Source organism: Acinetobacter sp. YH12155 (assembly GCF_013418255.1).
In the GTDB taxonomy this organism is placed as follows: Bacteria; Pseudomonadota; Gammaproteobacteria; order Pseudomonadales; family Moraxellaceae; genus Acinetobacter; species Acinetobacter indicus.
Genome location: NZ_VPCK01000013.1, coordinates 1 through 57,671 on the forward strand (window position 1 = coordinate 1; position 57,671 = coordinate 57,671).

Annotated in this window: 54 protein-coding genes and 1 pseudogene (1 of these 55 running past the window's edge); 41 read left to right on the forward strand and 14 right to left on the reverse strand. The window is 45.2% G+C overall.

Annotated features, from left to right (window positions below; all coding sequences use genetic code 11):
* Nucleotides 1-174: 174 nt before the first annotated feature.
* The 4 genes from secB to rsgA all read right to left on the reverse strand — a co-directional run bounded on the left by secB (nucleotide 175) and on the right by rsgA (nucleotide 2,514).
* On the reverse strand, nucleotides 175-633 hold the full coding sequence (gene secB, locus FTU86_RS09510) for a protein-export chaperone SecB (RefSeq protein ID WP_005182282.1): 459 nt from the start codon (nucleotides 631-633) through the stop codon (nucleotides 175-177).
* A gap of 40 nt (nucleotides 634-673) precedes the next feature.
* Entirely contained in the window at nucleotides 674-931 is a 258-nt protein-coding gene (gene grxC / locus FTU86_RS09515; RefSeq protein WP_005182284.1) for a glutaredoxin 3, read from the reverse strand.
* A gap of 20 nt (nucleotides 932-951) precedes the next feature.
* A complete protein-coding gene (locus FTU86_RS09520) occupies nucleotides 952-1,359 on the reverse strand; it encodes a rhodanese-like domain-containing protein (RefSeq protein ID WP_005182291.1) in 408 nt (135 codons plus the stop codon).
* A gap of 96 nt (nucleotides 1,360-1,455) precedes the next feature.
* Nucleotides 1,456-2,514 carry a small ribosomal subunit biogenesis GTPase RsgA gene (gene rsgA, locus FTU86_RS09525; protein WP_104490218.1) on the reverse strand — a complete coding sequence of 353 codons (1,059 nt, stop codon included), beginning with the start codon at nucleotides 2,512-2,514 and terminating at the stop codon, nucleotides 1,456-1,458.
* A gap of 125 nt (nucleotides 2,515-2,639) precedes the next feature.
* On the opposite strand from rsgA, the gene orn reads away from it, so the two are divergent.
* The 6 genes from orn (at nucleotide 2,640) to FTU86_RS09555 (ending at nucleotide 10,072) form a co-directional block, all read left to right on the forward strand.
* Complete coding sequence (gene orn, locus FTU86_RS09530) at nucleotides 2,640-3,194, forward strand: oligoribonuclease (protein ID WP_005182297.1); 555 nt, start codon at nucleotides 2,640-2,642, stop codon at nucleotides 3,192-3,194.
* A 255-nt stretch (nucleotides 3,195-3,449) separates the two neighbouring features.
* Nucleotides 3,450-4,184, forward strand: a complete 735-nt coding sequence (locus FTU86_RS09535; protein ID WP_156188769.1) for a Bax inhibitor-1/YccA family protein — start codon at nucleotides 3,450-3,452, stop codon at nucleotides 4,182-4,184.
* 148 nt (nucleotides 4,185-4,332) lie between these two features.
* A complete protein-coding gene (locus FTU86_RS09540) occupies nucleotides 4,333-5,136 on the forward strand; it encodes an enoyl-ACP reductase (RefSeq protein WP_005182307.1) in 804 nt (267 codons plus the stop codon).
* 139 nt (nucleotides 5,137-5,275) lie between these two features.
* Nucleotides 5,276-8,062, forward strand: a complete 2,787-nt coding sequence (locus tag FTU86_RS09545) for a type VI secretion system Vgr family protein (RefSeq protein ID WP_373683657.1) — start codon at nucleotides 5,276-5,278, stop codon at nucleotides 8,060-8,062.
* A 1-nt stretch (nucleotide 8,063) separates the two neighbouring features.
* Nucleotides 8,064-9,614 (forward strand): hypothetical protein, encoded by a 1,551-nt coding sequence (locus tag FTU86_RS09550; RefSeq protein WP_160241623.1) that lies wholly within the window; start codon nucleotides 8,064-8,066, stop codon nucleotides 9,612-9,614.
* Nucleotides 9,611-10,072: a hypothetical protein gene (locus tag FTU86_RS09555; RefSeq protein ID WP_045796769.1), complete on the forward strand. Its 462-nt coding sequence runs from the start codon at nucleotides 9,611-9,613 to the stop codon at nucleotides 10,070-10,072. Before FTU86_RS09550 ends, FTU86_RS09555 begins: the two co-directional genes overlap by 4 nt.
* Before the next feature lie 768 nt (nucleotides 10,073-10,840).
* On the opposite strand, the pseudogene FTU86_RS09560 reads toward FTU86_RS09555, so the two are convergent.
* Nucleotides 10,841-11,068 (reverse strand): annotated as a pseudogene (locus FTU86_RS09560) (IS5/IS1182 family transposase); the annotation flags it as partial.
* A gap of 123 nt (nucleotides 11,069-11,191) precedes the next feature.
* On the opposite strand from FTU86_RS09560, the gene FTU86_RS09565 reads away from it, so the two are divergent.
* From FTU86_RS09565 to FTU86_RS09575, 3 genes are read left to right on the forward strand one after another with little or no spacing between them, the layout of a single operon-like run.
* Nucleotides 11,192-11,461: a hypothetical protein gene (locus FTU86_RS09565; protein WP_160241622.1), complete on the forward strand. Its 270-nt coding sequence runs from the start codon at nucleotides 11,192-11,194 to the stop codon at nucleotides 11,459-11,461.
* Nucleotides 11,462-11,481: 20 nt separating this feature from the next.
* Nucleotides 11,482-12,243 (forward strand): putative type VI secretion system effector, encoded by a 762-nt coding sequence (locus FTU86_RS09570; protein ID WP_218945237.1) that lies wholly within the window; start codon nucleotides 11,482-11,484, stop codon nucleotides 12,241-12,243.
* On the forward strand, nucleotides 12,230-12,997 hold the full coding sequence (locus FTU86_RS09575; protein WP_180036866.1) for a putative type VI secretion system effector: 768 nt from the start codon (nucleotides 12,230-12,232) through the stop codon (nucleotides 12,995-12,997). The genes FTU86_RS09570 and FTU86_RS09575 overlap by 14 nt, the downstream gene beginning before the upstream one ends.
* 94 nt (nucleotides 12,998-13,091) lie before the next feature.
* Here FTU86_RS09575 and FTU86_RS09580 read toward each other — a convergent pair whose 3' ends face one another.
* The 7 genes from FTU86_RS09580 to FTU86_RS09610 form a co-directional block, all read right to left on the reverse strand.
* Entirely contained in the window at nucleotides 13,092-14,510 is a 1,419-nt protein-coding gene (locus FTU86_RS09580) for an efflux transporter outer membrane subunit (protein WP_160241619.1), read from the reverse strand.
* A gap of 10 nt (nucleotides 14,511-14,520) precedes the next feature.
* Nucleotides 14,521-16,500, reverse strand: a complete 1,980-nt coding sequence (locus FTU86_RS09585) for a MacB family efflux pump subunit (RefSeq protein ID WP_160241618.1) — start codon at nucleotides 16,498-16,500, stop codon at nucleotides 14,521-14,523.
* A 2-nt stretch (nucleotides 16,501-16,502) separates the two neighbouring features.
* Nucleotides 16,503-17,846 carry a MacA family efflux pump subunit gene (locus tag FTU86_RS09590; protein ID WP_160241617.1) on the reverse strand — a complete coding sequence of 448 codons (1,344 nt, stop codon included), beginning with the start codon at nucleotides 17,844-17,846 and terminating at the stop codon, nucleotides 16,503-16,505.
* Between the two features lie 118 nt (nucleotides 17,847-17,964).
* Entirely contained in the window at nucleotides 17,965-18,954 is a 990-nt protein-coding gene (holA, locus tag FTU86_RS09595; RefSeq protein ID WP_005182351.1) for a DNA polymerase III subunit delta, read from the reverse strand.
* Nucleotides 18,951-19,478 (reverse strand): LPS assembly lipoprotein LptE, encoded by a 528-nt coding sequence (lptE, locus tag FTU86_RS09600; RefSeq protein WP_005182353.1) that lies wholly within the window; start codon nucleotides 19,476-19,478, stop codon nucleotides 18,951-18,953. Before lptE ends, holA begins: the two co-directional genes overlap by 4 nt.
* Nucleotides 19,479-19,857: 379 nt before the next feature.
* A complete protein-coding gene (gene leuS / locus FTU86_RS09605) occupies nucleotides 19,858-22,479 on the reverse strand; it encodes a leucine--tRNA ligase (protein ID WP_160241616.1) in 2,622 nt (873 codons plus the stop codon).
* A gap of 127 nt (nucleotides 22,480-22,606) precedes the next feature.
* Entirely contained in the window at nucleotides 22,607-22,960 is a 354-nt protein-coding gene (locus FTU86_RS09610; protein WP_005182363.1) for a DUF4124 domain-containing protein, read from the reverse strand.
* A gap of 707 nt (nucleotides 22,961-23,667) precedes the next feature.
* On the opposite strand from FTU86_RS09610, the gene FTU86_RS09615 reads away from it, so the two are divergent.
* The 19 genes from FTU86_RS09615 to der all read left to right on the forward strand — a co-directional run bounded on the left by FTU86_RS09615 (nucleotide 23,668) and on the right by der (nucleotide 43,937).
* Nucleotides 23,668-25,395, forward strand: a complete 1,728-nt coding sequence (locus FTU86_RS09615) for an acetolactate synthase 3 large subunit (RefSeq protein ID WP_035363671.1) — start codon at nucleotides 23,668-23,670, stop codon at nucleotides 25,393-25,395.
* Nucleotides 25,392-25,883 (forward strand): acetolactate synthase small subunit, encoded by a 492-nt coding sequence (ilvN, locus tag FTU86_RS09620; RefSeq protein ID WP_005182370.1) that lies wholly within the window; start codon nucleotides 25,392-25,394, stop codon nucleotides 25,881-25,883. The genes FTU86_RS09615 and ilvN overlap by 4 nt, the downstream gene beginning before the upstream one ends.
* Nucleotides 25,884-25,987: 104 nt before the next feature.
* Nucleotides 25,988-27,004, forward strand: coding sequence for a ketol-acid reductoisomerase (gene ilvC / locus FTU86_RS09625; protein ID WP_005182373.1), 1,017 nt, complete (start codon nucleotides 25,988-25,990; stop codon nucleotides 27,002-27,004).
* A gap of 1,143 nt (nucleotides 27,005-28,147) precedes the next feature.
* Nucleotides 28,148-28,669 (forward strand): hypothetical protein, encoded by a 522-nt coding sequence (locus FTU86_RS09630; protein WP_160241615.1) that lies wholly within the window; start codon nucleotides 28,148-28,150, stop codon nucleotides 28,667-28,669.
* Between the two features lie 69 nt (nucleotides 28,670-28,738).
* Nucleotides 28,739-29,443 (forward strand): molecular chaperone, encoded by a 705-nt coding sequence (locus tag FTU86_RS09635; RefSeq protein WP_016659537.1) that lies wholly within the window; start codon nucleotides 28,739-28,741, stop codon nucleotides 29,441-29,443.
* A gap of 20 nt (nucleotides 29,444-29,463) precedes the next feature.
* On the forward strand, nucleotides 29,464-31,764 hold the full coding sequence (locus FTU86_RS09640) for a fimbria/pilus outer membrane usher protein (RefSeq protein ID WP_160241614.1): 2,301 nt from the start codon (nucleotides 29,464-29,466) through the stop codon (nucleotides 31,762-31,764).
* 14 nt (nucleotides 31,765-31,778) lie between these two features.
* Complete coding sequence (locus tag FTU86_RS09645; RefSeq protein WP_005182377.1) at nucleotides 31,779-32,198, forward strand: hypothetical protein; 420 nt, start codon at nucleotides 31,779-31,781, stop codon at nucleotides 32,196-32,198.
* A 167-nt stretch (nucleotides 32,199-32,365) separates the two neighbouring features.
* A complete protein-coding gene (locus FTU86_RS09650; RefSeq protein ID WP_160241613.1) occupies nucleotides 32,366-33,649 on the forward strand; it encodes a glycosyltransferase family 1 protein in 1,284 nt (427 codons plus the stop codon).
* 32 nt (nucleotides 33,650-33,681) lie between these two features.
* Nucleotides 33,682-34,233 (forward strand): phosphatase PAP2 family protein, encoded by a 552-nt coding sequence (locus FTU86_RS09655; protein ID WP_104470590.1) that lies wholly within the window; start codon nucleotides 33,682-33,684, stop codon nucleotides 34,231-34,233.
* A gap of 94 nt (nucleotides 34,234-34,327) precedes the next feature.
* Nucleotides 34,328-34,528 carry a Fe-S cluster assembly protein IscX gene (iscX, locus tag FTU86_RS09660; protein ID WP_005182385.1) on the forward strand — a complete coding sequence of 67 codons (201 nt, stop codon included), beginning with the start codon at nucleotides 34,328-34,330 and terminating at the stop codon, nucleotides 34,526-34,528.
* Nucleotides 34,529-34,637: 109 nt separating this feature from the next.
* The gene (gene ndk / locus FTU86_RS09665; RefSeq protein ID WP_005182388.1) at nucleotides 34,638-35,069 is read left to right on the forward strand and encodes a nucleoside-diphosphate kinase; all 432 of its coding nucleotides are present in this window, start codon (nucleotides 34,638-34,640) and stop codon (nucleotides 35,067-35,069) included.
* Nucleotides 35,070-35,191: 122 nt separating this feature from the next.
* Nucleotides 35,192-36,427 carry a 23S rRNA (adenine(2503)-C(2))-methyltransferase RlmN gene (gene rlmN, locus FTU86_RS09670; protein WP_005182389.1) on the forward strand — a complete coding sequence of 412 codons (1,236 nt, stop codon included), beginning with the start codon at nucleotides 35,192-35,194 and terminating at the stop codon, nucleotides 36,425-36,427.
* Nucleotides 36,428-36,447: 20 nt separating this feature from the next.
* On the forward strand, nucleotides 36,448-37,248 hold the full coding sequence (gene pilW, locus FTU86_RS09675) for a type IV pilus biogenesis/stability protein PilW (protein ID WP_104489142.1): 801 nt from the start codon (nucleotides 36,448-36,450) through the stop codon (nucleotides 37,246-37,248).
* Nucleotides 37,239-38,027 (forward strand): helix-turn-helix domain-containing protein, encoded by a 789-nt coding sequence (locus FTU86_RS09680; RefSeq protein ID WP_160241612.1) that lies wholly within the window; start codon nucleotides 37,239-37,241, stop codon nucleotides 38,025-38,027. The genes pilW and FTU86_RS09680 overlap by 10 nt, the downstream gene beginning before the upstream one ends.
* A gap of 22 nt (nucleotides 38,028-38,049) precedes the next feature.
* On the forward strand, nucleotides 38,050-39,171 hold the full coding sequence (gene ispG / locus FTU86_RS09685) for a flavodoxin-dependent (E)-4-hydroxy-3-methylbut-2-enyl-diphosphate synthase (RefSeq protein WP_005182396.1): 1,122 nt from the start codon (nucleotides 38,050-38,052) through the stop codon (nucleotides 39,169-39,171).
* A gap of 3 nt (nucleotides 39,172-39,174) precedes the next feature.
* Nucleotides 39,175-40,470: a histidine--tRNA ligase gene (hisS, locus tag FTU86_RS09690; protein ID WP_160241611.1), complete on the forward strand. Its 1,296-nt coding sequence runs from the start codon at nucleotides 39,175-39,177 to the stop codon at nucleotides 40,468-40,470.
* A gap of 30 nt (nucleotides 40,471-40,500) precedes the next feature.
* On the forward strand, nucleotides 40,501-41,205 hold the full coding sequence (locus FTU86_RS09695; protein WP_160241610.1) for a tetratricopeptide repeat protein: 705 nt from the start codon (nucleotides 40,501-40,503) through the stop codon (nucleotides 41,203-41,205).
* The gene (gene bamB / locus FTU86_RS09700) at nucleotides 41,202-42,350 is read left to right on the forward strand and encodes an outer membrane protein assembly factor BamB (RefSeq protein ID WP_160241609.1); all 1,149 of its coding nucleotides are present in this window, start codon (nucleotides 41,202-41,204) and stop codon (nucleotides 42,348-42,350) included. Before FTU86_RS09695 ends, bamB begins: the two co-directional genes overlap by 4 nt.
* A 174-nt stretch (nucleotides 42,351-42,524) precedes the next feature.
* Nucleotides 42,525-43,937: a ribosome biogenesis GTPase Der gene (gene der, locus FTU86_RS09705; RefSeq protein WP_005182406.1), complete on the forward strand. Its 1,413-nt coding sequence runs from the start codon at nucleotides 42,525-42,527 to the stop codon at nucleotides 43,935-43,937.
* Nucleotides 43,938-44,002: 65 nt separating this feature from the next.
* Here the strand turns inward: der and FTU86_RS09710 are convergent, their stop codons facing one another.
* The gene (locus FTU86_RS09710; RefSeq protein WP_160241608.1) at nucleotides 44,003-44,779 is read right to left on the reverse strand and encodes an SDR family oxidoreductase; all 777 of its coding nucleotides are present in this window, start codon (nucleotides 44,777-44,779) and stop codon (nucleotides 44,003-44,005) included.
* A 100-nt stretch (nucleotides 44,780-44,879) separates the two neighbouring features.
* Here FTU86_RS09710 and mazG point away from each other — a divergent pair, with 100 nt between their 5' ends.
* The 9 genes from mazG (at nucleotide 44,880) to yjgA (ending at nucleotide 51,544) form a co-directional block, all read left to right on the forward strand.
* The gene (gene mazG / locus FTU86_RS09715; RefSeq protein ID WP_160241607.1) at nucleotides 44,880-45,641 is read left to right on the forward strand and encodes a nucleoside triphosphate pyrophosphohydrolase; all 762 of its coding nucleotides are present in this window, start codon (nucleotides 44,880-44,882) and stop codon (nucleotides 45,639-45,641) included.
* A 10-nt stretch (nucleotides 45,642-45,651) separates the two neighbouring features.
* Nucleotides 45,652-46,065 carry a ComEA family DNA-binding protein gene (locus tag FTU86_RS09720; protein WP_160241606.1) on the forward strand — a complete coding sequence of 138 codons (414 nt, stop codon included), beginning with the start codon at nucleotides 45,652-45,654 and terminating at the stop codon, nucleotides 46,063-46,065.
* A gap of 136 nt (nucleotides 46,066-46,201) precedes the next feature.
* Nucleotides 46,202-47,674, forward strand: coding sequence for a polynucleotide adenylyltransferase PcnB (pcnB, locus tag FTU86_RS09725; RefSeq protein ID WP_005182410.1), 1,473 nt, complete (start codon nucleotides 46,202-46,204; stop codon nucleotides 47,672-47,674).
* Nucleotides 47,671-48,159 carry a 2-amino-4-hydroxy-6-hydroxymethyldihydropteridine diphosphokinase gene (gene folK, locus FTU86_RS09730; protein WP_160241605.1) on the forward strand — a complete coding sequence of 163 codons (489 nt, stop codon included), beginning with the start codon at nucleotides 47,671-47,673 and terminating at the stop codon, nucleotides 48,157-48,159. Before pcnB ends, folK begins: the two co-directional genes overlap by 4 nt.
* Nucleotides 48,160-48,204: 45 nt before the next feature.
* Entirely contained in the window at nucleotides 48,205-49,014 is an 810-nt protein-coding gene (gene panB / locus FTU86_RS09735) for a 3-methyl-2-oxobutanoate hydroxymethyltransferase (RefSeq protein WP_160241604.1), read from the forward strand.
* A gap of 3 nt (nucleotides 49,015-49,017) precedes the next feature.
* Entirely contained in the window at nucleotides 49,018-49,863 is an 846-nt protein-coding gene (gene panC, locus FTU86_RS09740) for a pantoate--beta-alanine ligase (RefSeq protein ID WP_005182413.1), read from the forward strand.
* Between the two features lie 27 nt (nucleotides 49,864-49,890).
* Nucleotides 49,891-50,742 (forward strand): RNase adapter RapZ, encoded by an 852-nt coding sequence (rapZ, locus tag FTU86_RS09745; protein ID WP_160241603.1) that lies wholly within the window; start codon nucleotides 49,891-49,893, stop codon nucleotides 50,740-50,742.
* Nucleotides 50,739-51,008: an HPr family phosphocarrier protein gene (locus tag FTU86_RS09750; protein WP_034598158.1), complete on the forward strand. Its 270-nt coding sequence runs from the start codon at nucleotides 50,739-50,741 to the stop codon at nucleotides 51,006-51,008. Before rapZ ends, FTU86_RS09750 begins: the two co-directional genes overlap by 4 nt.
* Nucleotides 51,009-51,010: 2 nt before the next feature.
* Entirely contained in the window at nucleotides 51,011-51,544 is a 534-nt protein-coding gene (yjgA, locus tag FTU86_RS09755) for a ribosome biogenesis factor YjgA (protein WP_005182421.1), read from the forward strand.
* Nucleotides 51,545-51,674: 130 nt separating this feature from the next.
* Here the strand turns inward: yjgA and FTU86_RS09760 are convergent, their stop codons facing one another.
* Entirely contained in the window at nucleotides 51,675-53,318 is a 1,644-nt protein-coding gene (locus tag FTU86_RS09760) for an acyl-CoA synthetase (protein WP_160241602.1), read from the reverse strand.
* Nucleotides 53,319-53,816: 498 nt separating this feature from the next.
* Here FTU86_RS09760 and thrS point away from each other — a divergent pair, with 498 nt between their 5' ends.
* The 4 genes from thrS to FTU86_RS09780 all read left to right on the forward strand — a co-directional run.
* A complete protein-coding gene (thrS, locus tag FTU86_RS09765) occupies nucleotides 53,817-55,739 on the forward strand; it encodes a threonine--tRNA ligase (RefSeq protein ID WP_016659522.1) in 1,923 nt (640 codons plus the stop codon).
* A gap of 5 nt (nucleotides 55,740-55,744) precedes the next feature.
* Nucleotides 55,745-56,296 carry a translation initiation factor IF-3 gene (gene infC / locus FTU86_RS09770; RefSeq protein ID WP_160241813.1) on the forward strand — a complete coding sequence of 184 codons (552 nt, stop codon included), beginning with the start codon at nucleotides 55,745-55,747 and terminating at the stop codon, nucleotides 56,294-56,296.
* Nucleotides 56,297-56,566: 270 nt separating this feature from the next.
* Nucleotides 56,567-57,184 carry a glutathione S-transferase N-terminal domain-containing protein gene (locus tag FTU86_RS09775; protein ID WP_180036865.1) on the forward strand — a complete coding sequence of 206 codons (618 nt, stop codon included), beginning with the start codon at nucleotides 56,567-56,569 and terminating at the stop codon, nucleotides 57,182-57,184.
* Nucleotides 57,185-57,273: 89 nt separating this feature from the next.
* A protein-coding gene (locus FTU86_RS09780) for a YqaA family protein (RefSeq protein ID WP_005182435.1) crosses the window boundary here: on the forward strand, nucleotides 57,274-57,671 show its 5' portion. The gene runs 25 nt beyond the window's last position; 398 of the gene's 423 nt are visible here — the first part of the coding sequence; its start codon is at nucleotides 57,274-57,276; the stop codon falls past the right edge of the window.

A 57,671-nucleotide genomic window follows, 5' to 3' on the forward strand; every position in this document is an offset into this window, starting at 1 on the left:
AGTGATGGGAGAGCATGTTCAAGAGTGGATTCTAAATGTTCAGATAAAGACATAAAAAAATGAGCGTATTTACATACACTCATTTTTACTACATTTTACTAAAATTTGCTTAACTGACTGGCATTACTGCAAGTGCAGGGCTTTTTCGTGCTGGACTTAAATGCCTGAATACAATTAAGCCTGACCTTCTGCAGCAGCGGCTTGTGCGCGTTGCATGTTGGCTTCAAATTCAGCATCAAAGTTGATTGGCGTTAACAGCAATTGCGGGAAGCTGCCTTTGGTAACCATATCATTCACTGCTTCACGCAAGAACGGGAACAGGATGTTCGGGCAGTAGGCACCCAGAATATATGGCAGACGTTCTTCTTCTACGCCATCAATCAGGAAAATACCTGCTTGAGTGACATCTACAATAAATGCTGTATCACCGGCATTGTTGGCTTGAACAACAACTTTTAAAGACACTTCAAAGTGGGTTGGATCAATCTTTTCTGCAGAAGACGACAGATTGATATTCAGTTCAGGCTGCCATTCTTTGGTAAATACTTGTGCCCCTGGAACTTCAAAAGAAATATCTTTTGTATAAATACGCTCTAATGCCAATTGTGGTTGAGCTTGTTGTTGTTCACTCATTATTTATTCCTTAAAAATATGAACAGAAAATTAACTGAAATTATGACGCCAGTAAGTCATCGAGTTTGCCTTCACGCTCAAGGGCGTAAAGCTGGTCGAAACCACCAATGAACTGCTCATTAATAAAAATTTGTGGAACAGTACGATGGTTGGTGCGCTGCATCAGTTCAGTGCGGACTTCTGGTGCTTCGTTGGATAAATTGATTTCTTTATAGACAACGCCTTTACGCTCAAGAAGCTGTTTTGCACGTACGCAATATGGACATACAGTTGTTGAATAAATCGTTACTTCAGCCATTGCTAATCTCCTTAAGCGGATTATTTGCTTTTTACTAAAGGTAAGCCTTGTGCTTTCCAGTTACTGATCCCACCATCCAGACGATAGCTATCTGCGTGGCCCACCTGTTGCAGGGCAGTGCCGGCAATTTGGCCTAAATTGCAGATAAATACCAATGGACGGTCAGCGGTTTTTAACTCTTCAATATGGCTTGAAATTTTGCTGTAAGGAATGTTGCGGCTGCCGCTGATATGGCCTTCACGGAAGTCTTTGGCATCACGTAAATCAATCAGCATGGCATTTTTGGCTTTCACCAGAATCCCTAAAGATTGTGGGGAAATTTTACGCCCGTTACGTTGGCCTTCCAAAATGAAGAATAAAACCACCAAAACTGCCAGTGTTCCAAACAAGAAGGGGTGATTCCCCATAAACTCGAACCAACGTTCCACAAGTCACCTAAATTACAATTTCAAAAATTGTCACAGAGTATAGCCTATAAATATGGTGATCAAAATCACCGCTTCAAGGGTCGGGCTGCAATTAAACTAATTTTTTTGCTGGGCTTCGTTGACTTCATCAATCAGACGCAAATAACTGTCGAGCCGGCGCGTTAAAATCTCACCTGCTGCTGCTGCCTGACGCAAGGCACATTGCTTTTCGTGCTTATGGGTACAGTTACGGAATTGACAGTGACCGAGCAGATTTTCAATTTCCGGAAAACCCTGCTGGATTTTTTCAGTCGTCAAATGCCACAGGCCAAATTCGCGGATGCCCGGTGAGTCAATGAGCGCCGAACCTTCACCAAACGGAATTAAGCGGGTGGAGGTGGTGGTATGCTGACCCAGGGCCGAGTTTTCTGAAATGATATTGGTTTTCTGCGCCGCTTCCGGCACGATGGCATTAATCAGGGTACTTTTACCCACGCCAGACTGACCGACAAAGGCCACAGTTTCATTTTTTAAACGGTTGGACAGTTCAGTCAGATCTGCATCAGACTGGGTCTGCATCACTTCATAACCCAAATCACGGTATTCTTGCAGTAAATCCAGAATCGGATCATTTTCGGTAAGTAGGTCGGATTTGTTCAGGATCAGCAGCGCCGGAATATTGGCATCGGCACAGGCCACCAGATAGCGGTCAATCAGACCCGGTGCCGGTTCTGGCAGCGGTGCAAACACAATCACAATCAATGAGATATTGGCGGCTACCGGTTTGACTTTGTGGTAACGGTCCGGGCGCGTGAGCAAAGACTGACGCGGATGAATCGCGCTAATAATGCCCAGACCGGTATTTGGATCGGCCTGCCATTTGACCCGGTCACCGGTAACCAGTAATTCCAGGTTGGTACGGGTATGACAGCGCCAGATGCTGCCCAGTTCAATCGGTTTCCAGAACGGTTCAGGTTCACCTTCGGCCACCACGGGTTTTTCAGGATGCTGCTCCGGCACGGAGAGGGCTTGTACTTCCAGCTGGCGTCCATAATGCTGCACCACCAGACCTTCCAGATCATTGGAGCTGTCTATATCTTCCTGCCGGGTTTGCTGCTGTTTCTGAATGCGGCGTTGTTGCTGTTCAGTCAGGCGACGCTTACGAATTAAAGCCATTCATATCCTAAAAAAACCATGAAATCTGGAGTGCAAAAATAGCATGAAGCACGGGCAGAATGACACCCAAGAACACAGAAATTTGCTACTATAGCCGTTTTTAAGACGAATAAGATTGCACATTTATGAGCAGCACGCCTGATACCCGCTTAATTTGGATTGACCTGGAAATGACAGGTTTAGATACCGATAATGATCAGATTATTGAAATTGCCACCATTGTGACAGACGATCATTTAAATATTCTGGCGGAAGGTCCGGTACTGGCCGTGCATCAATCAGATCGTATTTTAAATGCCATGGATGAATGGAACACGCGTCAGCATGGTCAGTCGGGGCTAATTGAGCGTGTACGTCGCAGTAAACTGAGCGCGCAGGATGCCGAGCAGCAAACCTTGGAATTCCTGAAAAAATGGGTCAATCCAAAAACCTCGCCGATGTGCGGTAACTCGATCTGTCAGGACCGTCGCTTTTTACACCGGTTAATGCCGGAGCTGGAGCAGTTCTTCCATTACCGTAATCTGGATGTATCTTCTGTTAAAGAACTGGCCAAACGCTGGCGTCCGGAAATTATGAGCGGCTTAAAGAAAAATGCCTCTCACCTAGCCATGGATGACATCCGTGACTCGATTGCCGAGCTGAAATACTATCGTGAATATTTCTTTATTATGAATAAATAAGTATCTGTTCATCATCCATCTATTTGCACTGTGGGGACGAGCGTATCCACAGCGCTTAAGAAGAGGCTTTGGGCCTCTTTTTTTATCTCTATCGTTTTTCATTTGCTGTTATTCGGATGTGATCCAGAGATATTACCCGTTATAAAGATGTAATCTTTTTGGTGATTATTTAGACAGGATGCAGCTGCGCGCTTATGATAGGAGCAATGTGTATTTCAAAACCCATTTGCCGCAATGATCGGAGTACCTTAAATCATGCAAAGTAATAACCCGATCCTGACACGCGTTGAGATGTCGAGTGATTATGCCCGGCCGATGAGCGTGCAGGGAGCAATCCAAAAATCTGTCCTGCTGACTTTAATTGCCGCCGTGGTGGGCATCGGCCTGTTTTTCTACAGTTTCCTGACTGCCAATCTTTCTATTGCCTATGCCGGCGCAATTGTCGGTGCCATTGGCGGACTGATTCTGGCTTTGGTGGCCACCTTTAAGCCGAATACAGCGCGCACGCTGGCTATTCCCTATGCACTGTTTGAAGGGGCCTTTCTGGGCGGGATTTCAGTGATCTTCCAGTTGCAGTTTCCGGGTGTGCCATTACAGGCCTTGCTGGCTACTTTTGTGACCACACTAGTGATGTTTGTGCTGTATCGCACGCGCGTGATTCGCGCCACTGAAAAATTTAAGGCGGTGGTGATGTCGGCCTCAATTGCGATTGCGATGGTGTTTGTGGTGCAAATCTTTCTGAGTCTGGCTTTGGGGTCGAGTATTCCTTATCTGTTTGAAAGCAACTGGCTTGGAATTGGCTTTGCAGCATTTGTGGCCGTGATTGCCTCTTTAAACTTGATTCTAGACTTTGACCTGATTGAAACCGGTGCAGCACAAGGTGCACCGAAAAGCATGGAATGGCTGAGCGCCATTGCCTTATTGGCCACCTTGGTCTGGATGTATTATTCCTTCCTGCGTTTGCTGGGCTTATTGCAAAGCAATGATTAACTTCCCGGCATTTATCGACATTAAAATCGCGCAACCTTTGCGCGATTTTTACTTTCTTCGGAGGAATTGAAAAAAAGGCGCATTATGCAATTTCCGAATTGGCTCAGAATTGGCATGATACTGCAAAATCAATATGAGTGAGATTCACATGGCACAAGGACTATTAGCGGGTAAACGCTTTTTAATCGCGGGTATTGCGAGTAAATTATCCATTGCATTTGGTGTTGCTCAGGCTTTACATCGTGAAGGTGCAGAGCTGGCTTTTACCTATCCGAATGAAAAATTGAAAAAACGTGTGGATGAATTTGCAGAACAGTTTGGTTCTAAAATTGTTCTTCCTTGTGATGTTGCGGTAGATGCTGAAATTGAACAGGTCTTTGTCGATCTTGCTCAACATTGGGATGGTCTGGATGGCGTGGTGCATTCAATTGGTTTCGCACCAGCCCATACCTTAGATGGTGACTTTACTGATGTGACCGACCGTGAAGGTTTTAAAATTGCGCATGACATCAGCGCCTACAGCTTTGTTGCGATGGCGCGTGCCGCAAAACCATTATTACAGGCGCGTCAAGGCTGTTTATTAACCCTAACTTATCAGGGTTCTGAGCGTGTAATGCCAAACTACAACGTGATGGGCATGGCCAAAGCTTCGCTTGAAGCAGGGGTGCGTTATTTAGCCTCTAGCTTGGGTGCTGAAGGCATTCGTGTTAATGCCATTTCTGCCGGTCCAATCCGTACATTGGCTGCATCAGGAATTAAATCATTCCGTAAGATGTTGGATGCCAATGAAAAAATTGCCCCATTAAAACGTAATGTCACCATTGAAGAAGTGGGCAATGCCGCTTTATTCCTGTGCTCACCGTGGGCCAACGGGATTACCGGTGAAATTCTGTATGTAGATGCTGGCTTTAATACCGTGGGTATGAGCGCCGCCATGATGGACGCAGAATAAGTCGGAACGTTTTAACCTGCGCCGGTTTTTTATCGGATAGTTACATATTGATAAACAAGCGGCCGGGTTGAAGCGATGTTTTATGTGGTTATTTTGTATAAAATAGCCACACTTTTTTTTAGCTATTTATTACAGAACAATGATGCCAAGCAATATATTTGCAGCACTAGAAAAATTAGGCCTCAGCCCACAAAAACGTGCCCTCCATATTCAATTTTCTCAGCCTGCCTTAAATACCGATGTTTTTTTACAGCGCATCGACGGTGAACACCAGCTCAATGACGGTTTACATGCCGAACTGATCTGTCTTTCGACCAATGCCCAGATTCCGTTAAAACAGTTTATCGGCGCGCAGGTTGCCGTCGATCAGGTCACTGACCAGGGCCAGCTATTTCGCAGCAGCGGTATTATCACCGCAGCCGCGCAAGGCCAGAGTGATGGCTCTCTCACCCTCTATAAACTTACGCTAGAAGATCCAACCGCACTCTGGCATAAACGCCGTAACAGCCGTGTGTTTATGAATAAAAGCGTACGCGAAGTCAGCGAGATTCTATTTAAAGAATGGCAAAACAAAAGCCCACTCTTTGCCGCCAGCCTGACCCTGGACTTAACCGGACTGACCCAGGAACTGGATGTGCGTCCCTTTATCATGCAGTCCAATGAAACCGACTATGACTTTTTGACCCGGCTCTGGCGCAGTGAAGGGATTAACTGGCTGATTGATGAAGCCCAGTTACAGGTCTTACATTCCAGCAGCCCGATTCAGGCCCAGAAACTGCGCCTGATTGATGACAACAGCCAGTACAGTGCTTTAAACCGCCGCAGCATCCGCTTTCATCGCTCCAGTGCCACCGAACAATTAGACAGCATCACCCAGTTGATTGCCCAGCGCAGCCTGCAACCGACTACCGTACATCTGCAACGCTGGCAGTCAGACAGCCTCAGCCAGGAAGAAGGCGCCGGTTCTGTACAAAGCAAACACCAGCACAGCCACAATCAGGACAATGCCAGCTTAAGCCTGGAACAAGCCTGGCAGATCAGCCCGGCCTGGATGCAGGATTTAAATGGTGAAGACCAGGCCACAGCCTCTTCCAACAACCAGCTGGACAAACTGAACCAGAACCTCAGTCACTACCACGACCTGCAATCCAAATACTTTAGTGCCCACTCCACCGTCCGTGATGCCCAGGTTGGCTACTGGTTTGAACTGAATGAACACCCGGAAATTGACCAGCACAGCGCAGCCGACAAAGAATTTCTAATTACCGGCAAACAGTTCTATAACCAGAACAACTTACCCAAAGACCTCAATCAGCAGATCAACCAGCTACTCAGCCAGAGCCACTGGCATAGCCATTTTAGTTTTCAACAAAAACAACACCCGGATGAACGTCAAGGCAATACCTTAACCTTACAACGTCGCAATATCCACACCGTACCGGAATACCATCCACTACAGCACCGACCGGCGGCTCATCCACAGCGCGCCCGGGTAGTCGGTCCTGCTGGCGAAAGCATCCATGTCGATGAATGGGGCCGAATCAAAGTCCGTTTCCTGTTTACCCGCAGTGATGACCATCAGCATGATGGCGGGGCCGGCAGTAATGACAATGACACCGATTCGGCCTGGGTGGATGTACTGACCCCCTGGGCCGGAGAAGGCTACGGGGCACGTTTCCTGCCACGGATTAATGAAATTGTGGTGATCGACTTCTTTGACGGTAACATCGACCGGCCTTTCGTGGTTGGTCGTTTACATGAAGCAGAACGCTCGCCAACCCAATTCGACCAACAAGGCCAACTACCCGACACCAAAAAACTCAGCGGCATCCGCTCGCAGGAAATCGAAGGCAGTGGTTTTAACCAGCTGCGTTTTGATGATACTCCGAAGCAGATCTCTGCCCAGCTGCAAAGCAGCCATGGTGCGACCCAACTGAACCTGGGGAACTTGAGCCATCCCAAAGCCAGCGCTGAAAGTGATGGCCGTGGTGAAGGTTTTGAACTGAGAACCGATCAGTGGGGTGCAGTTCGTGCTGGAGAAGGCTTACTGATTTCGACCCATCCACAGGCACAAGCCGAAGGCAACCATCTCGATGCCAGTGAAGCCAAGAGCCAGCTAGAAAACAGCCTGAACAATGCCCAAGCCTTGAGTGAAGTGGCCAAAAACCAGCAGACCGATCCTTTAGAGGTTTTAGAAAATCTCCAGTCTTTTATTGAAACACTAGCCAATGACGACCCTGCCAAAGCAGATGCCTTTAAGTCTGCGATCATGGTATTGGCTGCACCAAACTCTATTGCCTTAAGTAGTCAGCAAGATGTGCATCTCTCTGCCGATGGTCAGATTAGCCACAGTGCCGGAGAGAGTATTAACCTCAGTACGCAGCAGTCTTTGATTGCCCATGCCAGCCAGAAACTAAGCCTGTTTGCAGCACAAGACGGTGCACGTTTATATGCGGGTAAAGGCAAAGTCGAGATTCAGGCACAGGGTGATGGTGCAGATCTTATTGCCAGAAAGGGGGTGCAAATTATTTCGACGGAAGATGCGGTTTATATTACCAGTCCAACCGAAATTAATCTGACCGCCGGTGGTTCACAAATCAAGATTAATGGCTCTGGGATTTTTCCGACCACAGGCGGAAAATTCGAGGTAAAGGCGGGGCAGCATTTGTTTAAGAGTGGTGAAAATGTTCATGCAACCATTCCTTTAATGCCTAAATTGGGATTACACAAAATACAATTTGAATTGCGAGATACTGAAACACAAGCGTTGTTGCCTTTCACTTCTTACATGTTAATGAATGATCAAGGGCATGTAAGCTATGGAAAAACAGATGCGAATAGTTTAACTCAGGCATTTGTCACTGATAAGCAAGAGAATTACTATCTACATGCAATCAATGACAAAATAAAGAAATTGGATAACTAAGATGGCAAAGTATCCTCAACCTAAGCTTGCACAAGCTGTATTAAAGAATGTGCCAAAACATATTGCTTTGCCACGTTTGAAATATGTGATTACAGCAAAAACATCTGAAGCTAAATCTACCTATGTATCTAAACTGACACCTTTTAATAAGTTTATGAAAACCCATAAAATTGAGGTGAATTATGATACTGCAGTAGTTCAAGTTGATATTTTCTTAGACGATAAATGGTATCAAGGCGCAATCCTTCCACATTTAGCACAATCTGAAAGCGGAAAGTTTACAGAGATCAAGTTTAAATACCATCAAGCGCAAAGTTCCCCGATAGAAGAAAATAAAATCCAAAAAGTTTATATAAAAGAAGGTATGGAAGTTGGTTGGTTGTTGATTCGAGAAGATGAGACTGTCGATGCATTGTTAAAACGTATCTATGCATACCCTCCTACGGCAAAAGAATTTTCTATTTTTAAAAATAATAATGCCCATTTGCCAGGGTTATCAACCAATGGACCAATGACTGTGCTTAAGCCGTGTCAGGTGGTCATTTTATCAAATAAATATGGTAATGATCTTAAGCTGAGTGAATATAAGCGGTTAGCGAGCAGCGTCGAAGAAAAATTGAAGCTATTGAGCAAGTCCTCAAATTTTGATGCAGCATTTTTTGCTGCAAATTATGAACTTTTGTACGATTATTGGTCACATGCTACTGAAATGGCATTAGCCAATGTAAGTGACCAAAAGAAAGTCGTTACAGTTGATGAGTTTAGGAAGGAATACTGTCAAGGTGATGATGATCTATTAGATCAAGTTGAAGAAAGAACGGGGCAAATTGTAGATAGCGCTGAACAAAAAAGCGAGCGAGATAGGAAGCTTAAAAAGAATGAGCTTCTAGTCATGAAAGAAACATCACTAGAAAAAGTGATAAAAAGCAATGATGCGATTATGGCTGTTTATCAAAGTGAACAGCTAATGAAATCTAAATATGCGAACCCAAAGCATTTTTCAGATTTTAAGAAAAAATATGCCTCACTTTATAGCCAGTTGGGTACAGCACTCAAAGATATGCATATTGTAGAGCCTCAGACTCAAATCCCTTTAATGAGAAAGTATATGAAAACGGACTCTCTTATACGCTCAGATGCTGTAAGAGGTGGTTTGAAGCATTACGATAAAATGATCGTAGATTTAGGGAAAATCAGTATCGGTTTAAGAATGGGTAAGCAATTGGTTGTCGGTTTAGGTGCTGCGATTTTCTTTAAAAATACAATGGATGCCTATAACACGGGTGATATGGAGCTTACAAAGAAAGTGGCTATGATTGAAGGCAGTAAGATTGCTGGAGGGGCAGCTGGTGGTTGGATTGGGAAAGTTGTTGGCGGTGGTGTGGTTTATGTTATAGGAATGGCAGCTGGTGCAGTAGGCTACACTATAACAGCACCTGTTTCCTTGACAATTACTGCCGTTGTAGTGGGGACAGGTATTATTGTTGGTGGTAAATATGGTGGTGAACTTGCTGAAGAAAAGATCAAAAAAATTACAGGAATATGTGAATGAATGATCAAACATTAATTTATGATTTTTGGATATTCTTTGGCTCAATGATTTTGGTTCTTTCTTTGGTCTTAATTATATATATATATAACTATTTATTTATAAAGAAAAATAGTAAAGAGCTTTCTGAAAGAATCTATGGTATCGAAGAATACTTAGATGAGGTGGGAGTTTCTTTTGAAAAGGTAATGCAACTAAATTTTATATTTTCCTTGATGTGGTTCTCATATTTTGTACAGCATAGATATTTTAAAAAGAAGATGTCATATTTCGCCAAACGTGGAGAAAAGAGTCCAAGCTTGTATCCAAACCTTTATCAGGATAATGTCATTTATTTATGTGAAAAGTTTGGAAAACAGATAATCACAAATGAGGTCTTAGCTTTTGTCTCTCTATTTTTTGGGATTTCAATGTTTACGTCGAAATATATAGCAAAATTTATTGTCTATTTAGGTTTTTAATATATTTTAAATTAAGCTGGCTATACATATCTTTACCTGTTTCCTTGACTATTACAGCTGTTGTTATTGGTGCAGGTGTGATTGGTGGTGGTAAATATGGTGCAGATTTTGCTGAGGATGAACTCAAAAAAAGGACAGGGGTATGTTAATGGAAGGTCAATTAGTTGATTTTTATGGTAGCGTTTTAATTAGCTTACTTGTTATTGGCTTAATGCTACTTTTATATACATATATATATAACCTGTTATTTATAAAAAAAATAGTAAAGAACTTTCTGAAAAAATATATGGCATTGAAGAGTATTTAGATGAGGTGGGAATCTCTTTTGAAAAGGTACTACAACTTAATTTTATATTCTCTATGATGTGGTTTTCATATTTTATAACATACAGACGTTATGAAAAGATGCCGTATTTTGCAAAACGTGGAGAAAAGAGTCCTAGCTTGTATCCAAATCTGTATCAGGATAATGTTATTTATTTATGTGAAAAATTTAAAAAACAAATTATTATAATTGAGATATTATCTTTGTTTGTTTTTATTTTTGGAATCGCATTTTTTTTCTATGAGTCTATTGCTGATTTTCTAATATATTTAGGTTTTTAATATATTTTAAATTAAGCTGGCTATACATATCTTTACCTGTTTCCTTGACTATTACAGCTGTTGTTGTGGGAGCAGGAACGATTGGTGATGGAATGCTTATTGAAGATGTAGGTTTTGTTGCACAAAGATTTGAAATGCAAAGCGCCCCTAATTGAGCCAAATTTAAGGCGTAACTTGGGTAAGTGGTCGACCTAATTCCGTAAATCTGTTGAGGACTGCTACACGTGCATGAATCTCATTCACCTGACTAGGAAAGCTTCTTGCCATTAATTTATCGCCTAATAATTTGATGCAATGCATCTTGGTTTCTACCAAACTGCGGCGATGATAGCCTGACCATTTTTTCCATAGTGTCCTGCCTAAACGTTTAACTGTTCGAAGTAATTCATTAGCGACTCAATTGCTATATCAAAAGAAAAAAATGGTTACTTATAAGCAATTCTAGTTGTAAAACTTATCAATTCATTAGCTTTGATAGCAATAGGTTTCGGGGGGCTAGCACAAATTTCAGTTGTGGAATCATATATTTTAAAAAATGTTGAAAAAAATATTATTGCGCATGCTGCTAGTAAGTTTTTATTAATTAGTGTTGTAAAATGGGCAGCTAGGTTAACTTGGGTTGGACTAGGATTAACCTTTTTGTACGAGCTAGCTAAAAACTACTATTTTGATAGCAAACTTGAAAGTTGGTGTAGTAAATCAGCTTTTGGTCTAAATAAAAGTAAATTTAAGAATATATTGGAGGAGGATAAGGCATTTAGTGAGGCCTTACAGAGTATATAAATGATTAATGCAAAAAAATTGTGGGTAGAATAGAAGGTCTTAAATGTGAAGAATCTATTATACAGCCTTTTAAAAATATTGGTAAGCAAGTCGCAACTACAGCTTTGCTAGGAGTGTTGACAGAAAGTACTTCACTTTTAAGTGCGGCCCCAATATTAATTCTTGCTTCAAAAGGTAGGAGAGCAAAAACCTTTACTTGTAAAATAGACGGGATTGATGTCATTGGGCAATATACTACAGTAAAATTTAATGAAGGGGACCAAGTTGTTACCATCCTAAGTGAAGAGCAAGATAAAGGCTTTCATTTAGCTTATGCAGTATTAATACCAAATAAGGGAATACTTCATATGTTGTATGATTCTGGGCGTTCATTTAAAAAGCATTGTTTACATTTACTTAAATGGGCAATAATACTAAGTATATTTTCATGTATTTTTTTAACTATTATTGCTCTGGTAGGGTATTTAAATCCTGATAATGGTAAAGATATTATTGACTTTAAAAATCAATTAATAATCTCTTATTTAGTGTCATTTATATTTTCCTTTGGTCTACTATTTAGCTTTTTATTTGGTAAGGATAATGTACGTTTTCTAGGGCGTTACAGCGAGAAAATTTTTGAAATATTAGGGTTTGAACAACCCAAAAATCAAAATCTTTTTAATTCATATCTGATCGATGAAAATGGTTTGCATGTGAGTGTTTTGGATTATAGAAAAAGTTTGATTGGAAAAGATCCCTATCCAGCGGATTATTTTGAGAAGAAAAATGATAAAAATTGAAGGCAAGATTCAAAATCTTAAAGTAGAAGATTCTAAAATTTTGTCTATTGGTAATTTAAATCAACAAGCAGCTAATACTGCGTTAATTGGTACATTAGTCGGAAGTACTTCCTTAATGAGTAACGTGCCCATTATGGCATTAGCTGCAAAAGGTAGAGATGGAAAGACTTTTAGAGGTGAGATTAACGGAATTCGCGTTGTTGGTCAGTTCACTGGTGTAAAGTTTAAAAATAATACACCTTTAATTATGGTCATAAGTGAAGAGCAAGAGGAAGGATACCATTTTGTATATGCAGCTTTAGATCCTAAAAAGGGGCTTTTACACATGCCATATGAAATGGGGCGCTCTAAAAAGAAAACTTATTTAACATCAATAAAATATGCAATTATTTTCTCATTAGTAATGATTATTCTTGCTAGTGCAATAGCTGTTATGCAATATTTTAGCGGAGATTTTACAATAGATGAAATTAAGTTGAATCTAATGATTTTTTATCCTGTTGGTATTCTATTTTCATTTTTCCTAATGTTTTGCTTTTTATTGGGTAAAAATAACTTGAGAGAATTAGCACAAGTTTCAGAAAATGTATTTGAAATGCTCAATTTTTCAGATGTAAAAGAACAAGACTTATATAAATCTAGGCTTATAGATAGTGAAGGCTTTTACCCGAGTGTGATGAAATATAGAGATGTTTTGATAGGAAAAGACCCTTTTCCTGAAGACTATTTTGACAAGAAAAATGAAAAAAATTGAAGGCAAGTTGCAAAATATTGAAATCGTACACTCTAAAATTTTTACATCGTGAATTTAAAAAAGCCCCTTAGGGCTTTTTAATTTTTAATCAAATTTAAGGCAACTGCTGAATCGGACTCCCACCCAACGCCTGCAATAAAGTTACATAAGCATTATATTGGCTTTGACGGGTTTGCACCAAAGACAAACGGGCATTACGCGTGGTTTCCTGTGCATCTAACAGATTTTTTAACGCCACTGCGCCGTTAAGATAACGGACTTCAGTCAACCGTTCAGACTTTTCCGCCAGTTCAACATTACGTGCCTGCAAGGCAAGCTGTTTATCCAGCTCATTACGTGCCGATAATGCATTTTCCACATCTGCAAAGGCGGCATATAGAGTCTGGCGATACTGCAAAATCGCTTTTTCATATTCCAGTTCGTTGACCTGTAAATCACGTTTCATGTCATTCCATTGTAAAAATGGCAGACTTAATCCAGCACCCAAGGTCAAGGCCGGATTTTGCAATGCACTGCTTAGTGAGGTAGAGGCACCCACACCTGTTGATAGTGCGCCAGTCAAGCTGATCGATGGATAATAGCTGGCCCGATTGGCATCTTTATTGGCCAGGGCTTTACGCAGGCGTAACTCGGCAGCCTGTAAGTCCGGACGACGCGCCAATAATTCTGCCGGCAAACCGGCACTAATCTCCGGCAGCGCCGTGCGTGGTAAACGCGGCGGTTCCTGAACATTCAGTTGCTGCACCGGCATGTTTAATAAAACTGCCAAGGCCGTCCGGGTTTCTACACGCTGCTGCTCAATCTGGCTTAAGGTCGATTTCTGGTTTTGTACCGACTGTTCTGTCTGGGTTACATCCAGACCCGATACCGCGCCAGCCCGATACTGTACTTGTACCAGTTCATAGGTTTTTTGTGCGGTCGCCAGGTTTTGCTGCACCACCTGATAACGTTCATTTAAATAGCCCAGCTGCCAATACAGCTCTGCTGCTGTACCAATCAAACTCTGTGCTGTGGCCTGTAAATCCTGCTCGGTGGCTAAGGCTTCCCAACGCGCAGCTTCGGTCTGGTTGGCCAGTTTGCCAAATAAATCCAGTTCATAACTCAAGCGTGGATAGCCCAGAGAAATTCCGGTCGAGGCATTACCATCGCCATCCAGACTAAAACGGTGCCCGGTTGAAATGCTGGCATCTCCAATCCGGATCCCTTGCTGGCTTTGAGACTGTCCCGCCTGTAGACGAGCCTGTTGCAGATTAATCCCGGCAACTGCCAGATCGCTATTGCGCGTCAAGGTTTGTTCAACCAGGGCATTCAGCTGGGCATCCTTAAACAGCGTCCACCACTGATCGGCCTGAACCTGAGCATGCACCTGCTGGCTAACCGCTTTACTGTTCTGGAAACTGCCTGGAATAGTCACAGCGGGTGCCTGATATGGGGTTTTCACTACCGCCGCACAGCCGACCAGGCTGCTACTCAATAGCAAGGCGGTTGCAAGTTTACTGAAATTCAATTGCATGAAAGTATCCTTATTCTCGAGACAGGGCATCGACGGGGTTTAAACGGGCAGCGTTACGGGCAGGAATAAAGCCAAACACAATCCCGATCAGGCTGGAACAGATAAAGGCTGCCACAATGGAGGTGGTCGAGTAAGCCATTTGGAAAGTCCCGCCGGCGAACTGGGTAATCAGTTGTCCAATCCCTAAAGATAAGAGCACCCCGAGAATACCACCTAAAATACAGACCAGTACGGCTTCAATCAGGAACTGCTGCAAGATGTCACTTTGTCGGGCACCCACCGCCATACGAACGCCGATTTCCTGCGTCCGCTCTGTAACCGATACCAGCATGATGTTCATCACCCCGATACCACCCACCACCAGAGAAATCACGGCAATGGCTGAAATCAGCAGGGTCATCGTCGCAGTGGTCTGCTGGATGGTTTCCCGAATACTGTCGGCATTCTGGGTAAAGACATCCTGCGCACCGTGGCGTTGGACCAGCAGGCTTAAAATTGCATTTTCTGCGGTGGCACTTGGATATTCATCTTTAATCCGGACAATGATGCTGCGCACATGCGATTGCCCCAGCATCCGGCTTAAAACGGTGGAGTAGGGCAGATAGACATTCAGGCTATCCGCATTACCGCCCATGCCTTGCTGGGCATCGACCACCCCAATGATCCGACTGGGTACGCTCCCCAGTAAAATCACCTGACCTACCGGGTTAGAGCCGTCACTAAAGAAAGTCTTTTGGGTGTTGGTATCAATCACCACGTCTTGGGCTTGAGTGCGGACACTGCTCCGGTCAAAAGGTTGACCGCTGTTAAAATCCAGACCGCGTACATAGAAGAAGTCTTCACTCACACCATTCACGGTGGTCGAGGCTTCAATTTCCTTAAAGCGTCCGGTCACGCTGGTATTCACCGACGGGCTGACCCCATCGACATAGGGCTGTTCCGCCAGCGCATCGGCATCTGCGGGAATCAGGGTTCTGACCTGAGAGGAACGTGAATTGTCCCCGAAGCCCCGGCCCTGATACACGGTGATGGTATTGGTACCCAGACTGCTGATGTTTTCCAGAATCTGTTTTTGTGAACCATTGCCGAGTGCCACCACTGAAACCACCGAGGCAATCCCGATAATAATCCCGAGCATGGTCAGAAAGGTTCGCATCCGGTGTGCATTCATGGCCAGTAAGGCCATACGGAAGGCTTCTCCCAGACGGTCCACCGCGGAGCGCCAGGACGAAATTTTCTTTTGCGTATTGCGCTGCAGTTGCTGTTTTTCTAGGGGGGCATCGTCAGTTTCTGGCGTATTCGGCTGATCGGAAATAATATTCCCGTCACTGATTTCAATAATCCGGCTGGCACTTTTGGCGACATTGTGGTCATGGGTGACCAGAATAATAGTATGACCCTGGGCATTCAGCTCGCGCAGAATCCGCATCACCTCAATGCCGCTGTTTTTGTCCAGTGCACCGGTTGGTTCATCGGCCAGAATCACATCGCCGCCATTCATTAGTGCACGGGCAATCGAAACACGCTGTTGCTGACCACCAGAAAGCTGGCTTGGACGGTTCTGGGTTTTCTCGCCCAGACCCAAATCGGTCAGCAGTTTTTCTGCACGCTGATGACGTTCATCGGCATCGGCACCGGCATAAATCGCCGGGACTTCAACGTTTCCCGCTGCGGTTAAATCACCCAGCAGATGGTAGCGCTGGAAAATAAAACCAAAATATTCACGGCGTAACTGCGCCAGTTCATCGGGTTCCAGTTCACGGGTTTCACGGCCATTGACGCGGTAGCTGCCCGAGGTCGGTTTATCCAGACAGCCTAAAATATTCATCAGGGTCGATTTACCCGAACCGGACTGACCGACAATTGCGACCAGTTCACCGGGGTAAATTGCCAGATCGACACCCTTGAGAATCTGCACCGTTGATTCACCTGCCGGGAATTCACGAGTCAGATTCTTGACCTCGAGTAGAGGTTGCTGTTGTTGACTCATGCTTACATTCTCATTGGGCCGGAAGGACCACCACGGTTGCTACGTTTGGCGCCATCGTTTGAAGTATCTGAACCATCGGCAATAATGACCTGATCACCCTCTTTCAAACCTTTGATGATTTCAACGCTAACCCGGTTATTTAAGCCGGTCAGGACCTGTTGCGGTTTGGCGCTGCCATCGGCCTGTAAGACACGTACCATTGCCAGTGCAGCTTTGCCTTGATTAATCAGGGCACGTTCCTGTTCGGTCAGGGTTAAGCGCGCAGGACGGTCACCGGCCGGGCGTTGACCACGAGCTTCAGATGCACCGCGTTCAGCCGGCGCCTGATCTGCACCCGGGGCACGGCTACGCTGTGGACGGTTAGAGGCCTGAATGGCTGCCGCTGGAATCATCAGGACATTTTTCGCTTCATCCAGCACAATTGACACCTGTGCGGTCATGTCAATACGCAATTTGCCATCTTCATTCGGAACATCAAACAGGGCGTTGTAATACACCGCAGAGCTTGAAGTGGATGAACTGTTATTGGTCTCGGTATTGATTGAATTTGGTGCCGGTTCAACCTGACGTAAAGTGGCGTAGTGTTTTTTCTCACTGTTGCCCAAGGTAGTGAAGTACACACGCTGACCTTCTTCCACTTTCATAACGTCGGCTTCAGAAATCTCCGATTTCACCGTCATGGTGTCGAGCTTGGCCAGTTTGACAATGGTCGGTGCACTCTGGTTGGCGTTTACAGTCTGGCCTTCTTCCGTAACAATCGCCACGACCGTACCATCCATGGGTGCAACAATACGGGTATAGCCTAAATCTTCACGTGTGGTGGCTAAGGTTAAGCGGGACTGTTCAATCTGGGCATTAATGGCAGCAATATCGGCCTGTGCGGTTTTGTAGCTGGCCAGTGCGGCTTCCAGTTCTGCACGTGAGGTCGCATCCTGGTCATACATGGCCTGTTGTCGGCGATATTCGGCTTCGACTTTGGCAAGATTGGCCTGACGCACCGCCAGTTGGGCCTGCTGGTTTTTAATGCTGGCTTCTGCGGTTTTTAATTCGTTTTCCTGACGTACCGAATCAATCTGGGCAATCAGCTGGCCCTGTTTGACCTGATCGCCGAGTTCAACATACATTTTTCTGACCTGTCCCGACACCTGGGCGCCGACACTGACCATTTTGGTGGCTTCAAGGACACCGGTGGCCAGTACTGAATTTTCAATATCGCCACGGCTGACGGCAGCGGTAATGTACTGTGGCTGTTCCTGTTTAGGTTTTAAAAAGAACCAGGCTGCAGCAATAAGTGCCACAATGGCCAGCGCAGCAAGCGCGAGTTTGGTTGGTTTTATTTTAGGCATGATCATCGAAACAGGTAAAAAGAATTAAACGGAATTATAAAAGCGAATTAAGGATAAATCGTGAATATTTTGAAGACATTGCAAATGATAATTATTCTATGCAGGTCTGAATATCCGGTTAAACAGCAAATAAAGGCCGACCACAGAGACTGGCAATGGCTTGCTGCACCAGCTGTTCCGGGTTGTCCTGACTGACGCCTTTAATAGCCGCATCAATATTTAATAACAGCGCTGGCCAGCTTAAAAACGTCTGTGGCGATAAACGGCGTACTGCCTGCTGGTAAGTGCTGACCTTGTTTTTCCAGATCCCCAGTTGCAAGGCATTCTGTGGTTGCTCGAACAGTTGCATCAGAAGTCGCATTTCCTTGCTGATACTCCATAAGATCAGGCTCATCGGCTCGCCAGAGGCGGTCAGATACTGAAAAATCTTGATAGATTGAGCCAGATTTCCGGCTAAAAGGGCATCGCTTAAATCATAAGTGGTATAGCGTGACTGGTCTTGCAGGCAGGCATATAAATGCTCAATCTGAATCTGTTCAAGGTCCGGAAACGTATCGCGCACCCGCATCAGGCTGTTTTTGGCCGCCAGCAAGTTGTGTTCATGATGCTGTTCCAGCCATTGCCAGGCATCATTGGCCAGTTGAATCCCCAGTTTTTGTGCTTCAACTGCTAAAATCTGCTGTCGGTCACGTGGGTAATTTGCCGTTAAGGCGACGCAAACGCCATTGGCCTCCACCGTCTGGAAAAAGCTTGACTTGAGGCTGCTGGCATCCTGCTTGGGCATGACCACCAGCAGCAGGTTATTGCTGTCTTGTTGTAAATAGCTTTTCAGCAGTTTTAAGCTGCTGGCATCGGGCTTGATGTTGCCATGCACTTCAACTGCCAGTTGGGTGGAAAATAAAGACAGGCTGTTTAAGGCATTAAAGACATTTTTCCAGTCACTGACGCTGCTAATGTCATAGCGCTGACGTTCAATGTCCTGCTTCTGCCAGCTTTGGCGAAAAGCATCGATCAGGTTTTGTTCTAGTAGTGGTTCCTGACCATGCAGCACCCAGGCTCCCCGGGCATCATCAATCCGTTTCAGGGCCTGTAAGTAATCCAGTTTCATGGTGCAGCAGTTTGGCTGGTCGATGCGGCAGGTAAGCGGTTTGATGAAATCTGACGTACGATTTGCTGAGCCACGTCATCAATGATCACATCACGCAGGAATTTCTGTTCCTGATCATCGGTGTTCACTGTTGCGACATCATATTGATAGCTTCGGGTGGCGACTACGGTACGCGGTTCAGTCACCGGATTGCCTTGCGCATCTTCAATACGGAAAGTCACATTTAAACGCAGCATGGTTTCGACCAGCTTGCCATTCAGTTCCAGACGGCGCGGGCTATAGTCGAGTACCCGCAGCAGATAGGCATCATTACTATTGCTGAGCTGGACACCGGCGGCACCCAAATAAATCGACAGTTTTTCCTGTAATTCTTCCGCTTGGGCAGGCAGCGCCAGACGCATTTTCGAATAGGCCACCGGGGCGACGGTTGGGTTGGTGCCTTTCAGATGAAAACCACAACCGACCAGGCTAGTAGCTAAACCGCATGTAAGTACAATAGCTGCGACACGTTTGCCCAAATGCATGTGTTGTCCTCTGTGTTGGCCTGAATCAAGCGAAAAATAAAATGAGGTTTTGATTGTATGTGCAAAGCCCGTTGACTGGCAACGGGCTTTGTGTTTTTTAAGCCTCCCTTTGGTAAAGGGAGGTTTGGAGGGATTCGTCCTTAAAGGTCCCCCCTCTTGCGCCATATATGGCTCACCTTTTACAAAGGGGGACTTCCACAGTCCATATTATAAAAAATGGGTTCTCCTCCCTTTTTTAAAGGGTGAGAAGCATTGCTTCGCAAGGGAGGGATTGTTCCTTTATATTCCCTTCTCCCTTTGGGAGAAGGTTAGGATGAGGGTGCTTTTAATATTTCACCTCTCCCTAACCCTCTCCTGAGAGGAGAGGGAACCTAAGGAATTAAACCACCAAATTCACTAACTTATTCGGCACCACAATTTCTTTCTTGGTTGGGCCAGTCAAGAATTGTTGCACTTCAGGCAATGCTTTCGCTTGTGCCAAAATGTCATCTTTCGATGCATCCACAGACACTTCTAATTTGCCGCGAAGTTTACCGTTCACCTGAACCACGATGGTTTGGGTATTACGGGTTAACGCAGATTCATCCACAGTCGGGAATTGAGCAGAGGTTAACTCAATGCCAAACTGCGCCAATAAAGTCTGGCTTAAGTGTGGGGCAAATGGTGCAAGTAAAGTTAACAGCGTGGTGATGGATTCACGAGCCACAGCCACGTCATTGTCATCTTTCACTTCAAACTTGTTGTTTGCGTTTAGAAGTTCCATCATCGCTGCAATAGCAGTGTTAAAGGCATGACGACGTTCGATGTCATCACCCACTTTTTGGATGGTTTCATGGGTTTTACGACGTAAGTCTTGCGCTGCTGTAGAAAGCGCAGCTTTGTCGATGTTTGATGCATTGTTGCCTTGTTCAAGGAAACCAGTTGCCAAACGCCATACACGTTTCAGGAAGCGGTTTGCACCTTCAACACCAGCATCAGACCATTCAAGAGATTGATCAGGAGGGGCTGCAAACATCATGAATACACGAGCCGTATCTGCGCCGTATTGGTCAATAATCGCTTGCGGGTCGATCCCGTTATTTTTCGATTTCGACATTTTTTCTTGGCCGCCAACAATGACGTCTTGACCATCACCTTTGTATTTCGCAGACGTGATACGACCTTTTTCGTCTTTTTCAAGTTCGATGTCTGCAGGGTTAAACCACGTTTTCTTACCTGATTCCGCTTCACGGTAATAGGTATCCGCAAGCACCATACCTTGAGTTAACAAGTTAGTGAATGGTTCGTTACCTTGTACCACGCCTTCATCACGCATCAATTTGTGGAAGAAACGTGCGTATAACAAGTGCAGAATTGCGTGTTCAACACCACCGATGTATTGGTTGACAGGCAGCCAAGTTTGACCCGCTTCAGGTTTCACCATGCCATCTGTAAAGTCTGGAGATGCATAACGTGCGTAGTACCAAGAAGACTCTACGAAGGTATCCAATGTATCGGTTTCACGACGTGCGTCGCCACCACAGCATGGGCAAGTGGTTTCATAGAATTCAGGCATTTTGTTCAATGGGTTACCTGAACCGTCTGGCACAACGTCCGTTGGAAGCACAACAGGCAGTTGTTCTTCAGGTACTGGTACTTGACCACAGGTGTCACAGTTGATCATTGGAATTGGACAACCCCAATAACGCTGACGAGATACACCCCAGTCGCGTAAACGGAATTGAACTTTGACATTGGCAAGACCTTGTGGTTCAAGTTTTGCCAAGAATGCATCAAATGCACCCGGGAAGTCTAAACCGTCAAACTCGCCTGAATTAACCAGTTTGCCTTCTTTAGAGCCGTACCATTCTTGCCATTCAGTTGCGTCAAATTCCGCATCATCTGCGCCTTTTGCATCAATCACTTGTTTGATGGTGAGGCCATATTTGTTGGCAAATTCGAAGTCACGTTCATCGTGAGAAGGCACTGCCATCACCGCACCTGAACCGTAAGACATCAAGACATAGTTTGCGATCCAAACCGGAACTTCTTCACCAGTCACAGGGTGTTTTACAGAAAGACCTGTTGCCATGCCTTTCTTCTCAGCAGTGGCAAGATCCGCTTCTGCAACTGAACCCATCCGACATTCTTCGATAAATGCAGCAAGTTCAGGGTTGTTTTCAGCTGCTTTAAGCGCCATTGGGTGCTCTGCTGCAACTGCAACATACGTCACGCCCATTAAGGTGTCAGCACGCGTTGTGAAGACTGTTAAACCATCTGCATACACGTCAGGATTTGCTGAAGGGAAGGTAATTTCCATACCCTGTGAGCGACCAATCCAGTTGCGTTGCATAGTCAGGACTTGTTGTGGCCAGCCGTCTTTCAGTGTTTCAAGATCGTCCAGTAATTCTTGCGCATAATCAGTGATGCGGAAGTAGTACATTGGAATATCACGTTTTTCAACCAATGCACCTGAACGCCAGCCGCGACCATTTTCAACCTGTTCATTGGCAAGTACGGTTTGATCCACTGGATCCCAGTTCACCGTTGAAAGTTTACGGTAGATCAGGCCTTTTTTATAAAGCTGAACGAATAGCCATTGTTCCCAGCGATAGTATTCTGGTGTGCAGGTGGCAAATTCACGATCCCAATCTACAGACAGGCCAAGTTTCTTCAACTGATTACGCATGTAATCAATATTTTCGAAAGTCCATTTTGCAGGAGCGACCTGGTGTGCAATTGCAGCGTTTTCCGCAGGAAGACCGAAAGCATCCCAACCCATGGGTTGTAATACAGTTTCACCTTTTAAACGGTGAAAGCGGCTGATCACGTCACCAATGGTATAGTTACGCACATGACCCATATGCAGTTTGCCACTTGGGTAAGGGAACATCGAGAGGATATAACGACGTGGACCTTCTACAGTGTCGGCAACTTTAAAGGCTTTACGAGTTTCCCAGTCGCTTTGGACTTGAGGTTCAATCGCACTGGCTTGATATTCAGGGTCAATATGAGTAGTCATAAACGGATTAATGAATTACGGTTAAAAGTTTGTTGCACAGCATAGCGCAAAATGCAGCGAAAAGTGAATTTTGCGCGGCGGTTTCTGCTGGAAAAATTTAACTGATCGGGCCAGAGCAAGCAGAAACTTAAAAAACTTGCGGATTGGCACGTTCCTGTTGGGCTTGCTGCAGGGCAGCATTGGCTTCACGTTGCTGTGAATCCATCTCGGGAGCGGTTGCTGGCGTGTTCGCTGTCTGTGCTGTGGTTGGACTGTGCGTATTATTCGCTGCCGCCGTTTGCGCTGAAGTCGTTGGGGCAGAGTTGCGCCAACCGTAAGTATCGACTTTGCCGTGTTTCTTGGCATTTTTCGGTGGCGGGGTGGTGGTGTAATGGGTTGAACCATTGGCATCGACCCATTTGTAGTACTGTTTGGCCATCACATTGGCGCTGGCCAGTGCGACTACTGAACATAATCCCCAAGTTAAAATAGAGCGATTCATCTTGTTATCCTCATGCTGTATTCAGCTGATCAATCTGCGCGTTTATCTTAGCAATAATTGGCGCCAAAGTTGATTAATTTTTAGGCTGGAAGATGAAAAATAACAGCATGAATCTGCGCCTGAATATCCTCGGCTGTTGTATCTGAAATAACCATTTTACTGCTGCAGAATGATCCATTTTGATGGGTGAATTATAAATAAACGATTTTTTATTTAATAAAATTCATTCATTTTTTTTATGTATTTTATATTTAAAATTTATGTGAAATAAAGGCAAACACATGAAATATCATGTTTTATAACGGAAATTTAAATTTTTCTATGTAATGCTTGAAAACCAGATATGTTTAAAAAACAGGCACACAGCCAAGTTTAGAAAAAAAGCCAATTTTTAAACTTGACTTTAGGGGACGAAACTACAAAAATGCTGTCTTTAGTTTTATATGCCTTAGATCGATCACCCTTCGAATAAGTGTCATGTCATGCAATGGGCAACTTCTCTAGCCGAGAAGCTGAACAAAGCTGTGAAACGTGTTTATCCCAACATGTTTTTAGATCTCATATTGCTCAATCAGTAATCAGATCACAAATTTTTCCTATTGCGATGAAAACTATGAAATATGTGTGCTATAACAGTGCAACAATGAATTAATGAAACGCTGCAAATGCCTCCCATTTCGCAGTGATTAAGATTAGGGTGAATCACGTTGGAACTTTTATCTGGTGGTGAAATGCTCGTTCGTGCATTAGCGGACGAAGGCGTTGAACATGTATTTGGATACCCAGGCGGCGCCGTTTTACACATTTACGACGCGTTCTTTCAACAAGACAAAATCAATCATTACCTTGTGCGCCATGAACAGGCAGCAGGCCATATGGCTGATGCTTACTCGCGCGTAACCGGTAAGACCGGTGTGGTGCTGGTGACTTCAGGTCCAGGTGCAACCAACACCGTTACCCCAATTGCAACAGCCTATATGGACTCCATTCCAATGGTGATTCTGTCAGGTCAGGTTGCTTCTCATTTAATTGGTGAAGATGCGTTCCAGGAAACCGATATGGTGGGGATTTCCCGACCAATCGTAAAACACAGTTTCCAGGTGCGTCATGCCAGCGAAATTCCATCAATTATTAAAAAAGCATTCTATATCGCGTCATCTGGCCGTCCTGGTCCGGTTGTGGTTGATATTCCAAAAGATGCGACCAATCCGGCAGAAAAATTTGCCTACGAATATCCTGAAAAAGTGAAGATGCGTTCGTATCAACCACCACATCGTGGTCACTCAGGTCAAATCCGTAAAGCGATTGATGAACTGATTCATGCCAAACGTCCAGTGATTTATTCAGGCGGTGGTGTGGTGCAGGGCAATGCCGCAGCACAGTTAACTGAGCTGGCGCATATTCTGGGTTATCCGGTGACCAATACCTTAATGGGCTTGGGCGCATTCCCGGGTGATGATCCGCAATTCATCGGCATGCTCGGTATGCACGGTACCTATGAAGCCAACATGGCCATGCACAATGCAGACGTGATTCTGTGTGTCGGCGCGCGTTTCGATGACCGTGTCACCAACAATCCGGCAAAATTCTGTCCGAATGCTAAAGTCATTCATATTGATATTGACCCGGCAACAATTTCTAAAACCATCATGGCGCACATTCCAATTGTGGGCGCAGTTGAACCTGTACTCCAGGAGATGCTGGTACAGCTGAAACAGATGAATGTGTCGAAGCCAAATCCTGAAGCGATTGCAGCATGGTGGGAGCAGATCAATGAATGGCGTAAAGTTCATGGTTTGAAATATGAAAAGCCAACTGATGGCACCATGAAGCCACAACAGGTGGTGGAAGCTTTAGATAAAGTGACCAATGGTGAGGCCATTATTACTTCTGACGTTGGTCAGCATCAGATGTTTGGTGCGCTTTACTACAAATACAAGCGTCCACGTCAATGGATCAACTCGGGTGGCTTGGGCACCATGGGTGTAGGTTTGCCTTATGCAATGGCTGCGAAATTGGCATATCCAGACCAGCAGGTGGTGTGTATTACTGGTGAAGCATCCATCCAGATGTGTATTCAGGAACTGTCGACCTGTAAGCAATACGGTTTGAACGTGAAAATTCTGTGCCTGAACAACCGTGCCTTGGGTATGGTAAAACAGTGGCAAGATATGAACTATGAAGGTCGTCACTCAAGCTCATATGTAGAGTCTTTACCTGACTTTGCCAAGCTGATGGAAGCGTATGGTCACGTGGGAATCCAGATTGACCATGCCGATGAGCTTGAATCGAAGCTGGCTGAAGCCATGGCCATCAATGATAAATGCGTATTTATTAACGTGATGGTTGACCGTACTGAACACGTTTATCCGATGCAGATTGCCGGTCAGTCCATGAAAGATATGTGGTTAGGAAAAGGGGAGCGTACAGAATGAGACACATTATTTCCGTTCTCGTTGAAAACGAAGCTGGTGCGCTTTCTCGTTTAGTGGGCTTGTTCTCTCAACGTGGTTATAACATTGAGACGCTGAACGTAGCACCGACTGAAGACCCGACTTTGTCACGTTTGACACTCACTACTTATGGTGATGATCACAAAATTGAGCAGATTACCAAGCAGCTGAACAAGCTGGTTGAAGTGGTCAAAGTGGTAGATTTGTCTGAAGGTGCGCATATTGAGCGTGAACTGATGCTGATTAAAGTCAAAGCACTGGGTTCAGCACGTGATGAAATCAAGCGTACTGCCGATATTTTCCGTGGTCAGGTGGTCGATGTGACACCAACGACCTATACCATTCAAATTGCCGGTACCACAGAAAAGCTCGATGGCTTTATTGATGCGTTGGCTGAGAACACCATTCTGGAAGTGGTGCGTTCAGGCGTATCGGGTATCGCACGTGGCGAAAAAGTTTTAACTATTTAATTTAACAACGAATTCACCTCTCTCGGCTGGGAGAGGCGCTAGCAAGCTGAATAATGAAATTGCCCTAGCGGACAGGAATCAAAAGCATTTAAGCGGAGACAGCAATGCAAATTTTTTACGATAAAGACTGCGACTTATCTATCATCCAATCTAAGAAAGTAGCGATCATTGGTTACGGTTCACAAGGTCACGCGCATGCGCTTAACCTTAAAGATTCTGGCGTTGACGTAACTGTTGGTTTACGTGCTGGTTCAGCTTCTTGGAAAAAAGCTGAAAATTCAGGTCTTAAAGTTGCTGAAGTTCCTGCTGCAGTTGCACAAGCTGACGTGGTGATGATCTTGACTCCAGACGAGTTCCAAGCGCAACTTTATCGTGACGTGATTGAGCCAAACATCAAGCAAGGCGCGACTTTAGCATTTGCTCACGGTTTCTCTGTTCTTTATAACCAAGTTGTTCCACGTGCTGACTTAGACGTAATCATGGTTGCACCTAAAGCACCTGGTCACACTGTACGTTCTGAATACCAACGTGGTTCAGGTGTTCCTGATCTTATCGCGATTCACCAAGATGCTTCTGGTAACGCACGTAACCTTGCACTTTCTTACGCTTCAGGCGTAGGTGGTGGCCGTACAGGTATCATCGAAACTTCTTTCCGTGAAGAAACTGAAACTGACCTGTTCGGTGAGCAAGCGGTTCTTTGTGGTGGTGCAGTTGAACTGGTTAAAATGGGCTTCGAAACTCTGGTTGAAGCGGGTTATGCGCCTGAAATGGCTTACTTCGAATGTCTACACGAACTTAAATTGATCGTTGACTTAATGTTCGAAGGCGGTATCGCGGACATGAACTACTCTGTATCAAACAACGCTGAATACGGCGAATATGTAACAGGTACTGAAGTCATCAACGAACAGTCTCGTGAAGCAATGCGTAATGCGCTTAAACGTATTCAATCTGGCGAATACGCGAAGATGTTCATCCAGGAAGGTGCTTTAAACTACCCATCTATGACTGCTCGTCGTCGTCAAAACGCTGCTCACGGTATCGAAGTAACTGGTGCTAAATTGCGTGCGATGATGCCTTGGATTCAAGCAAACAAAATCGTTGATAAAGAAAAGAACTAAGTTCTAATTTCTGAGCCAAAAAGCCCTTGTGTTTCACAGGGGCTTTTTTATGTCATTTAAAAATAGAGCTTACTGAGTTAAGTTAACTTCCGTGCCTTAAAGAAAAGAAAGCAGTGCTTTTCTTTCCTTGCACTTCACTCAGAACAGTGTTCTGAGCTTGCTCATACCTTGGATTCAAGCAAACAAAATCGTAGACAAAGAAAAGAACTAATTTCTCGAATCATTTGATTTGAACGCGAAGACCCACTCACTAGAGTGGTTTTTTTACATTTAATATTGTGTGCCTTGCTTCATTCAAAGGAGTGCTTTTCTTCCTTGTACTTCATACAAAACACTGTTTTTTACTTCTTACGCTTCACTTAAAGTGCTGCTTTGACGTCGCTGCCAGATCATCTGCCCCAAAAATAACTACTGTACTGAGTGAGATGGCTAATCACGCTGGGTCACTAAATTGGCTGAAAAATACTTTTATTTAGAAGAATTATTTTTTACTCAGATTAAAAGTCGAGTGAAAAATGAATAAATGCGAAAAAAGTAAAAAATGAATCAGGAATAAAACAGATTGGGCTGCTTTGGTTTTTTCTGATGGGGTTTATGTATTTTATTATTTCTTCCTGACAGTTTATTGAATAAGGCTATCCCCACTACTAAGTATTTTATATTTAAAATAACAATCAAATAATCTGTTTAAATTGTCAGGCTTTTTAAAAATATGTGAAATTTCAACTAATTTTTGGTGGAAAATTCCAATATTCTAGGGAAAACTAAAAAAAAGTGTAATAAATGTAAAGGAATGTTTATTAAGGATATTTAATATTTTTTATAAAAAACATCTATTTGTTTTTATCTTAAAAAACTGGTTAGAAAAAAATTCCCTAAAAATAGTGACCCAAGTAGCAAGGAGAATTTGGGTCACCAAAAAAAGAGAATTAGCCCAAAAACAGTCGATTAAGCAAGAAAAATAATTTTAAAAAATAAATGCTTAGCCTTGTGTGAAAAATCCCGTATAGATGGTTTTTTCTGTGGAATACCTACAATAAAAGGACTTGCTCAGGATCGGGTTTTAATCAGTCTAAAGACATTCTGGTTTGGGTGAGTGATTAGAAAAATGGTTCTTATATTAAAGTTATGGAGAAACACGACATGTCTACATTAATTAAAACAGCTATGGCGGTATTATTTGCAGGTACTTGCTCATCAGTAATTTATGCAACAGAAGCTGAAACAGCTGGTAAACCAGGTGGTAAACATAACTGGAATAACTGTACAACTTTAGGTTGTGAAAAAGATATTCCAATTAAACTAGAAGTTCCAAAAAAATGTGAAATTAAAGGCGGATCAGCAATTGAGTTGAGCAAAGCCGGTGGTACCAAAACATCTAACTATACAGTAAGAAGTAATACTCACTATGTATTAAATATTACAACTGCAAACAATGGTACCAATGCAAGTACATATGTTAAGCATGAAGATGATGGCACAGTACGTATTCCAACTACAATCACAACAACAAAAACAGGTGGTGGTGCAATTGCTTGGGGTAACAGTAACCATGATGGTCTAGCAGATGATGTCTATACTGTTTCGGTTACTAACTCGGCAGTAGCTCCATTCCAGCGTGCAGGTACATATTCAGACACTTATAAAATCAAAGTGTTCTACTAATTTAGTGTTTCGCCTAACTTGGTCTTCGGACCAAGTTAGGCTTTTTCGTTATAAAAGCTGGGGAATAATATGAAAAAAATAATAGCCTTTTTAGTTTCATCGCTGTGTTATGCATCTGCAAGTTATGCAGGTGTTTCTATTGACCCGGTTCAGATGTATATCAACAGTCAGGCTAAACAAAGAACCACAACGCTTACTTTAGAATCTACAGATGAAACTGAAGCAAAAATTTTTGAAATTAAAGCCTTTAAATGGACGCAACAAGGCAATGGTGAGAATGTTTTGGTACCAGATGACACCCTTATTTTAAATCCCAAAAACTTTATTCTGCAGCCGAATGGCAAACAGACTATCCGTGTTGGTTTTAATCGTCCTTTAGAGTCGGTACTCACCGGTAATCAGGAGGGTGCATGGCGCATTCTGGTAGAAGAAATTCCACAGGCCGTGAAAGAAACTTCAGTTAACTTTCTGCTCAGCTTTAACCTGCCTTTATTTGTCGGTAAGCAGGAAGATACGAACGTTAAATTTAATATTGAGAATAACCGGCTGGTTGCACAAAATCAGGCCAATTCGCATGTTCAGATTAATAATTTGAAGATTGTTGATGCCAATAAGAAGGAAGTGTTTAAGGCCGATACTATGGCTTACTTATTGGCCAAAATGAATTACAGCTATGAGTTAAATGGAACCAAGATTGCAGATCCAAAAAAGTATACTGTCCAATTTTTTACGGATAAGAACGATAACATGGTGGAGCTTAAATTCTCGGACTAGCGGTATAAGGGGAATTTGCGATGAATATAAAAAATCGGTGGTTTATTGTTGTTCATATTTTATTTAGCTTCGCAGCGAATGCGAATGAAAATCCGATAGAAGAAAGTCTTGCCAATCTGTGGATTAATGAACTTGATCATCATACTGATATTATTTTAATCACAGAAGGGCAGCATTATTATATGGGTTGTGATGTGCTGTCCGAACGGCAAATTCAAGTGCAAAAGTTAAAGAAACATCAGCAGCGTGCGGATTTCTGTCTGGTCAGTGAAGGCGATATTCAAGCGGTTTTTGATAGTTCATCGCAGTCCATTAAATTAACCATCCCCACTCACTATTTTCAATCCGATTTAAACGTTTTTAACCAGAAAGTGATTCCTGAAAAAGCCAGTTTTGGTGGCTTTATGAATTATGACTGGGTCTATGCCAACAGCGATTCAAATGAAGCTTATAGTGGTCTGGCCGAGTTGGGGATCTTTAAAGATTACTGGATTCTCAAGAATTCGGTGCTGTATCAGAATACCTCTGTCGAGGAGCAGGTGGTACGTTTAAATAGCAGTTTTGATCTGGAATTTCCGGAAAGCATGACCCGTCTAACCCTGGGCGACACCACAACAACCTATAACCCGTTAATTAACTCTTTGCGTTTTGCCGGTTTAAACTGGGGAACCAACTACACCGAGCGACCAAGTTTTGTCTATTGGAATATTCCAACCTTACAGGGTAGCGCGCGTATTCCATCTACTGTTGAGCTGTTTATTAACGGGGTGAGTATTTATAGCCAGAAAGTCAGCCCGGGTGATTACATGCTGGAAACAGGGGCGCAAATTCAGCAGGCGGGTGATGCACAAATTGTAGTTGAAGATGTTTTAGGTAATCGCAGTGTGCAAACTTTTCCGGTGCTGGTCACTAACCGTTTATTACGTGATGGCCTGGATGAATATAATATTGCCTTAGGTAAGCTGCGTTATAACTACAATCTGGACAGTAGCGATTATCGGGATTTCTTTGTTAATGGCTTTTACCGCAGGGGGCTGTCTAACGCAACCACCTTGGGAACCAACCTGTCCTATAGTGAAGATATTCAGAATGCAGGGGTTATGTGGACTCAGGCCATTAGTAATATTTTAATTGTAGACAGTGTGGTCATGGCCTCGCATGATGACCGGAATCAGATGAACTATTCCTATGGTTTATCCGCCAGCAAAGATTTCGGGAATTTTTCACTGGGTGCCAGTTCCAAGTATACCGAACGGGATTTTAAGTTTTTAGGCGATGATCTGGACAATGTTTCGAATTATCCAAAATTTGAAAATCTGGTGTATTTAGGGCTGACCAATGTGCCTTATGTGCATAATATTAATCTGAACTATGCTGAACAGAAATACTATGATCATCCTGAATTTGAACAGCAGAACCAGCGGGTGATCAATGTCGGATTTAACCGAAATTTTGGACGCCAATTTGCTGTTGGGCTCAGTTATTTCAATGCCTTTGGCGATCGTAAAGATTCTGGCGGGATATTATCTCTTAGTTATAATTTTGATAATGATAAATCCGTCTATTTTAGTCAGTCTGCAGACCAGAACACCAACCTGCAGCTGGTAAAAAGTGACTCGAGTCAGGTCGGCTTTGACTATGCTGTCGGTGTGAATCATCGCAATGATGACACACTTTATAATGTAAATGGCCTGCTGAAAACCAAGGTGGGTGATCTAGATTTTTACCATGTTCAGGGCAAGGAAACGCGTGACTCGCAACTGGCTTATCGTGGTGCTGTTGTCTGGCTGGGTAATCAGCTAAGTTTTACCAAAATTGTTGAACATGCTTTTGGTTTGGTCAATGTCGGGGATTATCAAGATATTGATATTCTACGCTCACTGGTTTATGTCGATAAAACCAACAAAGACGGCTATGCCTTTGTGCATGACATTATTCCTTATGTGAAATACGACATTGCCTTTGATGAAAATCAGTTACCTATCGAAGATAAAATTCTTTATTCAAGTAAACAAATTACCGCGTTAAACCAGCGCGGCTACAAAATCAATTTCCCGGTTTTCCATGCTAAACAGGTTCGTATCCGGCCGGTAGATGTCCAAAATCGCAGTTTTGTACCGGGATCAGAGCTGCATATTAACAATGAAGGTGGCGAGGTTTATCCGATTGGTTCGGATGGAACGGTCACTTTATATGGCTTGATTCCAGGGAATTATAGTGTCCGGATTAAAACCCGAGAGGCGCAAACCTGTAGCGCTGTATTACAGGTTTCAGCTCAGGCACAAGATATAACTGTACCGGTTGAACTTGTGTGTAAATAAAAGGAGTAGGGGTGATGAAAGCGAGTGTACTGTTTTTAGTTTGTTGTATCAGCAGCAGTCTGTCTCTGGCACATGCGAGACAATGCCAAATTGAGCGTTTAACGGCAACCCAATTGAATTTGAATGCCTCTTATTTAAGTCAGGCTGCGACTTCCTTTTCGGTGAATTGTGATAGTCGTTATGCTATTAAATTTAATAGCCGAAATCTGGTGAATAGTACAGGCAGCAGTTATCTGGTGAATGAGAAGAATTATAAGCTCAGAACCCAGATGAATATTAGTGGCGCCAGTTCTTCACGCTGGAATGTTCCGCTTAGTCAGGCCCCTACTGGTCAAGATAAATTTGTGGTGTTGGTTCAATTAATGGAACGTCCAACGGCAAGAACACCTGCCGGTGTATACCGGGACAGTCTATATATTAATTTGATGTTTTAATTATGCTTTAAATATTGGAAATATCGAATATTTTTCCAAGCCTTTAACTAGGCGGGTGCAATACCACGAGTTTGATACAAGTATGAAATTAATTTCATGAATTTATCATAAAACTGCAAACTGTAAGGATTATGCTGGGCAGACAACAACAACAGAGGAATACGCGGATGTCAGCGTCTTCACGCACACTGGTATTAAAGTCGCCTAATATTCCTGAGAATTTTAAATTTTATTTTAAACAGGAAAAACAAAAAAACGCGATTAATGAAGTCATTGAAATTGAAGAGCTGGTGCGACCTCGTTTAAGAATTGCGTTAGTGACAGAAACCTGGCCGCCAGAAATTAATGGTGTGGCCAATTCATTATTACAACTGTGCAAAGGATTGCAAAAACTGGGACACAAAATTCTACTGATTCGTCCTGAACAAAAACAACCTTGTACCGATTTTAGTCCCAACAAAGAATGTCTGGTCAAGGCGCACTCTATTCCGAAATATGGCCATCTGCAGTTTGGCTGGCCACAGCTGTATAAACTCTCTACCGCCATGGATGAGTTTGAGCCAGATATCGTGCATGTGGTGACCGAAGGGCCGCTGGGTCTGGCTGCGTTACAGGTAGCAAAATCCAAGCAGATTCCGGTGTCTAGCGGCTTCCACTCTGCTTTTCAGGATTTTAGCCGCTTCTTTGACTTGGCTTTTCTGGTTAAACCGATCCAGCGTTATCTGTGCTGGTTCCATAACAATACGCAACTGACCTGTGTACCCAGTACCGATACCGAGCAGTCTTTACGCCAGTTTGGTGTGGAAGGCCCACTGGTGGTCGTTGGTCGTGGGGTCGACGTCGACAGGTTCTCACCGCAACATCGTTCAGAAGCCTTACGTTTACGTTGGGACGCCGATGAACAGACCCGGGTGCTGATTTATGTGGGCCGGGTGTCACCAGAAAAAGAAGTGAATGTGGTGATTGATGCCTATCGGGCCATGCAGTCCATTGCCAAATATCCAACCAAGCTGGTGGTAGTAGGCGATGGTCCGGACCTGAAACGTCTGGAAGGGCTGAACACCGATGGCGAAGTCATTTTTATGGGCAGCTTAAGCGGACAAAAACTGGCTGAAGCTTATGCTAGTGCCGATGTGTTTGTCTTTGCCAGCCAGGTAGAAACCTTTGGCAATGTGGTGCTTGAAGCCATGGCCAGCGGCTTGCCAGTCGTGGCGTATGACTATGCCTGCGCCAATTTGCATGTCAAGCAAGATGAAACCGGCTGGCTTAGTCCACTGGGTGATGTCGCCGGAATTATGCGTTCGATTTATCAGTTACCAAGCGCAAAAGTATTAAGACAGATGGGTAAAAAAGCCCGTGAATCTACCCAGCATATCGGCTGGCAATATCCGATCCAACAATTTGAACAGGCACTTTATCGGGTGGTGCAGGAGTCGCATATGACGACCTAGATTTTAAGCTCAAGCTTAAAGGAGAGCATAGAATGAAACTTAAAAATGCAAAAATAAGAATACTTGATCTCGACTTGAAAGGCTGTTTGTATCTCAATCATTTTTCCCACTCCGAACGGGTGGCTTATTTCTTTAAAGTGGTGAGCCGCTTAGGCGACGGTTTATTCTGGTATGTCATGTTGGCCACAGTCTGGTTATGGCAGGGTCTGCTGTATGGATTACAGATTATCTACCTGCTGTTAGGTGGATCGGTCGGTACGGGCATCTATAAACTGCTTAAAAGCAAAACCGTGCGCCCCCGTCCTTATCAGGTGCATCAGGTGATTCGCCTGGGCGAGCGTCCGCTTGATCACTTTAGTTTTCCCTCTGGTCACACTTTGCACGCGGTCATGATTACCACAGTGCTGGGCTACATTCAGCCGCTACTGCTGGTGTTGATGTTACCTTTTACCATTCTGGTGGCGCTGTCGCGTATGGTGCTGGGGCTGCATTATCCCAGTGATGTGGCGGTCGGTGCACTAATTGGCGGTGTGGTGGCCAGCGGCATTATTTCGGCTGCGCCGTATCTGGAAATTGCGCTATAGCCCATTCACTGGCGGCACAGCCTTTCAAGGCTGGTACAGCATTTGCAAAATTTGCTAAAGTAGTGCATCACACTAAACTGCCTTAGGAATAGACATGGGTTTACGTTGGACAGATAGCATCGATATCGCCATTGAACTGTATGAAGCACATCCAGATGTCGATCCGCAATGGATCCGTTTTACTGACCTGCATGCCTGGGTTTGTGCACTTCCAGATTTTGAAGATGATCCGACCAAGTCAACCGAAGGTCTGTTAGAAGCCATTCAAATGGCATGGATTGACGAAGCACGTTAACAGCGACCTCAAAAAACCGATTTTTTTTACAGATTAAACGCAGAAAAAAGCCCATTTTTCGGTATAATGCGGCAAAATTTCTGTCAACTTTGACTTTAAGGAGCCAATCATGGCTATCGAACGTACATTATCTATCGTTAAACCAGACGCAGTTGCTAAAAACGTAATCGGCGAAATCTTCGCACGTTTTGAAAAAGCGGGTCTTAAAATCGTTGCAACTAAAATGAAACACTTGACTCAAGCTGAAGCTGAAGGCTTCTACGCTGAGCACAAAGAACGTGGTTTCTTCGCTGACTTAGTTGCGTTCATGACTTCTGGTCCAGTTGTTGTTTCAGTTCTTGAAGGTGAAAACGCAGTTCTTGCTCACCGTGAAATCCTGGGCGCAACTAACCCTAAAGAAGCGGCTCCTGGCACTATCCGTGCAGACTTCGCTGTAAGCATCGACGAAAACGCTGCTCACGGTTCTGACTCTGTAGCATCTGCTGACCGTGAAGTTAACTACTTCTTCGCTCAAACTGAGATTGCTCCACGTACTCGTTAATACGCAGTATTCAAACCAGATAAGTGTTATTATACTTATCTGGTTTTTTTATTCTCTGAATAATCCCTCGCTCAGATCTTGAGCATCTCCTTTCATCCTCAGACATGATTTAGGTAATACACATGAGTAATGAAGTGGTCGCTTCATCTGCAACATCTGATGAGCAGCAACAATCTTTGTCCACTCCAGCGCAATCAACTTCTGTGCAGAAAGTGAATTTACTGGGCATGTCGCGTGCTGAGCTGGAAAAATTCTTCGAAGATTTAGGTGAGAAGAAATTTCGTGCCGGCCAGGTGATGAAATGGATTCACCAGTATTTCGTGACCGATTTTGCCGAAATGACCAATATTTCAGGCAAGTTGCGCGCAAAACTGGAACAGATATGTGAAATTAAAGCGCCAGATGTGGTGCATAAAAACTATTCTAAAGATGGTACACGTAAATGGGTGTTCCGTGTCGGTGATGGTGCGGGTTCCTTGGTTGAAACCGTGCTGATTCCTGCGGAAGATAAAACCGGTTCGCGTAAGACTTTATGTATTTCCTCACAGGTCGGCTGTGCGCTGGACTGTTCATTCTGTTCAACCGGTAAACAGGGCTTTCAACGCGACCTGACCCAAGCTGAAATTATTGGTCAGCTGTGGATGGCCAACTATTCCTATATGGAAGATGTGCCGGTTGCAGAGCGTGAGCGTTCGGTGACGAACGTGGTGATGATGGGCATGGGCGAGCCGCTGCTGAACTATGATGCGGTCTTAAACTCGATGCGTATTATGCTGGATGACTTCGCCTATGGCATGTCAAAACGCCGTGTAACGCTGTCGACCTCGGGTGTAGTGCCAAAAATTGACCAGCTGGCTGAAGATATTGATGTCGCGCTGGCGATTTCTTTACACGCCACCAACGATGAACTGCGCAATGAGCTGGTGCCAATCAACAAGAAATATCCACTGGAACAGCTGATTGCAGCCTGCCAGCGTTATATCAAAAAAGATGGCAACGAAAGTGCGCGTAAGCACGTGACCATTGAATATGTCATGCTCGATGGCGTGAATGACAGCATTGAACATGCCAAAGAGATGATCAAGCTGCTTAAAGACCTGCCAAGCAAAATCAATTTAATTCCGTTTAACCCGTTCCCGCATGCGCCATATGGCCGTTCAAGCCGGAACCGGATTATTTCTTTCCAAAAAACTTTGTCTGATGCCGGATTTGTGTGTACGATTCGTCAGACACGTGGTGATGATATTGATGCCGCGTGTGGCCAGCTGGTGGGACAGGTGGCAGACCGTACCCGTCGTGCGGAACAGTGGAAAAAGAAAGTTGCAGAGCGAAATGAAATTATGCGCTCTCAAGGATAATTAAATTTAGGGGGTGTCAGTTGAGAAAGCCAAGCTTGAAATTTATTTGCACTTCTATTTTGGGGCTGACCTTAGTTGTTTCTGGTGGATGTCAGACTACCGGTGCCAAAGGTGATCCAGAAAAAGCAGTAAAGGTAAGAACTCAACTGGCAGCTGAATACATTAAAGTCAATAACTTTGATGCGGCGAAACGTGCACTTGATCAGGCACTTGAGATTAATTCTCGCGATGCAACAGCCAATATGATGATGGGCGTGCTGTTACAGCAAGAAGGAAGCAAGTTTAATGTAGAGCGAGCAGAGCGCTATTTTAAACAGGCACTTTCTATTGAGCCAAAAAATGCGCAGGCACGTAACAACTATGGTACGTATTTGTATCAGGTGGGGCGTTATAATGATGCGATTGAACATCTCCAAATAGCAGGAACAACTTTGGGATATGATCAACGTTTTCGTGCATTGGAAAATTTAGGTCGAGCTTATGTGCAACTGGGTAAATTAAAAGAGGCGGAACAAGCTTTTATTCAGGCACTACAGATTAATCGTGATGCCTATATTGCTATGCTTGAATTGGCTGAGTTGAAGTATTTCAATCAGCAACAAGCAATGGCGACAGAACTTTATGAAGATTTTGTACGCGGTGTCGGGCAAAATAATCAAGATGCTCGTGCTTTATGGATCGGGATTCGTATTGCTCGAGCAAACCAAGACAATTTGGGGACACAGGTGTTGGTCAATCAACTGCGTGCCTTGTATCCAGAGAGTCAGGAATACCAACGTTATCTGCAATTGAAATACAGTACTGAGGCCGTATGGAAGTAAATCCTAATTCACCGCAATCAAATACAAATGTAGCGCCCAATGCATTAGGAAATATCCAACGCCCAGGTGAGTATCTGCGTCAAATCCGTCAAAATCAGAAGCTTGAGCTTGAAGATGTGGCGCAAGAATTGAATATTCCGGTCAAAACCCTGATGGCGCTGGAGCAGGATGAATACAAGTCACTGCCTGAAGCGACCTTTATCAAGGGTTATTACCGCACCTACGCCAAATATTTAAAAGTCGATGCCACCAGTATCATCCAGCGTTTTGATGAAATCTATGCCAATGATACCGGCATGCTGCCGAATCATGCCCTGAATAATTCCCCAATTAAAATTATGGGCAAACTGCCTGGCTCGAATCGTGACCGTAACCGCAAATGGTTAAAACGTATTGCGCTGGCGGTAGTGGCACTGGCCTTAATCTGGATTATCATCGCGGCCGTGCAAAACTGGTCATCTTCGCAGTCGAGCGACACTGAGCAGAATATTGTGCCAATGTCTGATGTCGAAATTATTAATTTAGACAACAGCAGTGCCGTGACCGGCGATCAGCTGTCTTTAAGCTTTAACCGTCCGACGTCGGTTCATATTGTGGATTCGACCGGGAAGGTGCTGGCCACAGGCCGTCAGGCGTCCAGCTTGAATTTAACTGGTGAGGCACCATTTCAGATTCGTTTAGATGATGCAACCGCAGTGTCATTAAGTCTAAACAATGAAAATATTTCATTGTCTCCATATACCGTCAATGGCAAAGCGGAATTCCGTTTGTCGCGTTAATGGCACAGAGTAGAGCGAAATCATGATTGAGAATCCAATTCGACGCCGTCCAACCCGTAAAATTCGTGTCGGTTCAGTCTATGTGGGCGGTGATGCGCCAATCAGCATTCAGAGTATGACCAATACCGAAACCTGTGATGTCGCTGCAACGGTTGCGCAAATTCAGCGCTGTGTTGATGCTGGTGCAGACATCATGCGGGTATCGGTACCAAGCATGGAAGCCGCACAGGCTTTTGGTGAAATCCGTAAGCAGGTCTCTGTTCCTTTGGTGGCTGATATTCACTTCGACTATAAAATTGCTTTGGCTGTGGCCGATTTCGGCGCTGACTGTCTGCGGATTAACCCGGGTAATATTGGTTCGGAAGCGAAAATCCGTGAAGTGGTGGCTGCGGCTAAACATCATGATATTTCCATGCGGATTGGGGTCAATGCCGGTTCACTGGAAAAAGATATTCAAAAGAAATATGGCGAGCCGACCGGTGCGGCTCTGCTTGAATCGGCCATGCGCCATATTGATATTTTAGACCGTCTGGATTTCCAGGAATTTAAGGTATCAGTCAAAGCATCGAATGTATTTTTAACCATGGATGCCTATCGTTTGCTGTCGCAGCAAATTGATAATCCGCTACATTTAGGTGTGACTGAAGCGGGAATCTATCGGACCGGTTCGGTGAAATCAGCGATTGCCTTAGGTGGCCTGCTGATGGAAGGCATTGGCGACACCATGCGTATTTCCCTGGCAGCAGAGCCGGAAGAAGAAGTCAAAATTGGCTTTGATATTTTAAAATCGCTCGGCCTGCGTTCTAATGGCATTAACTTCATTGCCTGCCCAAGCTGTTCACGTCAGGAATTTAACGTGATTAAAGCCATGCAGATGTTGGAAGAGCGTCTGGAAGATGTCCGCACTCCAATGGATGTGTCGGTGATTGGCTGTAAAGTTAACGGTCCGGGCGAAGCCAAAGAAGCTGATATTGGCGTGGTAGGTGCAAGTCCGCGTTCACTGGTGTATCGTAATGGTGAAAAGAGCCATTTAATTGATACCAATCAATTGGTTGATGAAATCGAAACAATGGTTCGTCAACGTGTTAAAGAGCTTGAAGAAGCTAAGTCAAAAGAGATTATTCGCACAGGTTTTTCTGAGTAGATCATGAGTTCAATCGTCGCAATCAAAGGTTTTAATGACATTCTCCCAACCCAGACCCCGGCTTGGAGACGTCTGGAACAGCATCTGTCCAGTCTTATGGATGCTTATGGTTATCAGCAAATCCGTTTGCCGATGGTTGAGCAGACCCATCTGTTCAAGCGTTCCATTGGCGATGCAACCGATATCGTTGAAAAAGAAATGTACACCTTCCTGGACAAAGGCAATCCGCCAGAGTCTTTGACTTTGCGTCCTGAAGGTACTGCGGGCTGTGTACGTGCCATGTTAGAGCACAATTTACTACGTGGCGCGACCCCGCGTGTGTGGTATATCGGCCCGATGTTCCGCTATGAAAAGCCGCAAAAAGGCCGTTACCGCCAATTTCATCAGTTTGGTGTAGAAACCTTTGGGGTTGCAACGCCAGACATGGATGCCGAACTGATTTTAATGACCGCACGGTTATGGAAGCGCATGGGCGTTGCCGATAAAGTTCGCTTAGAGTTGAATACTTTGGGTGAGTCGGATGAGCGTGCTGCGTATCGTGCTGCTTTGGTTGAGTTTTTAGAAGCTCACAAGGCCGATTTAGATGAAGATTCTCAGCGTCGTTTAAGTACTAATCCACTGCGTATTTTGGACTCTAAAGATGCTAAAACACAAAGCATCTTAGAAAATGCACCGAAATTACATGATTTTATGGGTGAAGACACCATGGCGCATTTTGCCCTGTTGCAGCAGTATCTGACTGATGCCGGTGTCAGCTTCGTGATTAATCAAAAATTGGTCCGTGGTCTGGATTATTACAACAAAACCGTATTTGAATGGACCACCACCCATTTGGGTTCACAAGGGACAGTGTGTGCCGGTGGCCGTTATGATGGTCTGGTGGGGCAGTTAAAAGGCAAGCCAGAACAGTCGGTTCCGGCAGTTGGTTTTGCCATGGGTATGGAGCGTTTATTGCTTCTACTGGAACAGGTCGAAGACAACAGCCCAAGCCGCGACTGTGAAATGTTCCTGGTGGCCGATCCGGCATCACAAGGTAAAGCACTGGTGCTGGCCGAGCAGATTCGTGACCAGCTTGAAGCCAGTGGTAGTGCCATTCGTTTGAAAGTCGGCTCGCAAGGCTCGATGAAAAGCCAGATGAAAAAAGCCGACCAGTCGGGTGCACTGTATGCTCTAATTCTGGGTGAGCGTGAGTGGGAAAACCAGCGCTTTACCGTTAAAGAACTGGCCACTGCCGAGCAGTTGGATGTAGCTGTGGCAGAGATTGTGCCATTTATGATTGAAAAATTTTCTTCAAAATAAGCCAAAGAACATAAGGAAAAGGGTAATTCAATGAGCGCATTAAGTGATGATGAACAACTTGATCATTTAAAATCATTCGCTAAGAAATATGGTTCTGCAATTATTAGCGGGATTTTGATTGCGCTGATTGCCTTTTTCGGATGGCAATACTGGCAGAAGAAAAACCTGGCTGAAGATCAGACCAACACCGCCAAAGTCCAGCAACTGATGGACGAGGCGCGTGCGGCTGAAGGCGATGACAAAGCTTTCCAGAATCTGTCAACCACGGCCGATAAGATTGTGAAAGAAGCGCCAGATTCCGTCCAGGCCATTCAGACCCAGTTCTTAATGGCGAAACTGGCCTATGATCAGGGCGATTATGCCGGTGCAGAAAAAGCCTTAAAGAAAGTTGAAAATTCTAAAGTCGATGATGCCGGCTTAATGCAGGTATTAAAACTGCGTTTGGCCTATGCGCAATTGGCACAAAAGAAATATGATGAGGCACTGAAAACCTTGTCTGCCGTCAACGATCCTGCCTTTAAAGCAACAGCTGAAGAAGCGCGTGGTGATGTGTACGTGGCGAAAAACGATATTGAAAATGCCAAAAAAGCGTATCAGAACGCATGGAATGCGTTACTTGAACGTCAACAGGAACGTCAAATTTTACAAATTAAACTCGAAAGTGTCGGCGTTTTAGTTGATGATCCTGAAATTGAACATCCTGTAATCGACACACAAGTGGATGAAACTGAATGAATAGAAAATATAAGATCCCGTTTGCACTAACTGTTTTAAGCCTTGCATTGGCTGGCTGTTCAAGCAACAGCATTAAAGTTGAAAAAGTAAAACCGAATCCTTTGCCAAAACTGCAACAGGCCAAAACCCTGGTGCCTGTATTTTCTCAAAACACCTCATCGACTGCTGAAGAAGATCCGCTGCGTTTACAGCTAGATGTCGATAATGGCGTAGTATTTAGTATTGATCCTAAAGGTGAAGTGGCGGCCTATCGTGGCAAGCAGCGTTTGTGGCAGGCCGAAGTCAGCAAACAGGGGCTCAGCTCAGGTGTAGAAGCGGCAGAAGGTCTGGTGATTGTTGGGAATCAGAAAGGCCAACTGTTTGCACTGGATCAGGCCACAGGTGAGAAAAAGTGGACCGCACAATTGACTGGGGCTATTCTGGCACCTTCGCTGGTGCATGCCAACCGTGTGGTGACTATCAGCAATGATGGTATTGTCTATGCGCATAACCTGGCGACTGGCCAGCAAATGTGGACTTACAATTTGCCGAATGTCCAGTTTAGCCTGCGTGGTAGCGCTGCACCGGTAGCGGTTGATCCGCGTACCGTCCTGGTAGCAACCGCCAATGCTTATATTTATGCAATTGATGTGGTGACCGGTACGCCGCGTATGCAGCGCCGTGTGGCCATCAGTGAAGGTCGCTCCGATATTCAGCGTTTAAATGATATTGATGGCGATCCGGTAGTAGCTGGCCAGTTCCTGGTCACTACCAGCTTCCAGGGCCAGGTGACCGTCACTGATCTGGCTTCACAGCAAGTGGTTTGGAGCGAAGACCTGAGCAGCACCAAACGTCCGGAAGTGGTCGGCAATGGGGTTTTTGTCGCCAGTGCCGATGGCCGTTTAGTGGCTTATGAAATTACCAGTGGCCAGAAGCTGTGGGAAAATGACCAGTTGCTTAACCGTCGTTTAAGTAACCCGGTAATGCTGGGTCAGGACCTGGTGGTGGGAGATATGGATGGTGTCTTGCATCTGTTTAACCCGAGCAACGGTCAGCTGATTGGTCGCGCCAAAACCAGCGGTGAAGTGCGTTCTTTACGTGTCATCGACAACCAGTTATATGTTGGTACGCAAAAGGGTGCATTCAGCATTTGGCAGAACCGTTAACTTTTTGTTGCCTTATGTTAAACTAGGCGACAATTTCCGTATTTTTTAACGCGGGGTGATTGAATGTTCAATGCCCCGTGTTTTTATTCAGGTCTTTGACTGAAATTTTTTCTTCCCATTTGTTTCTGATGTTCAGACCCGTGTAGTGGACTGATCTCAAATAAAGGTTAATCTATGAAACCCGTAATTGCGCTCATTGGTCGTCCGAACGTCGGAAAATCAACGTTGTTTAACCAGATCACCAAGAGTCGTGATGCTCTGGTCGCAGACTTTGCCGGCCTGACGCGTGACCGTAAATATGGTGATGCGACCTATCAGAATAAATCCTTCATCGTGGTCGATACCGGCGGTATTGGCGAATCTGAAGGTGGTATCGATTCTTACATGGCCGAGCAGTCGAAAACCGCCATCCATGAAGCCGATATGATCATCTTCGTGGTCGATGCGCGTGCCGGTCTGCTGGCTTCGGATGAGCAGATTGCCCGTGAACTGCGTACGCTGGGTAAAAAAGTCTTTCTGGTGGCCAACAAGGTCGATGGCGTACATGCAGAAGCCGCGCTGGTTGAATTCTTTAAACTGGGGATGGGCGAGCCAATGCAAGTGGCCGCCAGCCATGGTCGCGGTGTTCAGCAGATGCTGGAAGAAGTACTGCAAGATGTGCCGGAAGATGAAAACCCGGAAGAGCGTGATGAAGACACGGGTCTGCGTCTAGCGATTATTGGTCGTCCAAACGTGGGTAAATCGACGCTGGTGAACCGTTTGCTGGGTGAAGAGCGCGTGGTTGCTTTTGACCAGCCGGGCACAACACGTGACTCGATCTATATTCCGTTTGAGCGTGAAGGGCGTAAATACACCCTGATTGATACTGCCGGTGTACGCCGTAAAGGCAAGGTTGATGAAATGATCGAGAAATTCTCGATTGTAAAAACCTTGCAGGCGATGAAAGATGCCAACGTGGTGGTTGTGGTGGTCGATGCGCGTGAAGGGATTGTCGAGCAGGACCTGCACCTGATTGGTTATGCGCTGGAAGCTGGCCGTGCCATGGTGATTGCGATCAATAAATGGGACAACATGTCTGAATATGATCGCAAGCAGTGTAAGCTGGATGTCGAGCGCCGCTTTGACTTTATTCCTTGGGCGCGTATTCACCTGATTTCAGCGCTGCATGGCACTGGGGTGGGTGATCTTTATCCATCGATTCATCGTGCTTATGAGTCTTCGCGCTTAAAAGTATCACCAGCCAAACTGACTCAGATTCTGAATGATGCAACTGAAGCGCACCATCCGCCAAAAGTGCAGGGTCGTGCCATTAAAATGCGTTATGCACACATGGGAGGCCAGAACCCGCCAACGATTGTAATTCACGGTAACAAGGTTGATAAAACCCCGGCCGATTATCGTCGTTACCTGGAAAACGTGTTCCGTAAGGTCTATAAGCTGGAAGGAACTCCGGTGAAGATTGAATTTAAAACCTCTGAGAACCCGTTTGAAGGACGTAAATCACAGGTGGATGAACGTACTGCTGCGCGTCGTCGTCGTTATGTACAGAAGTTTAAGAAAGCCGAGAAGAAATTTAAACGCGGTTAAGCGGTTTGTCACTTGATACAAAAAAAGCCCGAATCAGATTCGGGCTTTTTTATGGCCATCAGTTTCTAGTCTGGACGCCGTGCCAGCCACATATTGCTATAACGATTCACCCACTGCGGGCTTAGGCGCGACAGGGTAAACAGGAATTTGCTTTTAAATCCGACCGGCTGATGGGTGGCGGTAAATAACGAGTTTTTTCGCGTAACACAACTGAAAATTTCATCGGCCACATCTTCCGCGCTTAAATGTACCCCCATGTTTTGAATGGTGCCGGCATCCATATCTTTGACCATGGCGGTTTGCACAAATAGCGGCATTACATCCAGTACCCGGATACCGTATTTTTGCCATTCTACATCCAGCCCTTCGCTTATACCGCGTACCGCAAATTTACTGGCCGAATACGACACCAGATCGGCCTGTCCATAAATGGCCGAAGCCGACGACAGGTTCACCACCCGGGCAAAAATCGCCTGTTTTAAATAAGGCAGTGCGGCATGACAGCCATTTAGCACCCCATTGACATTAACCTGCATGGTACGCTGATGCGCCTGAATCTCGGTGTCTTCAAAAGCACCCGAATATAAGATACCGGCATTGTTGACTAAAATATTCAGCTCGCCAGCCCAGTCTACAAAACGCGCCAAAGCCGTTTGCCACTGCGCATAATCTGCGACATCCAGCCCGCCGGCTTGCGCATTGGGACCCAGCTGCTGCGCCAGTTGCTCGGCCAGTGCAAAATTTAAATCATAAATTCCGACTTTATAACCCGCCTGATAAAATAAGCGGGCCACTGCTGCACCAATGCCTTGTGCTGCGCCACTAATGAAGATACTGTGCATGTGGCTAACTCCTTGTGTTTTTGTTTTTCAAAGTATTGTTCTGTTGAGAGCATAGCAAATATTTTTGTGTAGATGATGGTTGAAGAAGGTGGAAATCGGCATGGATCAGTTATTGGCAGTGATGAAACAGCTTCGTGAGCAATGTCCGTGGGACCAGAGGCAAACCCCGGAATCGCTGACCAAGTATGCGATTGAAGAAGCCTATGAAGTCGAAGCGGCTGTGCGCAGTGGTCATGCTCAGGACGTCAAAGAGGAACTGGGCGATCTATTGCTGCAAGTGGTGTTTCAGTCGCAAATGTATAGCGAGCAGGGTGCTTTTGATTTTCAGGATGTGGTGCAGGCCATTACCGATAAAATGATTCGCCGTCATCCGCATGTATTTCAGTCCGAGCAGTTTGCGGCCTTAAGCCCTGAAGATGTCAGTGCATTGTGGCAGCAGATCAAACAGCAGGAAAAAGCCGGCAAACCTGCATCGCGCTTATCTGAGGTCAAACATGGCCCGGCCATTCAGCAGGCGCAGCAGTTACAGCACAATGTCGCACAGATTGGCTTTGATTTTCCCGATATCGCTGGCGCAATGCAGAAAGTAGATGAAGAACTGCAGGAGTTGAAACAGGCGGTGGATCGGCAAAATTCCGACGAAATTCTGGATGAGCTGGGCGACTGTTTATTTTCTTTAATTAATGTTGGCCGTAAACTGAATCTGTCCAGCGAAATGGCTTTGCTGAGTACCGTACATAAATTTAGAACCCGCTTTGCTTTCATTGAACAGCAGTTACAACAGCAGCATAAAAATATAGAACAGGTGTCGTTGGCTGAAATGGATCAGTTGTGGGAGCAGGCAAAACAACAATTAAAATGACAGAGTGACCATGACAAGAAGAATAAGATTTCAACACGCTCAAGCTCTAATTCAACTGGCGTTAATGTTCTGCCTGTTTTGTAGTTTTTTCGCGCTGCAAAATGCGCAGGCAGAAAATTATGATGCGCGTTATCTGCGATGGAAGGCTGAACAAGAGGCAATTGATGCGCGTTTAAGCCCGTCGGCTTCTACGAAGACTTCCCAACCCCGTTCAGCTAGCGCAGGCAGCAGTGAAAAAATTAATCTGAATATGGCAACAGCCGCACAATTACAGCAATTATCTGGCGTGGGACAAAAGAAGGCGGAAGCCATTATTGAGTACCGCAATCGGCATGGAAAATTCAAACGGATTGAAGATTTACAGCTGGTCAAAGGGATTGGACCGGCATTATTGGCCAAAAACCGGCACCGGCTGGGTATTTAATCGGGTCTGATCATCGGCCAACACCGCATCAGCCGGGCCCGAGTATTGAGATAATCAAATTGCCCTTTGATTGTGTTAGAGATATGATTAGCGTCATCTAATCTATTTTACGTTCAGACGTAGGAGACAGCGTCTTTTGCAAACTTTGCGCGCGTCAAAATGTGGTTTATCAACCACGCAATTACCTGCTTACATTCTAGATGTTATTGATGCTTTAACCAAAGCTGGCTATGAAGCTTATATCGTTGGTGGTGGTGTTCGTGACCTGATGTTGGGCCTGAATCCGAAGGATTTTGATGCCGTGACCAATGCCACGCCATCTCAGGTCAAAGAGGTGTTCGGACGCCGCTGTCGCATTATCGGACGCCGCTTTGAGCTGGCTCATGTCTATTCTGGACGTGAACTGGTGGAAGTTGCTACCTTCCGTGCACCACCGAAAAGAGCGGTGACCTCTGCTGCGGGCATGATTTTAAGAGACAATAACTGGGGCACGATTGAGCAGGATTTTGCCCGTCGTGATTTCAGTATCAATGCTTTGTATTATCAGCCACGTAAAGGAATTGTGCTGGATTTCTGTCATGCAGTTGATGACATTAAATCCAAAACCTTGCGTCTGCTCGGTGATCCGACCGTCCGTTTTGAAGAAGATCCGGTGCGGATGCTGCGGACCTTACGTTTTGCGGCCAAGCTGAATTTCAATATTGATCCGGCCATTCTGGAGATTTTTACTCCGGAAATGACTCAGTTGCTGCGCGATGTTTCTCCGCACCGTCTGTATGATGAATCGCAAAAACTGTTCACCATGGGGCATTTAAATCGCGTCTTGCCGATGCTGATTGACTTCGGTATCTGGCGTCAGCTTTTTGCCGACATCAAGCCGGACATCACACCCTTTATTGAATTGGCTGCAAAAAATACCGATCAGCGCATTGCGATTGGCAAAACCATCAACCCGGCCTTTTTCTATGCGGTGCTGCTGTGGAAGCCATTTTTAGAGCGCTGTGATTTTTATCTGTCCAAAGGGGTAATTCCGGCAGAAGCACGTGCCCAGGCTGGACTGGATGTGTTGAAACGTCAGGCCACCCGCACGGTGATTCCGCGTTTTGCTGAAACCTTTATTCGTGAAGTCTGGGAAATGCAAACCCGTTTGCTGAATCCAAAACCTCAGCAAATTGCTGCCCTGTCCAACCATGCACGTTTCCGTGCCGGTTTCGACTTTTTGCTGCTGCGTGAAAGATCTGGCGATGCTCAGACTCAAGAGATGGGTACGTGGTGGGATCAGTACCAGACCATGAGCACCGATGAAAAAGAACGTGCCATTGGCCAGTACAACCGTCAGCGGGCCAAGAGCCGTCGCAAAGCTGCACAGGAAGAACATCTGGAGCAGCAGCTGAATGCCGCGCAGACCGCCGAAATTGAACCGCTGGTGAATGAGCCGGAGCCACGCAGCCGCCGTGCCCGTAAAGCCAAACAGCAGGAAGACGCCCGTGCCCAGGTTGCATCAACATCATCAAGCAATGGCTCGGGGATTGGTGCAGACCATCCAATTCTGAAGCGCAAGCGGGTACAACGTGATTTAAGTCAGGTTATTTTCGGGCCAACACAATGAGTAGGGTGACTTATATTGGCCTGGGCAGTAACCTGGGTGATTCACGCCAGATTCTGACCGAAGCTGTACACAAGCTGGCAACGTTGGGTCAGGTCAAAACCTCTAAACTGTATCAAAGTCCGCCGATGGGGCCACAAGACCAGCCGAATTATTTAAATGCGGTGATACAGCTGCGTACAGATTTACCGGCGCTGGAATTGCTGGATCAGCTGCAACGTTTTGAGCAGGAAGCCGGACGGGTGCGTTTACGCCATTGGGGTGAACGCACGCTCGATCTGGATTTACTCCTCTATGGACAGGAGCAGATTCAGCATGAACGTCTGACTGTGCCGCATGTCGGCGTTTTAGAGCGCGATTTCGTGGTGATTCCATTACTGGATTTAGACCCCGAACTGCGTGTGCATACGCAATTATTAAAAGACTTGCCGTTCATTCAACAGCCCGCACTGGATGTGCTGGACCATGAACACTGGGCAAATATTTAAAGTGATTTTTAGCATGTTCTATGCTTTTCCTAGAGGAACATCTCCATGATTAGTCTCAGTGACTTAAGACAATTTAAAGCCGATGGTCGCAAATTCTCCTGCCTGACTTGTTATGATGCGAGTATGGCCAAGGCAATGGAAATTGCTGAAATTGATAGTATTTTAATTGGCGACTCGCTGGGGATGTCGATTCAGGGCCGTGACTCTACCTTGCCGGTGACCGTTGAAGATATGGCCTATCATACGGCAGCAGTGCGTCGTGGCAATCAGCATGCCTTTATCATGACCGATCTGCCATTTATGAGTTATGCCACCTTGAATGATGCACTGCAAAGCTCGAAAACCGTGATGCAGGCCGGTGCGCAAATGGTCAAAATGGAAGGTGGTGCCTGGCTGGCTGAAACCGTAGAAGTGCTGACCCGTAACGGAATTCCAGTGTGTGTGCATTTGGGCCTGACGCCGCAATCGGTACATGTCTTTGGCGGTTATAAACTCCAGGCGCGTACCCGTGAAGCGGCAGACAAGTTGATTGCTGACTGTCAGGCGGTGGTTGATGCTGGTGCTGCGCTGTTATTGCTGGAATGTGTACCTGCACAGCTTGGTCAGGAAATTAGTGTCCTGTTTCCGCATATTCCGGTAATTGGGATTGGTGCCGGTGCAGACACCGATGGTCAGGTGCTGGTGGTGCAAGATATGCTGGGTCTGACGTTTGGCCGCGTTGCCAAATTTGTACGGAACTTTATGAAAGAGCAGTCTGGTGAAACGGCCATTTTAGATGCCTTCAAAGCCTATCATGCTGCGGTACAAGATGGTTCTTTCCCGGCACGTGAACAAACTTTCCAAGTTGAGTTGTAAAACATGAAAACAGAAACCACGATTCAGGGATTGGCAGCCTCATTAAATCCTGCACGTGCAGCGCGTAAAATTATTGGTTTTGTCCCGACCATGGGCAATTTGCATGAAGGCCATCTGAGCCTGGTGCGTGAAGCGCGTCAATTATGTGATGTGGTGGTGGTCAGCATCTTCGTGAACCCGATTCAGTTTGGTCCAAATGAAGACTTTGACAACTATCCACGGACCTTGGAACAAGACAGTCAATTGCTGGCAGAAGCCGGTTGTGACATCGTATTTGCACCTTCTGTCGAGCAAATGTATGGCAAAAACCCGCGTTTAACCAACATCAGTGTGTCTGAAATTACCGAAGACCTGTGTGGTTTGCAGCGTCCGGGACATTTTGATGGTGTCGCGGTGGTGGTGACCAAGCTGTTTAATATTGTGCAGCCGAACTATGCCTTCTTTGGCCAAAAAGATTATCAACAGCTGGCGGTGATCCGTCAGTTTGTACGTGACCTGAATATTCCGCTGGAAGTGATTGGCGTGCCAATTGTCCGGGCAGAGGATGGTCTGGCGCTCAGTTCACGTAACGGTTATTTAAGTGAACAGGAACGTAAAACGGCACCAGTAATTTATCAAAGCCTGAAAAATGCTGAACAGGCACTGCAACAGGGTGAAAAGCTGTCAGAAGTGTTAGCGAATATTAAGGCAGCATTGACGCAGGCCGGCTTTGTTGTGGACTATGTAGAGGCACGTACACCTGAACTGCAAAAAATTGATGAATTTAATCAAGAGATTGTTTTGTTCGTGGCGGCAAAATTGGGAAGCACCCGCTTAATTGATAATATGCAGATCAAACCGACTGCATAGCTCAGCAATGGAAAGGACAGCCTTGTCATGAAGCGTATTTTGATTGTGACCGGACAATCAGGTTCAGGAAAATCCTCGGCATTACAAGTGTTGGAAGATTTGGGTTATTACTGTATTGATAATTTACCTTTGGCATTGCTTCCCGAAATTGTGGATAAACTGGATCAGGAAAATAACTTGGAACAGTTGGCATTGGGGGTAGATGTACGCAGTACCCGTGCCGACTTGCAAGAGTTTGATTTGGTATTTGAGCAACTGCAAAAGCATGGTTCAGTCGATATTATTTATCTGACCACGCAAGATCAGGAATTGATTGCCCGTTTTAGCGCATCACGCCGTCCGCATCCACTCTCTAGCCGTTTTAAAAGCTTGAATGAATGCATTCAGGAAGAAAAAGTCCTGCTTATGCCGATTCAGCTGCGCTCCACGGTGCACATTGATACCACCGACAAGAGTGTGCATGACTTAAAACACACCTTGCTGTCGAAGCTGGGCCAGACCGATAAGCTGATTGTGATTTTGCAATCTTTTGGCTACAAGCATGGTATTCCGCTGGATGCCGACTATGTCTTTGATATCCGGCATTTGCCGAACCCACATTGGGATCTGTCTTTGCGCAAATATTCCGGGCTGGATGAGCCGGTGCAACAGTTTCTGGAACAGCATGAACAGACCAATGAAATGTTCCAGGATATTTATCAGTTTTTAAATAAATGGCTGCCTGCATTTGCAGAAGGGCATCGTCATTATATGACCATCTCTATTGGCTGTACCGGTGGGCAGCACCGATCTGTTTATATGGTGGATAGACTAAAAAAGGCACTTGAGGCACAATGGTCTATTCAAGTCTTACACCGGGAAATGAAGCACTGGTCATGATTGACACAACTGTTGACGTAATTAATAAACTAGGTTTACATGCGCGTGCATCAGGCAAACTGATTGAAGTCACCACGAAATTCCGTTCGTCCATTCAAATTGGCAAAGGTGACAAGTTGGTCGATGCAAAAAATATCATGTCCCTGCTCATGCTCGGCGCAGGTAAGGGCACAACTTTACGTTTAGTGATTGAAGGTGCAGATGAAGAACAAGCTTTATCTGAAATTCAGGCACTTTTTGCAGCAAAATTTTACGAGGCAGATTAATCGTGGCACGTCGACCGCACCGTTTTACCGAAGATGATTTCGAATCTTTAGAAGGACGTGCAAGTAAAACTGAACAGAAAAAAGCCGTACAGCGTATGGCTGCTTTGGGCGAGCAGTTGGCTCAACTGAACCCGAAGCAAATTCAAAAGCTTCCTGTAGATGAGCGTTTAATTGATGCACTCATTGAAGTGCAGAATATCAGTTCGCATGAGGCGCGTCGCCGTCAGTTCCAGCGGATTGGGAAACTGCTGCGCAATGAAGATGAATCGGTGATTCTGTCTTATTTAACCCCGCAGCAGGGTGCCAAAAAAACCGCACAGCTGCAACGCTGGGTCGAGCGGATTATTAAAGATGGTGATCCGGTAATTAATGATTTCTGCAAAACTTATAATGCGGCAGAACGACATACCCTGCGTCAGCATGTGTTGCGCATTCACCGTGATTTGAAAGTGGAAATGCCGGAAGCAGAGCTGGAAGCATCCAAGTTAAAATTATTTAACTATGTGCAGCAAGTGGCGCTGTTATCTGACAATTAAGCTAATCAGACTTCATCTGGTCCGAAGCCATTAAAAACGACTCAATGGAGTCGTTTTTTTATTGCGGTTCATTTTTGGGTGACTGATTTGAAAACGGGCACTATGACCCGCATCAACATCTCAGCTGGCTTTAACCGAACTCGCCGACAGCGCGTTCTTTGGCCCATTCACGTAATACAAACTTCTGTAATTTGCCGGTCGAGGTTTTAGGAATCTCGGTAATCACCACTTCTTTTGGCACTTTAAAGCGCGCCAGATGCTGCTGGCAGAAGGCAATGATTTCATCTTCGGTCACGATTTTACCTTCTTTAATTTCAATAAAGGCGCACGGGACTTCCTGCCAGCGCGGATCCGGTTTGGCCACCACTGCCGCGGTGAGGACCGCAGGGTGCTGGTACAGCACCTCTTCAACCTCCAGCGAGGAAATATTTTCACCGCCGGAAATAATCACATCCTTGGAGCGGTCGGTAATTTTGGCATAGCCATCCGGCTGGCAAACGGCCAGGTCGCCGGTATGGAACCAGCCACCGGCAAAGGCTTCGGCCGTCGCTTCCGGATTTTTTAAATAGCCTTTCATCACGATATTGCCACGGAACATAATTTCGCCCATGGTTTCGCCATCGTTCGGTACCGGTTGCATGGTCTCCGGGTCGAGGACTTTCATGCCATCTTGCAGCGGATACGGCACGCCTTGGCGTGAATGCAATTGCGCCTGTTCCTGAATAGTCAGCTCAGACCAGCCAGCTTGTGATGCACATAGCGCCGATGGGCCATAGGTTTCAGTTAAGCCATAAACATGGGTCACGTTAATGCCCAGATTACGCATCCCTTCAATAATCGCCGCAGGTGGTGCAGCACCGGCCACCATCACTTCTACGCGATGCTCAATTTTGATCTGTTGCTGTTCCGGAGCATTAATCAGCATCGACAGTACAATCGGTGCGCCGCAGAAGTAATCAACTTTATGTTCAGCAATCAGTTTAAAAATCAGCTCAGGATCGACTTTACGTAGGCAGATATTGGTACCGCCATTGGCTGCCATGGTCCAAGCAAAACACCAGCCGTTGCAGTGGAACAGTGGCAAGGTCCATAAATAGGTGGCACGTGGGGTCATACCGCAGGCAATAATATTACTGGCGGCATTGATATAAGCCCCACGATGATGATAGACCACGCCTTTCGGGTTGCCGGTGGTGCCAGAGGTATAGTTCAGGCTAATCGCATCCCATTCATCTTGTGGAAGTGACCATTCAAAATTGGCATCGCCTTCAGCCAGCCAGTCTTCATATTCAATCTGGCCAATCGGGGCAGTAAAGCACTGCTCATACAGCTCATCTTCAACATCAATCACAAAAATCTCTTGTGGCACCAACGCCAGCGCTTCTTTGGCCACGGCAGAAAATTCCGGATCAACCAGTAACACTTTGGATTCGGCATGTTCCAGCATAAAGGCCAGACTTTTGGCATCGAGCCGGGTGTTGAGGGTATTGAGGACGGCGCCTGCCATTGGTACGGCGAAATGTGCTTCCAGCATGGCTGGTACGTTCGGGAGTAGGGTGGACACGGTATCATTCTTGCCGACCCCCAGCTGTTGTAGCTGATGGGCAAACTGGCGGCAGCGTTGATATTTTTCTCGCCAGGTAATGCGGCGTTTACCGTGAATAATGGCGTCCTGATGCGGGTAGATATAAGCAGCGCGTTCAAGGTATCTCAGTGGAGACAAGGCCACGAAATTGGCAGGGGTACGCGGCAATTGATCATATGCGCTAACCATTATTATTACTCCCTAATCATATTTATTGTTTCTCTGGTTTAAAGATATTCATTTCAGTGCAGGCTTGCAGTTATTCTTTAGTCGAGTGAGCGGTATTGCTGCTGAATAGGCACGCTATCACCTGAAATATAAACCTTTTTTGATCCGGTAAAATTGTATAGAGATATTTCTTTTTTATCTGGGTGTAGCTGATGATGGCAGTTGCAGATAGATTGGCCAGATCAGCATATAAAAAGCCACATCATCCGTTTGACCGGTAAATCCGGAAATAAAATTGGCCCATGCAGCACATTTTTTTAAATCGGAAAAAATTAAGCATAAACACGAGGCTTAATTTGAATTTTCTCGGAGAAAAGGTTTAATCACCGCGCCAAGACGTGTAAAATTCTAGTCGATTTTTTTATTTACCACCGTTTTTTATCTTTTGAGGTTCTCCTCGATCATAATCTCGCGGTGACATGCTCCATGGTACGGGGCATCACTCCTTAAGGATTTTCTATGCCAATTATCACTTTGCCGAATGGTGATCAAAAACAATTTGATCAAGCCGTATCTGTGATGGAAGTTGCACAAAGCATCGGCCCGGGTCTTGCCAAAAATACTGTGGCAGGTCGTGTGAACGATCGTTTAGTCGATGCCTGCGATTTAATTACCGAAGATGCCACCTTACAAATCATCACACCGAAAGACGAAGAAGGGGTCGAAATTATTCGTCACTCTTGTGCGCACCTGGTGGGCCATGCGGTAAAACAATTGTTCCCTGAAGCAAAAATGGTGATTGGTCCGGTCATTGAAGAAGGTTTCTACTATGACATCTGGATGCCACGTCCATTTACTTTAGATGACATGGCGGCCATCGAAGAGCGTATGAAAAAGCTCATCGACCAGGACTACGATGTTGTGAAAAAAATGACCCCGCGTGATGAAGTTATTGCTGAATTCACTGCGCGTGGCGAAGAATACAAACTGCGCCTGATTGCAGACATGCCTGAAGAAACTCAAATGGGCCTGTACTACCATCAGGACTATCTGGATATGTGCCGTGGTCCGCACGTACCAAATACCAAATTCTTAAAATCGTTCAAGCTGACCAAAATCTCGGGTGCTTACTGGCGCGGTGATGCCAAGAACGAGCAGCTGCAACGGATTTACGGTACCGCTTGGGCTGACAAAAAACAGCTGGCTGCCTACATCAAACGTATTGAAGAAGCAGAAAAGCGTGACCACCGTAAAATTGGTAAAGCCTTAGACCTGTTCCATATGCAGGAAGAAGCGCCGGGTATGGTGTTCTGGCATCCAAATGGCTGGACCATTTACCAGGTGCTGGAACAGTACATGCGTAAAGTGCAGCAGGACAACGGTTATCAGGAAATCCGTACTCCGCAGGTGGTCGATTTCACCTTATGGGAAAAATCGGGTCATGCCGCGAACTATGCGGAAAACATGTTTACCACGCATTCTGAAAACCGTAACTACGCAGTGAAGCCAATGAACTGCCCATGTCACGTGCAGGTGTTTAACCAGGGCCTAAAGTCGTATCGTGATTTACCAATCCGTCTGGCAGAATTTGGTTCATGTCACCGTAACGAGCCATCGGGTTCATTGCACGGTATTATGCGGGTACGTGGTTTCACTCAAGATGATGCGCATATTTTCTGTACCAAAGAGCAGATTGGCCAAGAGGTTGCTGACTTTATTCAATTAACCTTAGACGTCTACAAAGACTTTGGTTTTGAAGATGTGCAAATGAAGTTATCGACTCGTCCTGAAAAACGTGTCGGTGATGATGCACTGTGGGATCTGGCGGAAAAATCACTGGCCGATGCTTTGGATGCAGCGGGTCTGGCCTGGGAACTACAGCCGGGTGAAGGTGCATTCTATGGTCCGAAAATTGAATTCTCATTGAAAGACTGCTTAGGCCGTGTATGGCAGTGCGGTACCATTCAGTGTGACTTTAACTTGCCAGAACGTTTAGATGCTTCTTATGTGACGGAAGATAACGACCGTGATCAGCCGGTAATGTTACACCGTGCGATTCTTGGGAGTTTTGAGCGTTTTATTGGTATACTTATTGAACACTATGCGGGCTTTATGCCACCTTGGTTATCGCCAACACAAGCCTGTGTAATGAATATTACCGACGCGCAAGCTGAAGCCTGTGGGTCAGTCGTCGAGAAACTGAAAGAAAACGGTATTCGTGCGATTTCTGACTTGAGAAATGAGAAAATCGGCTTTAAGATTCGTGAACGTACTTTAGAGCGTATTCCTTACTTGCTGGTTCTTGGCGACCGTGAAGTAGAGGAAGGTACAGTGAACGTGCGTACCCGCTCAGGAAAAAATTTGGGTACTATGTCAATTGATGCTTTCGTTGACCTAGTAAAAGCAGCCGTTGCCGAACGCGGCCGGTACATTGTGGAGTAAGAAAGATTAAACAGCCTGACCGTAACCAACAACAAGGTGCTAAGAGTAACCGCCCTGCAATTAATGACGAGATCCGTGCAAAAGAAGTACGCCTCGTTGCAGCGGATGGTGAACAAAAAGGAATTGTTTCTTTAGCGGAAGCATTGCGTGCTGCAGAGGATGCAGATCTTGACCTCGTTGAGATTGTGGCAAATGCAGAGCCGCCTGTTTGTAAAATCATGGATTACAACAAGCACTTGTTTGACCTGAAGCAAAAGCAAAAAGATGCCAAGAAAAAGCAGCATCAAGTGCAGGTAAAAGAAATTAAATTGCGCCCAGCAACCGATGTAGGTGACTACAACGTAAAACTGCGTGCAATTATCAAATTCCTTGAAGAAGGAAACAAGGTAAAAATCACTTTACGCTTCCGTGGTCGTGAAATGGCTCACCAACAGTTAGGTTTGGCTCAATTACAAAAAGTTGAAGCTGACGTAGTTGAATATGGTGTAGTTGAACAGGCGCCAAAAATGGAAGGTCGTCAAATGGGTATGCTGCTTGGACCGAAAAAGAAAAAGTAAGCATCTCCGAATCAAAAAAGCACTGCCCAGCAGTGCTTTTTTTGTGACTACAGTTTATGAGGTCACTAATATTTTGACATAATGATCGTTCGGTATGTTGAGCAGCTCAGCATATTTTGCATGATAAAAGCCCGGTGACTTTCGAACAGCTGCGGGTCATCTCTGGTGTTTAATTTTTGTGTGACAACAGTTGCCCTGCACAGGCTTATCTCGTATCTTTAACGGCAGAGCAATAACACATGACAACGACAAGAGCGCAAGGATATACACATGATTGATCTTTATTATTGGGGTACGCCCAATGGTCATAAAATTACGATTGCCTTAGAAGAAATGGCGCTGCCATACCAGATTTTCCCGATTAATATCCTTGAAAACGACCAGTTTCAGCCAGATTTTCTGCGCATTTCTCCCAACAATAAAATTCCGGCTATCGTCGATCAGGATGGACCGAATGGCCAGCCGATTTCGATTTTTGAATCGGGGGCAATCTTGCAATATCTGGGCCGTAAAACCGGTATGTTCTATCCGGTAGATGAGCTCGAGCGGGTAGAGGTGGAGCAGTGGCTGATGTGGCAAATGGGTGGCTTAGGCCCGATGCTGGGGCAGAACCATCACTTTAGCCGCTTTGCACCCGAGCGTATAGCCTATGCCACCGAGCGTTATGTCAATGAAAGCAAACGTCTGTATGGCGTGTTAAACAAGCATCTGATCGGGCAGAAATATGTAGCCGGTGAATATTCAATTGCCGATATGGCGATTTTACCGTGGTTGTTACGCCATGAATGGCAGCAGATTCCGCTAGAAGATTATCCGCATGTGCAGGATTATATTGAGCGTTTAACCGCCCGTCCGGCAGTACAACGCGCCCTGGCGATTCAGGTTTAAATAATCATCATAAAATTACCTAAAGCATCTTCGGGTGCTTTTTTTGTGATTTCAGTTAAGATGGGCAGAACCTGTTAACTGCATCTGTTATGGCTTATCTGCTGTTATTTCTGTCGGCCTTTGGGGCGGCTACCTTATTGCCGTTGCAATCTGAAGCGGTATTACTGGGCCTGCTCATTCAAGAGCAACATTCGGTGATGGCTTTAATAGCCATCGCCAGTCTGGGCAATATTCTGGGCAGCTGTGTGAACTGGTGGTTAGGACTCAAGATCGAGCAGTATAAAGACAAGCGCTGGTTTCCGGTGTCTGAACCCAAGCTGCAGCAGGCACAGCAGATTTATCGGAAATATGGCTTCTGGTCCTTACTGCTGAGCTGGGTGCCGGTGATTGGTGATCCAATCACCCTAATTGCCGGTTTAATGAAAGAAAACTTCGCCCGATTTCTGCTGATGGTGAGTGTAGCCAAAATCGGGCGTTATCTGTTTAT

Bases quoted from the DNA above. Each gene is read 5' to 3' on its own strand.
- folK (WP_160241605.1), top strand. From the start codon at position 47,671: ATGAGTAGGGTGACTTATATTGGCCTGGGCAGTAACCTGGGTGATTCA.
- iscX (WP_005182385.1), top strand. From the start codon at position 34,328: ATGGGTTTACGTTGGACAGATAGCATCGATATCGCCATTGAACTGTAT.
- thrS (WP_016659522.1), top strand. From the start codon at position 53,817: ATGCCAATTATCACTTTGCCGAATGGTGATCAAAAACAATTTGATCAA.
- FTU86_RS09575 (WP_180036866.1), top strand. From the start codon at position 12,230: ATGATAAAAATTGAAGGCAAGATTCAAAATCTTAAAGTAGAAGATTCT.
- FTU86_RS09610 (WP_005182363.1), bottom strand. From the start codon at position 22,960: ATGAATCGCTCTATTTTAACTTGGGGATTATGTTCAGTAGTCGCACTG.
- FTU86_RS09630 (WP_160241615.1), top strand. From the start codon at position 28,148: ATGTCTACATTAATTAAAACAGCTATGGCGGTATTATTTGCAGGTACT.
- panC (WP_005182413.1), top strand. From the start codon at position 49,018: ATGAAAACAGAAACCACGATTCAGGGATTGGCAGCCTCATTAAATCCT.
- holA (WP_005182351.1), bottom strand. From the start codon at position 18,954: ATGAAACTGGATTACTTACAGGCCCTGAAACGGATTGATGATGCCCGG.
- hisS (WP_160241611.1), top strand. From the start codon at position 39,175: ATGAGTTCAATCGTCGCAATCAAAGGTTTTAATGACATTCTCCCAACC.
- FTU86_RS09775 (WP_180036865.1), top strand. From the start codon at position 56,567: ATGATTGATCTTTATTATTGGGGTACGCCCAATGGTCATAAAATTACG.
- FTU86_RS09750 (WP_034598158.1), top strand. From the start codon at position 50,739: ATGATTGACACAACTGTTGACGTAATTAATAAACTAGGTTTACATGCG.
- orn (WP_005182297.1), top strand. From the start codon at position 2,640: ATGAGCAGCACGCCTGATACCCGCTTAATTTGGATTGACCTGGAAATG.
- FTU86_RS09590 (WP_160241617.1), bottom strand. From the start codon at position 17,846: ATGCCTAAAATAAAACCAACCAAACTCGCGCTTGCTGCGCTGGCCATT.
- ilvC (WP_005182373.1), top strand. From the start codon at position 25,988: ATGCAAATTTTTTACGATAAAGACTGCGACTTATCTATCATCCAATCT.
- FTU86_RS09720 (WP_160241606.1), top strand. From the start codon at position 45,652: ATGACAAGAAGAATAAGATTTCAACACGCTCAAGCTCTAATTCAACTG.
- FTU86_RS09655 (WP_104470590.1), top strand. From the start codon at position 33,682: ATGAAACTTAAAAATGCAAAAATAAGAATACTTGATCTCGACTTGAAA.
- FTU86_RS09555 (WP_045796769.1), top strand. From the start codon at position 9,611: ATGAATGATCAAACATTAATTTATGATTTTTGGATATTCTTTGGCTCA.
- FTU86_RS09635 (WP_016659537.1), top strand. From the start codon at position 28,739: ATGAAAAAAATAATAGCCTTTTTAGTTTCATCGCTGTGTTATGCATCT.
- ispG (WP_005182396.1), top strand. From the start codon at position 38,050: ATGATTGAGAATCCAATTCGACGCCGTCCAACCCGTAAAATTCGTGTC.
- FTU86_RS09650 (WP_160241613.1), top strand. From the start codon at position 32,366: ATGTCAGCGTCTTCACGCACACTGGTATTAAAGTCGCCTAATATTCCT.
- FTU86_RS09550 (WP_160241623.1), top strand. From the start codon at position 8,064: ATGGCAAAGTATCCTCAACCTAAGCTTGCACAAGCTGTATTAAAGAAT.
- FTU86_RS09710 (WP_160241608.1), bottom strand. From the start codon at position 44,779: ATGCACAGTATCTTCATTAGTGGCGCAGCACAAGGCATTGGTGCAGCA.
- FTU86_RS09680 (WP_160241612.1), top strand. From the start codon at position 37,239: ATGGAAGTAAATCCTAATTCACCGCAATCAAATACAAATGTAGCGCCC.
- panB (WP_160241604.1), top strand. From the start codon at position 48,205: ATGATTAGTCTCAGTGACTTAAGACAATTTAAAGCCGATGGTCGCAAA.
- secB (WP_005182282.1), bottom strand. From the start codon at position 633: ATGAGTGAACAACAACAAGCTCAACCACAATTGGCATTAGAGCGTATT.
- der (WP_005182406.1), top strand. From the start codon at position 42,525: ATGAAACCCGTAATTGCGCTCATTGGTCGTCCGAACGTCGGAAAATCA.
- rapZ (WP_160241603.1), top strand. From the start codon at position 49,891: ATGAAGCGTATTTTGATTGTGACCGGACAATCAGGTTCAGGAAAATCC.
- lptE (WP_005182353.1), bottom strand. From the start codon at position 19,478: ATGCATTTGGGCAAACGTGTCGCAGCTATTGTACTTACATGCGGTTTA.
- rlmN (WP_005182389.1), top strand. From the start codon at position 35,192: ATGAGTAATGAAGTGGTCGCTTCATCTGCAACATCTGATGAGCAGCAA.
- FTU86_RS09545 (WP_373683657.1), top strand. From the start codon at position 5,276: ATGATGCCAAGCAATATATTTGCAGCACTAGAAAAATTAGGCCTCAGC.
- ilvN (WP_005182370.1), top strand. From the start codon at position 25,392: ATGAGACACATTATTTCCGTTCTCGTTGAAAACGAAGCTGGTGCGCTT.
- FTU86_RS09580 (WP_160241619.1), bottom strand. From the start codon at position 14,510: ATGCAATTGAATTTCAGTAAACTTGCAACCGCCTTGCTATTGAGTAGC.
- ndk (WP_005182388.1), top strand. From the start codon at position 34,638: ATGGCTATCGAACGTACATTATCTATCGTTAAACCAGACGCAGTTGCT.
- rsgA (WP_104490218.1), bottom strand. From the start codon at position 2,514: ATGGCTTTAATTCGTAAGCGTCGCCTGACTGAACAGCAACAACGCCGC.
- FTU86_RS09585 (WP_160241618.1), bottom strand. From the start codon at position 16,500: ATGAGTCAACAACAGCAACCTCTACTCGAGGTCAAGAATCTGACTCGT.
- FTU86_RS09640 (WP_160241614.1), top strand. From the start codon at position 29,464: ATGAATATAAAAAATCGGTGGTTTATTGTTGTTCATATTTTATTTAGC.
- mazG (WP_160241607.1), top strand. From the start codon at position 44,880: ATGGATCAGTTATTGGCAGTGATGAAACAGCTTCGTGAGCAATGTCCG.
- leuS (WP_160241616.1), bottom strand. From the start codon at position 22,479: ATGACTACTCATATTGACCCTGAATATCAAGCCAGTGCGATTGAACCT.
- bamB (WP_160241609.1), top strand. From the start codon at position 41,202: ATGAATAGAAAATATAAGATCCCGTTTGCACTAACTGTTTTAAGCCTT.
- FTU86_RS09535 (WP_156188769.1), top strand. From the start codon at position 3,450: ATGCAAAGTAATAACCCGATCCTGACACGCGTTGAGATGTCGAGTGAT.
- grxC (WP_005182284.1), bottom strand. From the start codon at position 931: ATGGCTGAAGTAACGATTTATTCAACAACTGTATGTCCATATTGCGTA.
- FTU86_RS09760 (WP_160241602.1), bottom strand. From the start codon at position 53,318: ATGGTTAGCGCATATGATCAATTGCCGCGTACCCCTGCCAATTTCGTG.
- FTU86_RS09695 (WP_160241610.1), top strand. From the start codon at position 40,501: ATGAGCGCATTAAGTGATGATGAACAACTTGATCATTTAAAATCATTC.
- FTU86_RS09540 (WP_005182307.1), top strand. From the start codon at position 4,333: ATGGCACAAGGACTATTAGCGGGTAAACGCTTTTTAATCGCGGGTATT.
- FTU86_RS09645 (WP_005182377.1), top strand. From the start codon at position 31,779: ATGAAAGCGAGTGTACTGTTTTTAGTTTGTTGTATCAGCAGCAGTCTG.